General features: G+C 64.3%; 57 protein-coding genes and 2 riboswitches (2 of these 59 running past the window's edge). Of the genes, 26 read left to right on the forward strand and 31 right to left on the reverse strand.

Annotated features, from left to right (window positions below; genetic code table 11):
* From OEG79_RS03185 to OEG79_RS03230, 10 genes are all read right to left on the reverse strand, one after another.
* Positions 1–42, reverse strand: partial view of a type II secretion system F family protein gene (locus OEG79_RS03185; RefSeq protein WP_264147396.1) — the 5' end (the start) only. Its footprint begins 837 nt before the window's first position; 42 of the gene's 879 nt are visible here — the first part of the coding sequence; its start codon is at positions 40–42; its stop codon lies beyond the left edge, outside the window.
* 1 nt (position 43) lies between these two features.
* Positions 44–901: a type II secretion system F family protein gene (locus OEG79_RS03190; protein ID WP_264147397.1), complete on the reverse strand. Its 858-nt coding sequence runs from the start codon at positions 899–901 to the stop codon at positions 44–46.
* Positions 894–2,552, reverse strand: a complete 1,659-nt coding sequence (locus tag OEG79_RS03195) for an ATPase, T2SS/T4P/T4SS family (protein WP_264147398.1) — start codon at positions 2,550–2,552, stop codon at positions 894–896. Before OEG79_RS03195 ends, OEG79_RS03190 begins: the two co-directional genes overlap by 8 nt.
* 7 nt (positions 2,553–2,559) lie before the next feature.
* On the reverse strand, positions 2,560–3,999 hold the full coding sequence (locus OEG79_RS03200) for a type II and III secretion system protein family protein (RefSeq protein WP_264147399.1): 1,440 nt from the start codon (positions 3,997–3,999) through the stop codon (positions 2,560–2,562).
* A 66-nt stretch (positions 4,000–4,065) separates the two neighbouring features.
* Positions 4,066–6,093: a Flp pilus assembly protein CpaB gene (gene cpaB, locus OEG79_RS03205; protein ID WP_264147400.1), complete on the reverse strand. Its 2,028-nt coding sequence runs from the start codon at positions 6,091–6,093 to the stop codon at positions 4,066–4,068.
* 56 nt (positions 6,094–6,149) lie between these two features.
* On the reverse strand, positions 6,150–7,124 hold the full coding sequence (locus OEG79_RS03210) for a hypothetical protein (protein WP_264147401.1): 975 nt from the start codon (positions 7,122–7,124) through the stop codon (positions 6,150–6,152).
* A gap of 2 nt (positions 7,125–7,126) precedes the next feature.
* Complete coding sequence (locus OEG79_RS03215) at positions 7,127–7,792, reverse strand: hypothetical protein (protein ID WP_264147402.1); 666 nt, start codon at positions 7,790–7,792, stop codon at positions 7,127–7,129.
* Entirely contained in the window at positions 7,785–8,765 is a 981-nt protein-coding gene (locus tag OEG79_RS03220) for a hypothetical protein (RefSeq protein WP_264147403.1), read from the reverse strand. Before OEG79_RS03220 ends, OEG79_RS03215 begins: the two co-directional genes overlap by 8 nt.
* 11 nt (positions 8,766–8,776) lie before the next feature.
* Positions 8,777–10,759: a hypothetical protein gene (locus OEG79_RS03225; RefSeq protein WP_264147404.1), complete on the reverse strand. Its 1,983-nt coding sequence runs from the start codon at positions 10,757–10,759 to the stop codon at positions 8,777–8,779.
* A gap of 52 nt (positions 10,760–10,811) precedes the next feature.
* On the reverse strand, positions 10,812–11,063 hold the full coding sequence (locus OEG79_RS03230) for a Flp family type IVb pilin (RefSeq protein WP_264147405.1): 252 nt from the start codon (positions 11,061–11,063) through the stop codon (positions 10,812–10,814).
* A gap of 382 nt (positions 11,064–11,445) precedes the next feature.
* Here OEG79_RS03230 and OEG79_RS03235 point away from each other — a divergent pair, with 382 nt between their 5' ends.
* The 5 genes from OEG79_RS03235 to OEG79_RS03255 all read left to right on the forward strand — a co-directional run bounded on the left by OEG79_RS03235 (position 11,446) and on the right by OEG79_RS03255 (position 16,326).
* Positions 11,446–11,976 carry a molybdopterin-dependent oxidoreductase gene (locus OEG79_RS03235; protein WP_264147406.1) on the forward strand — a complete coding sequence of 177 codons (531 nt, stop codon included), beginning with the start codon at positions 11,446–11,448 and terminating at the stop codon, positions 11,974–11,976.
* Positions 11,976–13,028 carry a response regulator gene (locus tag OEG79_RS03240; RefSeq protein ID WP_264147407.1) on the forward strand — a complete coding sequence of 351 codons (1,053 nt, stop codon included), beginning with the start codon at positions 11,976–11,978 and terminating at the stop codon, positions 13,026–13,028. The genes OEG79_RS03235 and OEG79_RS03240 overlap by 1 nt, the downstream gene beginning before the upstream one ends.
* Entirely contained in the window at positions 13,025–14,380 is a 1,356-nt protein-coding gene (locus OEG79_RS03245; RefSeq protein ID WP_264147408.1) for a sensor histidine kinase, read from the forward strand. The genes OEG79_RS03240 and OEG79_RS03245 overlap by 4 nt, the downstream gene beginning before the upstream one ends.
* A gap of 148 nt (positions 14,381–14,528) precedes the next feature.
* Positions 14,529–15,413, forward strand: a complete 885-nt coding sequence (locus OEG79_RS03250; RefSeq protein ID WP_230925638.1) for a sugar nucleotide-binding protein — start codon at positions 14,529–14,531, stop codon at positions 15,411–15,413.
* Complete coding sequence (locus OEG79_RS03255) at positions 15,406–16,326, forward strand: NAD-dependent epimerase/dehydratase family protein (RefSeq protein WP_264147409.1); 921 nt, start codon at positions 15,406–15,408, stop codon at positions 16,324–16,326. Before OEG79_RS03250 ends, OEG79_RS03255 begins: the two co-directional genes overlap by 8 nt.
* A 55-nt stretch (positions 16,327–16,381) precedes the next feature.
* Here the strand turns inward: OEG79_RS03255 and OEG79_RS03260 are convergent, their stop codons facing one another.
* Positions 16,382–17,044, reverse strand: a complete 663-nt coding sequence (locus tag OEG79_RS03260; RefSeq protein ID WP_264147410.1) for an OmpW/AlkL family protein — start codon at positions 17,042–17,044, stop codon at positions 16,382–16,384.
* A 192-nt stretch (positions 17,045–17,236) separates the two neighbouring features.
* On the opposite strand from OEG79_RS03260, the gene OEG79_RS03265 reads away from it, so the two are divergent.
* From OEG79_RS03265 to OEG79_RS03290, 6 genes are read left to right on the forward strand one after another with little or no spacing between them, the layout of a single operon-like run.
* Positions 17,237–18,010 carry a DUF3450 domain-containing protein gene (locus OEG79_RS03265; protein ID WP_264147411.1) on the forward strand — a complete coding sequence of 258 codons (774 nt, stop codon included), beginning with the start codon at positions 17,237–17,239 and terminating at the stop codon, positions 18,008–18,010.
* Entirely contained in the window at positions 18,007–19,356 is a 1,350-nt protein-coding gene (locus tag OEG79_RS03270) for a MotA/TolQ/ExbB proton channel family protein (protein WP_264147412.1), read from the forward strand. Before OEG79_RS03265 ends, OEG79_RS03270 begins: the two co-directional genes overlap by 4 nt.
* On the forward strand, positions 19,349–19,897 hold the full coding sequence (locus OEG79_RS03275) for a MotA/TolQ/ExbB proton channel family protein (protein WP_100549131.1): 549 nt from the start codon (positions 19,349–19,351) through the stop codon (positions 19,895–19,897). Before OEG79_RS03270 ends, OEG79_RS03275 begins: the two co-directional genes overlap by 8 nt.
* A gap of 11 nt (positions 19,898–19,908) precedes the next feature.
* A complete protein-coding gene (locus tag OEG79_RS03280) occupies positions 19,909–20,319 on the forward strand; it encodes an ExbD/TolR family protein (RefSeq protein WP_021489595.1) in 411 nt (136 codons plus the stop codon).
* Positions 20,319–21,002, forward strand: coding sequence for a TonB family protein (locus OEG79_RS03285; protein WP_264147413.1), 684 nt, complete (start codon positions 20,319–20,321; stop codon positions 21,000–21,002). Before OEG79_RS03280 ends, OEG79_RS03285 begins: the two co-directional genes overlap by 1 nt.
* A gap of 2 nt (positions 21,003–21,004) precedes the next feature.
* On the forward strand, positions 21,005–22,102 hold the full coding sequence (locus OEG79_RS03290; protein WP_264147414.1) for a tetratricopeptide repeat protein: 1,098 nt from the start codon (positions 21,005–21,007) through the stop codon (positions 22,100–22,102).
* 113 nt (positions 22,103–22,215) lie between these two features.
* Here the strand turns inward: OEG79_RS03290 and OEG79_RS03295 are convergent, their stop codons facing one another.
* From OEG79_RS03295 to OEG79_RS03310, 4 genes are all read right to left on the reverse strand, one after another.
* Positions 22,216–22,737: a DUF3299 domain-containing protein gene (locus tag OEG79_RS03295; RefSeq protein WP_264147415.1), complete on the reverse strand. Its 522-nt coding sequence runs from the start codon at positions 22,735–22,737 to the stop codon at positions 22,216–22,218.
* 57 nt (positions 22,738–22,794) lie between these two features.
* Positions 22,795–24,060, reverse strand: coding sequence for an ABC transporter permease (locus OEG79_RS03300; protein ID WP_264147416.1), 1,266 nt, complete (start codon positions 24,058–24,060; stop codon positions 22,795–22,797).
* A 1-nt stretch (position 24,061) separates the two neighbouring features.
* Positions 24,062–24,769, reverse strand: a complete 708-nt coding sequence (locus OEG79_RS03305) for an ABC transporter ATP-binding protein (RefSeq protein ID WP_264147417.1) — start codon at positions 24,767–24,769, stop codon at positions 24,062–24,064.
* 75 nt (positions 24,770–24,844) lie between these two features.
* Complete coding sequence (locus tag OEG79_RS03310) at positions 24,845–25,426, reverse strand: DUF2796 domain-containing protein (RefSeq protein WP_264147418.1); 582 nt, start codon at positions 25,424–25,426, stop codon at positions 24,845–24,847.
* 112 nt (positions 25,427–25,538) lie between these two features.
* Here OEG79_RS03310 and OEG79_RS03315 point away from each other — a divergent pair, with 112 nt between their 5' ends.
* Positions 25,539–25,883: a hypothetical protein gene (locus OEG79_RS03315; RefSeq protein ID WP_264147419.1), complete on the forward strand. Its 345-nt coding sequence runs from the start codon at positions 25,539–25,541 to the stop codon at positions 25,881–25,883.
* 57 nt (positions 25,884–25,940) lie between these two features.
* Here the strand turns inward: OEG79_RS03315 and trxA are convergent, their stop codons facing one another.
* From trxA to OEG79_RS03330, 3 genes are read right to left on the reverse strand one after another with little or no spacing between them, the layout of a single operon-like run.
* The gene (gene trxA, locus OEG79_RS03320; protein ID WP_264147420.1) at positions 25,941–26,813 is read right to left on the reverse strand and encodes a thioredoxin; all 873 of its coding nucleotides are present in this window, start codon (positions 26,811–26,813) and stop codon (positions 25,941–25,943) included.
* Between the two features lie 53 nt (positions 26,814–26,866).
* The gene (locus tag OEG79_RS03325) at positions 26,867–27,526 is read right to left on the reverse strand and encodes a class I SAM-dependent methyltransferase (protein ID WP_264147421.1); all 660 of its coding nucleotides are present in this window, start codon (positions 27,524–27,526) and stop codon (positions 26,867–26,869) included.
* Positions 27,523–27,963 carry a YbaY family lipoprotein gene (locus tag OEG79_RS03330; RefSeq protein ID WP_264147422.1) on the reverse strand — a complete coding sequence of 147 codons (441 nt, stop codon included), beginning with the start codon at positions 27,961–27,963 and terminating at the stop codon, positions 27,523–27,525. Before OEG79_RS03330 ends, OEG79_RS03325 begins: the two co-directional genes overlap by 4 nt.
* Positions 27,964–28,063: 100 nt before the next feature.
* Between OEG79_RS03330 and nrdR the strand changes: the two genes are divergently transcribed.
* The 13 genes from nrdR (at position 28,064) to OEG79_RS03395 (ending at position 37,853) form a co-directional block, all read left to right on the forward strand.
* Positions 28,064–28,531, forward strand: a complete 468-nt coding sequence (gene nrdR, locus OEG79_RS03335) for a transcriptional regulator NrdR (RefSeq protein WP_003243991.1) — start codon at positions 28,064–28,066, stop codon at positions 28,529–28,531.
* Complete coding sequence (gene ribD, locus OEG79_RS03340) at positions 28,528–29,643, forward strand: bifunctional diaminohydroxyphosphoribosylaminopyrimidine deaminase/5-amino-6-(5-phosphoribosylamino)uracil reductase RibD (protein ID WP_264147423.1); 1,116 nt, start codon at positions 28,528–28,530, stop codon at positions 29,641–29,643. The genes nrdR and ribD overlap by 4 nt, the downstream gene beginning before the upstream one ends.
* A gap of 85 nt (positions 29,644–29,728) precedes the next feature.
* Positions 29,729–29,883: riboswitch (FMN riboswitch) on the forward strand.
* Positions 29,884–30,006: 123 nt separating this feature from the next.
* On the forward strand, positions 30,007–30,669 hold the full coding sequence (locus OEG79_RS03345) for a riboflavin synthase (protein ID WP_264147424.1): 663 nt from the start codon (positions 30,007–30,009) through the stop codon (positions 30,667–30,669).
* A gap of 12 nt (positions 30,670–30,681) precedes the next feature.
* Positions 30,682–31,761: a bifunctional 3,4-dihydroxy-2-butanone-4-phosphate synthase/GTP cyclohydrolase II gene (gene ribBA, locus OEG79_RS03350; RefSeq protein WP_264147425.1), complete on the forward strand. Its 1,080-nt coding sequence runs from the start codon at positions 30,682–30,684 to the stop codon at positions 31,759–31,761.
* A gap of 215 nt (positions 31,762–31,976) precedes the next feature.
* Positions 31,977–32,453 (forward strand): 6,7-dimethyl-8-ribityllumazine synthase, encoded by a 477-nt coding sequence (gene ribE / locus OEG79_RS03355; protein WP_012019761.1) that lies wholly within the window; start codon positions 31,977–31,979, stop codon positions 32,451–32,453.
* On the forward strand, positions 32,450–32,929 hold the full coding sequence (gene nusB, locus OEG79_RS03360; protein WP_264147426.1) for a transcription antitermination factor NusB: 480 nt from the start codon (positions 32,450–32,452) through the stop codon (positions 32,927–32,929). The genes ribE and nusB overlap by 4 nt, the downstream gene beginning before the upstream one ends.
* Positions 32,930–33,019: 90 nt before the next feature.
* Positions 33,020–33,973 (forward strand): thiamine-phosphate kinase, encoded by a 954-nt coding sequence (gene thiL / locus OEG79_RS03365; protein WP_264147427.1) that lies wholly within the window; start codon positions 33,020–33,022, stop codon positions 33,971–33,973.
* 15 nt (positions 33,974–33,988) lie between these two features.
* The gene (locus tag OEG79_RS03370; protein ID WP_264147428.1) at positions 33,989–34,516 is read left to right on the forward strand and encodes a phosphatidylglycerophosphatase A; all 528 of its coding nucleotides are present in this window, start codon (positions 33,989–33,991) and stop codon (positions 34,514–34,516) included.
* Between the two features lie 9 nt (positions 34,517–34,525).
* The gene (locus tag OEG79_RS03375; RefSeq protein ID WP_264147429.1) at positions 34,526–35,254 is read left to right on the forward strand and encodes a substrate-binding periplasmic protein; all 729 of its coding nucleotides are present in this window, start codon (positions 34,526–34,528) and stop codon (positions 35,252–35,254) included.
* Positions 35,255–35,272: 18 nt separating this feature from the next.
* Positions 35,273–35,917 carry a TIGR02281 family clan AA aspartic protease gene (locus tag OEG79_RS03380; protein WP_264147430.1) on the forward strand — a complete coding sequence of 215 codons (645 nt, stop codon included), beginning with the start codon at positions 35,273–35,275 and terminating at the stop codon, positions 35,915–35,917.
* A gap of 111 nt (positions 35,918–36,028) precedes the next feature.
* Positions 36,029–36,649, forward strand: a complete 621-nt coding sequence (gene ribA, locus OEG79_RS03385) for a GTP cyclohydrolase II (RefSeq protein ID WP_264147431.1) — start codon at positions 36,029–36,031, stop codon at positions 36,647–36,649.
* Positions 36,646–37,059, forward strand: coding sequence for an MFS transporter (locus tag OEG79_RS03390; protein WP_264147432.1), 414 nt, complete (start codon positions 36,646–36,648; stop codon positions 37,057–37,059). Before ribA ends, OEG79_RS03390 begins: the two co-directional genes overlap by 4 nt.
* A complete protein-coding gene (locus OEG79_RS03395) occupies positions 37,059–37,853 on the forward strand; it encodes a cobalamin-binding protein (RefSeq protein ID WP_264147433.1) in 795 nt (264 codons plus the stop codon). The genes OEG79_RS03390 and OEG79_RS03395 overlap by 1 nt, the downstream gene beginning before the upstream one ends.
* Before the next feature lie 46 nt (positions 37,854–37,899).
* Here OEG79_RS03395 and OEG79_RS03400 read toward each other — a convergent pair whose 3' ends face one another.
* From OEG79_RS03400 to OEG79_RS03450, 11 genes are all read right to left on the reverse strand, one after another.
* Positions 37,900–39,765, reverse strand: a complete 1,866-nt coding sequence (locus OEG79_RS03400; protein WP_264147434.1) for a TonB-dependent receptor domain-containing protein — start codon at positions 39,763–39,765, stop codon at positions 37,900–37,902.
* A gap of 87 nt (positions 39,766–39,852) precedes the next feature.
* Positions 39,853–40,061, reverse strand: a riboswitch (cobalamin riboswitch).
* Between the two features lie 34 nt (positions 40,062–40,095).
* Positions 40,096–40,611 (reverse strand): histidine phosphatase family protein, encoded by a 516-nt coding sequence (locus OEG79_RS03405; protein WP_264147435.1) that lies wholly within the window; start codon positions 40,609–40,611, stop codon positions 40,096–40,098.
* Positions 40,596–41,372 carry an adenosylcobinamide-GDP ribazoletransferase gene (locus OEG79_RS03410; RefSeq protein ID WP_264147436.1) on the reverse strand — a complete coding sequence of 259 codons (777 nt, stop codon included), beginning with the start codon at positions 41,370–41,372 and terminating at the stop codon, positions 40,596–40,598. The genes OEG79_RS03405 and OEG79_RS03410 overlap by 16 nt, the downstream gene beginning before the upstream one ends.
* Positions 41,372–42,427 (reverse strand): nicotinate-nucleotide--dimethylbenzimidazole phosphoribosyltransferase, encoded by a 1,056-nt coding sequence (cobT, locus tag OEG79_RS03415; RefSeq protein ID WP_264147437.1) that lies wholly within the window; start codon positions 42,425–42,427, stop codon positions 41,372–41,374. Before cobT ends, OEG79_RS03410 begins: the two co-directional genes overlap by 1 nt.
* A 111-nt stretch (positions 42,428–42,538) precedes the next feature.
* Positions 42,539–44,701 (reverse strand): methyl-accepting chemotaxis protein, encoded by a 2,163-nt coding sequence (locus OEG79_RS03420; protein ID WP_264147438.1) that lies wholly within the window; start codon positions 44,699–44,701, stop codon positions 42,539–42,541.
* Positions 44,702–44,785: 84 nt separating this feature from the next.
* On the reverse strand, positions 44,786–46,681 hold the full coding sequence (gene dxs / locus OEG79_RS03425) for a 1-deoxy-D-xylulose-5-phosphate synthase (protein ID WP_264147439.1): 1,896 nt from the start codon (positions 46,679–46,681) through the stop codon (positions 44,786–44,788).
* Positions 46,682–46,763: 82 nt separating this feature from the next.
* On the reverse strand, positions 46,764–47,714 hold the full coding sequence (locus OEG79_RS03430; protein WP_264147440.1) for an alpha/beta fold hydrolase: 951 nt from the start codon (positions 47,712–47,714) through the stop codon (positions 46,764–46,766).
* 10 nt (positions 47,715–47,724) lie between these two features.
* Positions 47,725–50,997 carry a carboxyl transferase domain-containing protein gene (locus OEG79_RS03435; protein ID WP_264147441.1) on the reverse strand — a complete coding sequence of 1,091 codons (3,273 nt, stop codon included), beginning with the start codon at positions 50,995–50,997 and terminating at the stop codon, positions 47,725–47,727.
* A gap of 155 nt (positions 50,998–51,152) precedes the next feature.
* Positions 51,153–52,040, reverse strand: a complete 888-nt coding sequence (locus OEG79_RS03440) for a polyprenyl synthetase family protein (RefSeq protein WP_264147442.1) — start codon at positions 52,038–52,040, stop codon at positions 51,153–51,155.
* The gene (locus tag OEG79_RS03445; protein WP_264147443.1) at positions 52,037–52,279 is read right to left on the reverse strand and encodes an exodeoxyribonuclease VII small subunit; all 243 of its coding nucleotides are present in this window, start codon (positions 52,277–52,279) and stop codon (positions 52,037–52,039) included. The genes OEG79_RS03440 and OEG79_RS03445 overlap by 4 nt, the downstream gene beginning before the upstream one ends.
* Before the next feature lie 77 nt (positions 52,280–52,356).
* The gene (locus OEG79_RS03450; RefSeq protein ID WP_264147444.1) at positions 52,357–53,133 is read right to left on the reverse strand and encodes a sulfite exporter TauE/SafE family protein; all 777 of its coding nucleotides are present in this window, start codon (positions 53,131–53,133) and stop codon (positions 52,357–52,359) included.
* 169 nt (positions 53,134–53,302) lie between these two features.
* On the opposite strand from OEG79_RS03450, the gene OEG79_RS03455 reads away from it, so the two are divergent.
* Positions 53,303–54,175 carry a DMT family transporter gene (locus tag OEG79_RS03455; RefSeq protein ID WP_264147445.1) on the forward strand — a complete coding sequence of 291 codons (873 nt, stop codon included), beginning with the start codon at positions 53,303–53,305 and terminating at the stop codon, positions 54,173–54,175.
* Positions 54,176–54,355: 180 nt separating this feature from the next.
* Here OEG79_RS03455 and ppa read toward each other — a convergent pair whose 3' ends face one another.
* Together ppa and OEG79_RS03465 are read right to left on the reverse strand one after the other, a co-directional pair.
* Positions 54,356–54,883, reverse strand: coding sequence for an inorganic diphosphatase (gene ppa, locus OEG79_RS03460; RefSeq protein ID WP_013717208.1), 528 nt, complete (start codon positions 54,881–54,883; stop codon positions 54,356–54,358).
* A gap of 79 nt (positions 54,884–54,962) precedes the next feature.
* Positions 54,963–55,215 carry the 3' end of a zinc-dependent peptidase gene (locus OEG79_RS03465; protein WP_264147446.1) on the reverse strand. 575 nt of this gene lie beyond the right edge of the window, so the window shows 253 of its 828 coding nt (coding positions 576–828); its start codon lies off the right edge, out of view; the stop codon is at positions 54,963–54,965.

Consider the following 55,215-nt stretch of genomic DNA (forward strand, 5'->3'; position numbering starts at 1 on the left):
GCCCAGGCTGGTGCTGCTGAGCAGGGCCAGTAGTTCGCTCATGTCAGGCGTCGATCCGGGTGATTTTTCTGATGAAGACGAAGCCCATGATCTGCATGATGATCATCACGCTGAGCACGATCAGGCCGTTGCGCGTGGTGTACAGCTGGCTCATGGCTTCCGGTTCGATGAAGCTGAGAATCACCGCGAGGAAGATCGGCAGCATCGCCATGAAGGTGCCCTGGGCCTTGCCCTGCGCGGTGAGGCTGTCGATCTTGCCTTCCATGACCTTCTTGCGGCGCAACATCGCGGCCAGGGTGTTGATGGTTTCCACCAGATTGCCGCCGACCTCGCGACTGATGCGTATGGCCGAGCTGGCCATGACGAACGAGGGCAGGGGCAGGCGTTGTTCCAGCTTGATCAGTGCGTCTTCCAGGGTTACACCCAGGCGGATGTTCTTGATCAGCAGGCCGAATTCCTGGCTGAGCGGGGCGGGCGACTGCTGCACCACGTTCTCCAGCGCCATGTTCAGGCTGGCGCCGGACTGCAGGCTGCTGGACAGCAGCATGAAGGCGTCGGGCAACTGTTCCTCGAACTGGCGCAGGCGCTTCTTGCGCAACTGGCCGAGTACCAGCTTCGGCACGAACAGCATCATGATCGCCCCGGCGATCGTGATCAGAGTGATGTCGAACAGTACGTGAAGGAACAGCGGTACCAGCACCAGCAACATGGCATTGAGCACGAACAGCTGCTTGCCACTGGCGAAGATGAACATGTCGGCCATGTCCAGTTCTGCGCTGCGGCTGAACTGTGACCGGTAGAAGGACAGCTGGTCAGCCACCCGCTCCGACAGCAGCAGAGCCAGGGAGAAGCCGCCGAGGGCGAGCAGGGCGGCGCTCAGGTAGAGCAGCAACTCAGACATCGTGGGCTCCCGGGCGGAAGATGCCCATGTTCACGCCGATGCCGCGCTTGTTCAGCTCCTCGTAGAACTCCGGCACCTGGCCGGTGGCGTGATAATGGCCCTTGACCCGGCCCTTGTCGTCGAAGCCCTGCTGCTGGAAGGCGAAGATCTCGTTGAGCTGGATGGTGCTCTGCTCCATGCCGGTGATCTCGGTGATGCTGGTGATACGCCGCGAACCGTCGCCGAAGCGCGTCTGCTGGACGATGATCTGCACTGCCGAGGCGATCTGCTCGCGGATGGCCTGTACCGGAAGGTCCATGCCGGCCATCAGTACCATCACCTCCAGACGCCGCAGCATGTCGCGCGGGCTGTTGGCGTGGCCGGTGGTCAGCGAGCCGTCATGGCCGGTGTTCATCGCCTGCAGCATGTCCAGAGCCTCGCCGCCGCGGCACTCGCCGACCACGATGCGGTCGGGGCGCATCCGCAGGCAGTTGCGCACCAGATCGCGGATGGTCACCTGGCCCTTGCCTTCCATGTTTGCCGGACGCGCTTCCAGCGCTACCACGTGCGGTTGCACCAGCTTCAGTTCGGCGGCGTCCTCCACTGTCACCACGCGTTCTTCCATGGGGATGAAGTTCGACAGAATGTTGAGCAGGGTGGTCTTGCCTGAACCTGTACCGCCGGACACAACGATATTCATGCGCTGTTCCACCGCAGTTCGGAGGAACTCCACCATTGGCTCGTTGATCGAGCCGAAGCGGATCAGGTCATCGGTGGTGAGCTTCTTCTCTGAGAACTTACGGATGGTCAGGCACGGCCCGCGCAGCGCCAGCGGCGGAATGATGGCGTTGACCCGCGAGCCGTCCTTGAGGCGTGCGTCGACCATCGGCGAGCTTTCGTCGATGCGTCGGCCCAGCGGCGAGATGATCCGCTCGATGGTCGACAGTACAGCCGCGTTGGAGCTGAAGTTGATCGGGGTTTTTTCCAGACGTCCGGCCCGCTCGACGTAGATGTCATCATGGGCGTTGACCATGATCTCGCTGACGCTTTTATCCGCCAGGAGGTCCTCCAGTGGGCCGAGGCCGGTAGCCTCGTCCAGCACGATCTTGTGCAAAACTTCGCGCTTGACCGTCGGTGGCAGGCGCCCGGCAACCTGGCCGAGCAGTTCGTCGACCAGGTCGGACAGGGTGGCGCGTACTTCCTCCGGGCCCATGCTGTCGAGGTTCATGCGGCGCAGATCGAGGGCGCGGAACAGCTCGAGCTGGACGAACTGAGCCCACTCCATATAGGCCTCGCGGCCGTCGTCGGCCACTTCCGCCACGATCGCCGGAGCCTCGCCCTCGGCGGCAAGCTCGGGCATCAGCGTCTCGTTCTGTGCGCTGATGGCCCTTACCCGCACCAGGTAGCCGCCGATGGCGATCACGTCGTCCGGGGTCAGCGGTCCATGGCGGCTGACCGGACGATCATTGACGCGAACCTCGTAACCGCGGCTGACATCCTCGACGAACAGTCCGGCCAGTGACTGCTCGATACGCGCATGGATCGGCGCGACCTTCCAGCCGCGCAAGCGGATCAGCCCTGTGCGTGCCTTGCCCAGTTCGCAGATGGCACTGGTGCAGGTCAGCTTGTCGACCGGTTGGCCGTCCTTGTAGGTGACTTCGATCTCGAACATGGGCGCCTCAGTCGATCAGTTCGATGGCGCCGTAGGCGGCCTGGTACTGATCGACCATCCGCTGCTGGCGCTGGAGTTCTTGCTCGGTCGGATTGCCGGCGCCGGGGGTAAGCAGGCGCGGGGTGATGAAGATCACCAGTTCGGTGCGGTTGCCCTTGCCGCTCTTGTTGCTGAACAGCGTGCCGAGTACCGGCAGGTCCTTGAGGAAAACGATGCCTTCGCGGGTGATCTGGCTGTCCTCGGTGACCAGACCGGACAGCACCAGGGTTTCGCCGACCTTGAGCTGCACTTCGTTCTCGGTACGGCGGGTCTTGAATGCCGGGTATTCACCGACCTGGTTGGCCTTGTCCAGTTGACTGATCTCGGCCAGCACATGAGTGGCGATCTGGTCGCTACCGTACAGTTGCGGGGCGATGTTGAGCAGGATGCCGAAATCCTTGTACTCCACCGATGGGCCGTTGATGCTGCTGGTCACCACCGGCACCTGGCCGCCGACGGTCAGCTCGGCCTTGCCGCCGCTGCGCGCCGACAGGCGTGGGGAGGCCAGGGTCAGCGCCGAGCCGTTCTTCTCCAGCAGGTTGATGCGTGAGCTGATCTCGCTGGCGATGCCCCAGTTGCCCTGCCAGCCATTCACCGTCTGGCCTGCACTGCTGCCGCCGTCGGCGGCGAATTCGACGTAAGGGCCGGCGATGCTGGTGCTCCAGTTGATACCCAGTTCTTCAACGTCATCCTTGGCAAATTCGGTGATGCGTACGTCGAAGTAGATCATCGGTGCAAGGAATTCCGACATCGGCTGAGCCAGGACCAGAATGTCCGGGTAGCGCTCCTTGAGCAGTTCGATACGACTCATGTCGACGGCATGCAGGTCGCCGTCGATGACGATCTGCCGGCCAACCGCCTTGATCTTGATTCCGGGAATCTGTCCGAGCATGGCCTGGACTTCCTCCAGGACCTCGGCCGAATCGGCCTTGGTCGCCGCGCCGCTCTGCTCTTCGGCCAGTACCAGCACGTTGTCGTAGAACTTGGCCGCCTCCTTGACCCGGCTCAGGTATTCGCCGCTGAGGCGACCCTCGAGCACCACCTGACGGCCGACAGTACGGATCTTCAGACCCGGGATATCACTGAGCAGCGCTTTCAACTCGCCAAACTGACGGTAGCCGTTGGCCTTGGCCACCACCACACTCATCTGTTTGCGGGTGTTGTCGTCGAACCAGACCTGCACCGTGGTTTCGCCGGGCTGCTGGGCGGTTACCACGATTTCCTCGTTCTTCAGCATGGTGGCGCTGATGATTTCCACATTGCCTACCGCGACGCGCTCGACCCCCGGCGCTTCCAGAACGCGAACGTCGCCGTCGTAGAGCACGACTGCATTGGGCAGCTCGGCGGCATGACCGGCACTGCACAGGCACAAGGCGCAGAAGACGCCGAATACGCTTTGTTTTTTCATGATTGCCCCAGCAAAAACTTCTTATATGGTGGTCACGTGCCGCGGCGCGGCACGTTGAGGTTCGGGTTATTCCAGGCGCAGCGTCTGAACCGGAATTACGCCATTGCTGCCGGTGCCTCCGGGGATGAACTGGATCATTCGATTGGCTTCGCGCTTCGGCGCGCTGCTGTCGCGCGGAGTCTCCAGGCCGACGGTGACGCCGCGGTAGAGAACGTTGCCATTGGCGTCGATCACCTTGCCGTCCACCAGGCGGCCGATCAGCTTGCCGTCAGGGCCATACACGCGGTCGCCACGCAGGGTGCCGATAACGTTGCCCTGGGCATCACGGACGATCTGCACGACGTCCTGCTGCACATCGAGGCTGGCGCCTTCGATGGCCTTACCGCTGCTATCGACGGCCTTGCCGTCCTTGATCGAACCGACGGAGCGGCCCTGCGCATCGATGATCTGGTCTCCGACAACCGTGCCGATCACATTGCCGTTGGCGTCACGCACCACCTGGGCCGCATCGGCCAGCGGTTTGCCATCGGCGCCGAGCAGGGCCAGTTCGACCTCGCCAAGCACCTTGCCGCTGGCATCGAGCACCTGGCCGTCCTTGACGGTGCCGAGCACCTTGCCGTCGGCATCGACCAGCTTGCCGTCCTTGATTGTGCCGAGGATCTTGCCGTCGGCACCGCGGACCACTTCGCCCATCTCCCCGACCAGATTGCCGTTGGCATCGAACAGGGCGGTGCTCAGGGTGCCGAGCACCTTACCGTCCAGACCGATGGCCTGGCCGTCCCTGACATGGCCGATGAGTGCGCCCTCGGCATTCTTGATCTGGTCGCCATCGACGAAGCCGATGATCTTGCCGTTGCCATCACGGACCACCGGGCGTTCGTGAGTTTGCGCCGCTGCAGCGGCTTGCACCTGCGAGCTGCGCATGTCGATGACCTGACCGCTGGCATCCAGGGCCACGTTCTCCTCGACGCGGCCCAGGCTCTGGCCGTCCAGGCCGACGGCCTTGCCGTCTTCATATTTGCCGATGACCTGACCGTTGCGATCGACCACCTGGCCGTTGACCACCTTGCCGATCACGTTACCGGCCTCGTCGCGGACCACGGTGGCCTGTTCGCGCATGCGCAGCAGCGGATCGTCGGCCGCCAGACCGCGGACGATGCGGCCCATGACCTTGCCGTCGAGGCCAATGGCCTTGCCATCGACGATATGGCCGATGATGCGCCCGTCGAGCCCGACCACGTTGTCGCCAATGATGCGGCCGAGCAGGTTGCCGTCTGCATCGAGCACCACATCGACGGTTTCCGCCGGCAGCGGGTCGAGCAGGCTGGCGACGGTGATCTGGTCGAGCGAGGCGTTGCTCGTATCCTTGGGATTACGCAGTACGGCAACCAGTTCGCCAGCCTTCTCCGCGACTTCAACCCGCGCCGCCTGGGCGGGCGAGAGCATCAGCGAAAGGGTGGAGAACCCCATGTTGAAGCCGTCGGCGGAATTGCGGTCGTAGTGTTTCTCGTACTTCTTGCCCTTGGCATCCTCGCGCCCAGCGGCCAGTACCTCGACGTTCTCCAGAACGGTCATGACGACCTGGTCGGAGTAGTTCGGTTGCTGTTGCAGGCCGACATCACCCGCGGAGAAGCTGCCCAGCAGGTCGATGCGATCACCCGGGCGGAGCATGCCGTCGAAGGAGTTGATCTTGTTGACCTGCACGGTCTTGATGCGCTTGCCCAGCTCGACGTTCTCGGAAAGGCGCGAGACGCGAGTGCTTTCCACCGCGTCCCAGGTAATCGGCCGGCCGCGCTGCAATGGGGTGATCACCATGCGGTTCTCTACCCGCGGCCAGTCCTCAGCCAGCACCGCGTTGGAGGGCAGGTATTCACGTGGCACGTCCATGGCTGCGACATTTTCCCGTGACAGGGTCTGGGACTTGCCGATGTCTTCCTTGGGGACAACTACCGCAACCATGACCTGCGTGGCAGGTTTGTAGGCAGCCTTGTACTGGGACTCCTTGGCCTTCAGGTACGCCCAGCCCAGAACTGCGGCCAGCAGCCCGCAGGCGACCGCGATTATCAGTAGTTTTTTACCTGAAACCGATGACATGTTGCTCCCCGTTTCCTAAAGATGCCCGCTACTGCAGGGCGATCGCGATGTGCTTGTTATTTGTCTGATACGACCCAGTGCCCGCCCGGATAGAGCGTGGCCTGCTTGGCTGCGTTGCAGGCCGCCGCAGTGGTTCTCACGTTGCGCAGCGAAGCCGGATCCGCCAGGGCCTGCTTGCCCGAGGAGCCCAGCGTGGCCACCGGCGTGCTGAAGCCGCCTACGGCGATGATGTCGATGTCGGCCATCTGCGCGTTGCTCATCACCACGCACGGCGAGATGCCTTCCCAGCCCGTTGGCGGGGTGGTGTAGGCCACGCTGAGCAGTTGTTCGGCGCTGGCGCTGATGCCGCCGGCACCGAGGGTGGTTTGTGCGTAGACGCTGGCAAGGCCGAAGATCTTGCCGCGCGTCTCGAAACCGGCGGCCTGCTTGCCGTCGCCAACGTAGAGCGTGTTGGTGGGCTCGCGTTTGTCGACGGTAACGCCGGCGGGCAGGGTCAGCGGTCGATAGCTGCCAGGATGGTAGTAGCCGCCATTCATGTAGTAGGCGAAGCCCAGCAGATTGCCACCGGCGTCATACAGCGCCTGAAGGGTCAGCGCGTTGCCTCGGCTATCGATGGGGGTGACGCTTACCGGGTTGCCGTTGTTGTCCACGCATAGTCCGGTCATGTCACAGGTGGCGATGGTGTCGCCGTTCTTGTCGACATAGCGGTCGCCGTCCTGGATGCCGATCAGGTTGCCCAGTTCGTCGAAGATCCCGGTGGGCAGGCTGGCGGCGGGCAACTCGATGTCAGGCTCGCCGGGCTCGGTTGAGCCGTCGTCGTAGTCTTCGCCGGGAGCCACTTCGTTGAAGCGCACGCGGTGGCTGTCGTACAGCTGAACACGGTTCATCTCGCGCGACTGGGTGGCGTAGTTGTCCTGCATGGCCTCGAAGATGCTCTCGACGTCGGCCATGGTGGCTACCATCACCGCACCGGTGACGCCGAGCACTACCAGGTACTCGGTCATCGACTGACCGTTCTGCCATTTGCGCATGATCAATGATCCATCCGGGTCAGCAGAACCTGGGTATTGGTTTCGTGGCGCAGCAGCCCGATGGTCATCAGCTCGCGGCCCTTGGCGTAATTGAGCACGACGCTGCCGGCGAGAGTGCTGCGGTGTTCCAGTTGCCAGCCCTGGTGCAGCATTTCGCTTTCATACCAGGCACGAGTACGGTGGATGTCGTCGGCTATCAGCAGCAGGGTCAGGCGACCCTTGCGCAGAGGGTCATCACTGCGCATGTCGCTGACCACATGGGCATCGGCGGGCATCGGCACGCCTTCGCCCAGCGCTCGATCACTGGCGTTCGGCGCGGGCGGGTTGGTCAGCAGCAGCTTGCCGTAGCTGTAGCGCTCGTTCTGCGCCTGTACCTGGACCATCATCATGCAGCGGTCGTTGAGGTGCAGTATCTGCTCCCAGGGGCCGAAGGTGGTGTAGTCGACGGCGTCCTTCCATTGCTTGCCGTAAAAACTCTTCACCTGCTCCGGCGTGGTCGGGACGCGGAAGCTGCGCACATTCATGGCGTTGTTGTTCCACTGCATGCCATCGGCAACCATGCCGAGCAGCATGGAATCCATGCGCGGGAAATCATCGTAGTCGCAGGCGCCATGCGCCTGGCTGCTGAGCAGTGCGAGCATGGCGACGAGAGGAGTGAGCTTAATCATCGAGATAGCAGAAGCCGGTTCGGGGGTTGCACTTGACGTCGCTGTCGGGGATCGGGGCGGTGTTCACCGGGGCCAGATCAATGTGTTTGAACGACGGCTCCATGATGCTTACGGCGGTCTTGATACCGTCCCATAGCGGGTTGTCTTCCAGGCCGGTACCGAGGACGAAATCGTCGGATTTCTCTCGCATGTGCAGTTCGTCCTGCGCCACCCAGGCATCGGCCAGGATCGCTGCGCGGGCGTTGAGGGAGAGTGGGGCCTCACCAATCAACGGCTTGTTTCCCAGCGAACTACCGGCCAGGGATACCGGTATGCGCACGTCGCTGCTGTAGAGATTGCGGCGAGGGTGGGCGATCTGCAGCAAGTCTGCGTCGCCCTGGCCGAAACTGAGGATGTTCACCACATCCGCGATGGGTTTCATCAGGCTGTTGTAGCCGCCGACCAGGGTGTTGGCGATCGAGGCGGGCGCGCTGTTGCTCATGCTGGACCCTCCGGCGCTGGCGCCGGCCAGGGTCATGGGACGACTGTCGCCGCTGGTCCAGCGCCAGAAACGATTGGTATCGGCGTTGCCTGGGGCGGAGATGTCGTCGTCGCTGAACAGACGCGCCTTCTGCTCGTACGTCAGCAGACGTTTCTCGGCGCTATTGAAAATGTCTGCGTTGCTGCGGGTCGGCAGCCCCTCGACCGTGTCGAGTTGCGCATACAGGCTGCGGTCGGCTGGTGAAATCGACGATATCTGACTGCGGTCGTACTGCGAGGGACTATGGTCGCGGCTGTTCTGCCCGAGGTAATCCTCGGTCGAGCCATACCAGACGGTGCGCTCCCAGGCCGCGTAGCGCGCCATTTCCTGCGACTTGAAGGCCATGTCGGTGAGCTTGCCGATCACCGGTACGGCAACAAACATCAGCAGCAGGCAACCGGCAACCATGACCACGAACTCGGCCATCGCCTGTCCACCGATGCGATGGGGCATGCAGGATGTCTTCATTGCAGTGTATCCAGCATGCCGGCCTTGACCTTTTCCAGCACACTGCCGCTGATTTCGTTGATCACCGGTTTGGCGACCGGGGCGATCACCGGCGGCAACTTCTCCAGGGCACGGTCGATGCCTGGCAGGATCAGGTAGTCGGTCGCCACATCCATCAGCAGACCGACCACGGTCGCCGGGCCGAAGTCCGACAGGCCCAGCACGTCGGCGAGATCGATTTCGCCGGACGCGATCATCTGCACGACCTTGCTCGGTTCGCGCAGGCGGGCATCCCACCAGGGACTGTACTGGTTGGGGGATTCATCCCGACCGGGCGGCGGGGCGAAGTAGGTCTCGGCCGAGGAGATGGTCATCATGCGCTCGGAATCGCCGCCCCAGGCAAAGTCCATCGGGTTATCGCGTGTATCGGTATCCAGCGCGAAGCGACCCTGACGAAGGTTCAGGCTGCTCGGGTTGTCGCTGGTTTTTATGGCTGACAGCGGCTTGGAGACGGCAACGGTAAATTCCTTGCTACGTCCGCTTTCGGCGTGCGCTTCTCCCAGGGCGAAGAACGAAGGCGAGCCGCTATAGCCTGTGGTGACGTCTTCGGCACGGTTCAGACCATAGATGCTCAGCACGTTGCCCCAGGCCCAGGTGGCGGCGTGGATTGGGTCCATGGCGTCACCATAGGGGGTCTTCGATATCAGGCCGGCTTCGACAGGCGTTCCCCACTGCGGGCCGAACAGCTTTTCGTCACCGACGTTAGTCACCAACTGATGCGTCGCTCCGCCTAGCGGGATGCCCATGCCAAAGCCGAACTCCAGTGGCGGAACATCGACGCAGCCGAGCACGGGCAGGCAGATGCGTATCTGCAAACCGACGTCGATCTGGAAGCCGATCGAGCTGTGATCCACCGAGGCCCATCCGTAAACCGGTGTCTTGCTGCCGACGGCCGACGTGCTGAGCGGGTTGTAGACGTAGGCGGTGCCACCTTCGTTACCCACGCCGACGAAGGCCGCCAGGTTCAGCTTGATCTCGAGAAAACCCAGGGAGAAATTCAGCGAGAGGTCCAGTGACGGACCGAAGTTGAAGTCGCGCTGATTCAGCCAGGTGTTGCGCTGTGTGTTGACCAGCGCTGCGTATTCTCGAGCGGCGTTGCGTGAGTCAATATCGTTGGGCGTGCCAGTTTTGCTGTGCATCTCCGGTGCAACGTTGACCAGCATTGAGCTAGGCATCAGGTCACCGGTCTTGGAGCCGAGGAAATCGGCCAGAAACCCTTGGTCGTCAGGCTCTTCCAGGCCTTCGGAGTTATTGGGCGACGTCGGCAGCGTTCCGCCCGGGGGCGGCTCGCTGGCTACCAGTTGGGTGAGCAGATCCTGCACCGGCAACATGTCGGCGAAGTAGGTCAGGATGAAGTTCTGAATCAGCAGCGCGGTGCTTAGCGGCGCCACTTCGAGTGTGTCGCCGCCGGGTTTGTCCATCACGTGCCGGCCGACCACGTCTGCGGCTATTTTTGTCTGCGCCTCGAAGGTGGCAATGGCGAAGGCTTTCTGGAAAAAACCCATGATGGTGTTGAAGCTTGATACCACCTGTGGATAAACATTGACCACCGGTAGCGAAACGAAGCGCGCGCCAATTCCAAGGATTTGCCACGGCAGTGTGGCGATGCTGACCACGTCACCAATGGTTGGGCGCGGAATGATGATGGCAATCGGTAACTGATAGATCGGGAAGCTGTTGATCCACCGCGGCATGTTGGCGTAGCGCTTGCCCCAGGAAGCCAGCGCCACGACCTGACCGACCGACAGCTCATTGGCGACGATAGCGCGGTTGGTGTAGGCGATCAGGTTCTGGTGGCGAGCAAACAGCTTGGCTTGGGAATAGGCCGCAGCATCGGCGGCGTTTTCGACCTGCACGCGGTCACGGGTTAGGATGCCCTGGTTGAAAAGCAGGATCATCCCAAGCCCGATCAGCCCCATGAACAGCAGGCCAAATACCATGGCCTGACCATTCTGCCGTCTGTTTCTCACCGCGCGTGCTCAGCTCTGCCGATTACTGACGCTCGTCTTGCTTGAAACTGCCGAGATTATGAGCGGTGCCGCCTGCCTGTTGAGCCTCGGTGCCGGTGGCCTTGGCCGCCTGCGTGGCCTCTCCGCCGCCCAGTTCGGCGGCCATGTCACCGACCTGCTCACGTACGGTGCTACCGAACAGGTTGTAGACGACGATTGCAGAGATGGCTATCAGTGCAACGATGATGATGTATTCGGTCATTCCCTGACCTAGTTGGCGGGTGCGTGACTTCATGGGCATAGTAGCGCTCCTGAGATTGGGGCCTGAATCAAGCAGGTTCCCGCCGCGTGATTACGGGCAGGCACTGCGAGTGATATTGAGCGGAACTTTAAGTGGCCCCGATTGTCCTGCGCCCCGTTCGTTCAGATAGGTTTTCGGTCGATATCTTGAAAATGTACTTTGCATTCATTCACGATATGCGCCGTTTGCCCTTGAACAGGGCCCGTAGAGGCTCTGGATCGCGCTTTTTGAGCTGTTGATCAATGGGTCAGGAATTGTCGGTGGAAGGAGTCACGCCTTTTTGAAACGGCGCTTGGCGATGTTGGTCGGGTGCTGCTGCCAGTTACTAACTAGAAGAAACGAGTCGTTCGCGACTTGAACAACGAGGTGGCGGTCAATGTTATTGAAAACGGTTCGTTGCAACGCTCCTGCCCAGGGGCGCAAGCAAGCCGTGCGTGCCGTGGTAGCGCTGGGGCTGATGGTGTTGGCTGCCGTGACGCATGCGGAAGGCCTGTTCTCTCCGATGTTGACGCTGCGTATGGGCGATCGGGTGGTGACGCTTGAGCGGGAGCAACTCGATGCGATGGTCCAGTCCGAGTTGCAAACCAGTACCACGTTGCAACCGCAGATCGGCCGGTGGCAGGGAGTGCTGGGGCGTGATCTGCTGGCTCATCTGGGAATCCCCGAGGGCGTGGTCAGGCCCATGACCATGCGTTCTTGGGACGATTACCGCATCGACATGACCACCGAGGACTTTTATCTCTGGGATGTGTTGATTGCCACCCGTCTCAATGGCGAGCTTCTTGGAGTGGAAGACCTCGGGCCATTGCGTGTGATCTATCCGCGCGACCAGCATAAAGCGCTTCAGGATTCACGCTTCGACCACCGCTGGGTATGGCTGCTGCGCAGCATCGAGGTGACTCCCTGATGGGCGCCTCGGGCAAGGTTCGCGTGCTGTGTATCGAAGACGAGCGAATGCTATTGGATGACCTGCGCGACGAGTTGTGTGCCGCAGGTTACGAAGTGAGCACGGCGGAATCCGCGCACCAGGCGTTCAAGCTGCTGGGCGAATTCACTCCGGATCTGATTCTGTGCGACGTGATGCTGGGGGGGGATGACGCAGCGGATGGCTATGCGGTTCTGCGGCACGTTCGAGATCAGCGTCCGGATCTGCTGGCTACACCGTTCATCTTCCTCACGGCATTGAGTGAACGTGATGACCTGCTGCAGGCGAAGCTGCATGGCGTCGACGATTATCTGGTCAAGCCGGTTGACTACGATCTGTTATTGGCGACGATGTCCGCTCGTTTGCAGCAGGTCGGTCGATTGAAGGGCGCCCGAAGCAGTTCTCGCGACGAGCAGGTGGAACGCATGCGCAGCGTACTGTCGCAACTGCCGGGGGCGGTATTGCTTTGCGATGGCGATGGGCGGCTGCTTTATGCCAATCAGCGCTCCCAGCACCTGCTCCAGGAACAGGCGCTATGGCGGGTGGACGGCGCCGGAACGGTGATCTGGCCACATGCTGTGCCCGAATCGGTACGCCAGTTGCATCTGAACCTTCGGCAGATGTCTGCGCTGCCAGGAGAGTCTCGTCGGGTACAGACTCTGGACATGCGCAACTCCGGCGACAACGCATTGGTCAGCCTGATCAAGGTCGATTGTGGTGATGCCTCGATGGTGGCTGCCTGTCAGTTGTTTGCCCTGTTCATCTGCAACGCACAGAGCCGCCCGGCGCCTGATGAGGAGGCGCTGCGCATGCTGTTCGGTCTGACGCGCACAGAAGCCAAGGTTGCGCGGCTCCTGGCGCTTGGCAAGCGTAGTGAAGAAGTGGCAGAAGTCTTGTTTGTGTCGGCTACCACCGTCGCCTTTCACCTGCGTAATCTCTTTCAGAAAACCGGAGTTTCTCGACAGAGTGACCTGGTGGCACTGATCCTTGCTGCTGGCTGGACTTTGCCGAATCTCGGTGGGGAGCAGTTGTGAGGGCAGCAAGGTGGCTGCGAGCGCTGGCGCTTTTGCTGGTGGTATTTTTCGGCGGGCTGCTGAGCTACAGCCTGATTGCGCTGCTGGATCTGCAAGAGGAACTTGCCGAGGACCTGGGGGAGAACATGGTCTGGGCTGCAGGTCAGGCCACCTATCAGGCCAGTCTGCTGCTGCAGGCGAGTCAGTTGCCCAGTGAGGGGCATCGGGGCAATGCTGCATTGCAGCGACATCTTTTGCGGGCGCGGCTGGAGGTTCTGCTGTCCCCTAGCCAGGCCAATTTCATGCAGCGCGCCGGTGTGCTCGAGCAGCTGCAGCAGGCCAGAAATCAGCTCGGGGAGGCCGACGTCGATCACGCGGCGATGCAGGCGCTGCTTCACGATATCGGTCGCAAGATCATGCAGGTCGAGCGCGAGCAGGCCGGTGAGCGTCGCGACGCCTACAAGCGACTGATGCATCAACTGATTTTGTCGATTCTCTGCGTCATGGCCGCTGGCGGGGTGCTGTGCTGGCAGTTACTGCGCAGCATGTGGGCGAGCCAGCGAGCTCACGACCAGATTGCCGAGCAGCATCGCCACGCCCGTAAGCTGCTCAGTGACCTGGAGCACGAGCGCTCGGTGCGATTGCGCTATCGCGATTTCGTCTCGTTGATGTCACATCAGTTGCGTACTCCCTTGTCGGTCATCGACTCCAGTGCTCAGCGACTGATGCGCCAGAATGGAAGCGAGTCGGGCCCAGTGGCCGAGCGGTCGCAGCGCATCCGCTCTTCGGTAGGGCAACTCAACCGCCTGGTTGGGCGCCTGCTCGACGGACTGCGGCTGGACGAGACGGGTACCTTGGTACAGAGCTCCCTGGTACTGTCGCGCTGCCTCTGGCGGGATATCGTCAGTGAGGCTATTGAACGCTTCGCTGACACGCTGGCGGGGCGGCAGGTGCAGCAGGAATGGGCCCTGGAGTGTGAAGGGCAACTGCTTTGCGACCGCCTGTGGAGCGTGGAGATTCTCGTCAACCTGCTGTCGAACGCGCATAAGTACAGTCCGCCAGACCAGCCGATCCTGATCAGGGTATGGAGACGAGACAACTGGTTGTATTGCGCCGTACGTGATTTTGGCACTGGCGTGCCGGAGGCGGAGCATGCGCAGATCTTCGAGCGCTTCTATCGCCGCGCCGGTACCCAGCATCTGAGCGGTGTTGGGCTGGGACTGCCGATTGCCCGCACGCTGGCACAGTGGCAGGGGGGTAGTCTGAGCGTGCGCAACGCCGAGGATGGCGGCGCCGTATTTACCCTGGCACTTCCCATCGGCAGCGGCGATGACGATATCGCCCAGACTACGGCCCTAGTGCTTCCCGCCTGATCGCGCGACCGCACTGGCCCTCGCCCGGCTGCGGGGTACGACGTGGCGCGTTATAGTGACGTACGTGATCGAAAACCGCAGAATGGCGCCTTCGCTCTGTTGTTCGGGGTGTATCTCTTATGCTTTTGGGTAGGTTGCTAAACCAATCATGCGAATGCGGTTGTTACTTTTGGGGGGCGGCAACGCCTTGGGAAAGGCCCTGGTGCATCAGGGTGCCGAGGAGGGCATCGGCTTTCTCGCGCCTCGTCCACTACAAGATGGCTGGGATGCGAAGAGCCTGACCGAGTTGCTTGACGACACCCGCCCGGATGCCGTGATCAACCTCGCCTATTACTTCGACTGGTTTCAGGCCGAGTCGGTAGCAGAGCCGCGTCTGCACACTCAGGAGCGTGCCGTGGAGCGTCTGGCCGAGTTGTGCCAGCATCACTCCATCGTACTGCTGCAGCCATCCAGCTATCGTGTTTTTGATGGTTCACGGGTCACTGCTTACAGCGAAAAGGAAGAGTCGATCCCTCTCGGGCCGCGTGGCCAGGCGCTATGGAGACTGGAGCAGAGTGTGCGCGCGATCTGCCCGCGGCATGTGCTGCTGCGCTTCGGCTGGTTGCTAGATGACAGCCGCGAAGGGTTGCTGGGACGCTTTCTGCAGCGGGCCGAGCGCGACGATGCGCTGTATCTCGCCGATGACCGGCGCGGCAATCCCACCCCGGTGGACGATGCTGCGCGGGTGATTCTGGCCGTTCTCAAGCAGCTCGACTGCGAGTCGCCCTTGTGGGGCACCTATCACTACGGTGGTCATGAGGCCAGTACATCGCTGAGCCTGGGGCAGGCGGTACTGAGCGAGGCGCGCCACTATCGCAGCAATCTGGTCGAGGATATCGCGCCCCAGGCGCATGCCGCCCGCCCGGATGCTGCCGACGAGCCGCAGCACGCCGTACTGGCCTGCAAGAAAATTCTTCACACCTTTGGCATCAAACCGCGCGCCTGGCGCTCCGGTCTGCCGAGCCTGCTGGATCGTTATTACCGTCATGGCTGAAATTCTCGTAACCGGCGGTGCCGGCTTTATCGGTTCGCATCTGGTCGACGCCCTGCTGGCTGCCGGTCACGGTGTGCGCGTGCTGGACAATCTGTCGATGGGCAAGCGCAGCAATCTGCCGCCGGACAACCCGCGCTTGAGCTTCATCGAAGGGGATGTCGCCGATGCCGAGGTGGTCTCCCGTGCAGTCGCGGGCTGTTCGGCCGTGGCTCATCTGGCTGCTGTGGCGTCGGTGCAGGCGTCGGTGGATGACCCTGTAGCGACTCATCAGAGCAACTTCATCGGCACCCTGAATGTCTGCGAGGCCATGCGCAGGCATGGCGTGCGGCGTGTGATCTACGCTTCCAGCGCGGCGATCTACGGCAACAATGGGGAAGGCGTGGCGATCGACGAAGCCACTGCCAAGGCACCGTTGACGCCCTATGCGGCCGACAAGCTGGCCAGTGAGCATTACCTGGATTTCTACCGCCGCCAACACGGGCTGGAGCCGGCGGTGTTCCGTTTCTTCAATGTCTTCGGGCCGCGCCAGGATCCATCGTCGCCATACTCGGGGGTGATCAGCATCTTCACCCGGCGGGCGCAGCAGGGGCTGCCGATCAGCGTCTTTGGCGATGGCGAGCAGACCCGTGACTTCTTCTATGTTGGCGACCTGATCGAGCTACTGCAGCAGGGCCTGCTTGGCGACTTCGTCGAAGTGCCGGTGAATGTCGGCTGGAACCAGGCGGTCAGTCTCAATCAGCTGCTGGCGGAGATCGGTACGCTGTGTGCCGGCCTGCCAGAGGTGACGTACCTGCCGGCGCGTTCTGGCGATATACGCCATTCGCGGGCCGATAACGCGCGTTTGCAGGCTCATTACCGCATGCCGCAGCAGACGCCGCTGCGCGAAGGATTGCGGCAACTGCTCGGGCTGTGAATCGGGCCCATGAAAAAGCCGGCTTTCGCCGGCTTTTTCGTTTCTGCGAGGGCTGTCAGAACTTGTAGCCCAGGCCGACCATGTAGACGAAGGGATCGACGTCCACATCGACGCTGACCTTGGTGGTGCCAGCGTAGGTGGTGCCCTTGGTTTCGATGTCGATGTAGCGGATCTGGGCGTTGAGCATCAGGTTGTCGGTCAGCATGTAGTCAGCGCCGATCTGCGCCGCCAGGCCCCAGGAATCCTTCAGGTCCAGGCCGCGGAAGTTGTTAGCTTCCGCTTCGCTGCTGAGCTTGTCGTCGAAGAACCACGTGTAGTTGATGCCGGCACCGACATAGGGCTGGAAGGCCGATTTGCTGTCGAGCGGGTAGTAAACCAGGCTCAGGGTCGGCGGCAGGTGCTTGACCGAGCCCAGCTTCAGGCCACCGAGACCTTTGGTGCCGATGTCGTGGCTGAACGGAGTGGCCGCCAGCAGTTCGATGCCGAGCTTGTCGGTGAGCATGTAGGCGAAGTTCAGACCCAGCTGGGTGTCACTGTCGAGGGTTGCGCCGGTGCCTGCGGCCTTGGCGCCGCCAATCTTGACGTTCGAGCTCTTTTCATGCGGATCGACGGTAACGGCACCGGCGCGAACGATGATGTCGCCAGCCTGGTGGGCCTGGGCAATGGGGGCGGCGATTGCCAGTGCCAGCAGTGAGGCAGTGAACAGTGACTTGTACATAGCGAGCTCCAGTTCGAGTCGGTTGTGTATTTGGCTGAGATCAATACTAAGCCAAGCAACAATTCACTTTTTGACCTGGCTCAATAGATCGACGGGCTCTGCTGCAGTGTTTTGTCCGTTGCTTCGAATGCATCTCTAGATGATAATGTTTCTCTTTTTGAGGCAAGCCCGTCTGTTGAGGACCCTTTGCGCATGAATCGCTTTCCCCCCCGTTCCCTGGCCGTGGCCCTGATGTTGGCCAGCGGCTCGCTGGCTGCTGCGCCGCTGGACGCCGCGCTGGATGAAAGCCAGCGCCTGGCCGCCGAGGCAAAAGCCTCGCAGGGCCGCGTCGAGCAGTTGGATGACGCCAGCCGCGAGATGCTCACCGAGTACCGTAATGCTCTGCAGCAGGCTGAGGCTTTGAAAGGTTATAACAGTCAGCTTCGTGACCTGGTCGAAGCCCAGCGTCAGGAGCTGGCCAGCTATCAGAAGCAGCTCGACGGCATCGAGCGTACCCAGGAAGCGGTCAGCCCGCAGATGGTCAAGATGGTTGAGGTGCTGGGCGAATTCATCGCCGCCGATCTGCCATTCCTGCCCGAGGAACGTGAGGATCGCCTGACTCAGCTGCAGGATCTGCTGCCGCGCGCCGATGTCAGCCTGGCCGACAAATACCGCCGCATCCTCGAGGCCTATCAGATCGAGAGCGATTATGGCCGCACGCTCGAAGCCTGGCGCGGCGAACTGAACCAGGCCGATGGCGCTTCGCGCAGCGTGGAGTTCCTGCGCCTGGGTCGCAGCATGCTCTATTACCAGACCCTCGACGCCCACGAGAGCGGCTGGTGGAACCCGCAGACCAAGGCCTGGGAAGTGCTCGACGGCAGCGCGCGCCGTCCGCTGACCCAGGCTATCGCCATCGCCCGTCAGCAACAGGCGCCCGCCGTGCTGTCTCTGCCGATCAAGACCCTGGCCCAGGAGGCCGCACAATGAGTCGTCGTGTTGTAGCCGTACTGGCGCTCAGCCTGTTGCCGGCACTGGCCGCCGTAGCCGAAACCCTCAACCCCGATCAACTGTTGCAGCGCATCCGCAGTGAGCGCGCGGCCGAAGTCAGCGCCATGCAGGAGCGTGAGCAGGCGTTTCTCGCCAAACGTAGCGAGCAGGCACAGTTGCTGGCCGCGGCACGTTCCGCGCTGAATGCCCAGAAAGCCGAAAGTGAACGCCTCAAGGCTGAATTCGACCGGCAGGAAGCCGAGCTGGCGGAGCAGGAAAAACTGCTGGCGCAGCGTGTCGGTCATCTTGGCGAGCTGTTTGGCGTGGTACGGCAGAGCGCCGGTGATGTCGCCGGGCAATGGCAGGACAGCCTGCTCAACGCCCAGTACCCGGAGCGCCTGAAGCGCCTCAAGGCCCTCGCTGCAAGCCGCTCGCTGCCGTCCGCAGAGGACCTCGACGGCTACTGGATGTTGCTGCTCGAAGACCTGGCCGCCAGCGGTCGTGTCGAGCGCCTGCAGCTGCCGGTGGTGAATGCCGACGGTTCGCGTCAGGAGCAGCAGGTGCTGCGCGTCGGTGCCTTCGCCGTATACGGCGAGGACGCCTTCCTGCGTTACGACGCCGATGCCGGGCAACTGGTGGCTCCGCCGCGTCAACCGTCCGGTCTGGGGCAGGTCCGGGGCTACCTGAGCAGCACCGATGCGCTTGCCACGCTGCCCATCGACCCGAGTCGTGGCGGTCTGCTAGCGCAGCTGCAGCAGCAGCCGACCCTGTGGGATCGTCTGCAGCAGGGTGGCCTGGTCGGCTGGGTGATCGTCGTGCTGGGAACCTTTGGCCTGCTACTGGCGCTGTGGCGGATGATTTATCTGAGCCGCGTCGGCCGCCTGGTCAAGGCGCAGATGCATAACCTCAGCATGCCGCGGGATGACAACCCGCTGGGGCGTGTGATCGGTGTACTGGGTGCCAAGCCGCAACTGGCGGATCTGGAAACCCTGGAACTGAAGCTCGACGAGGCGATCCTGCAGGAAACACCGCCGCTGGAGAAAGGCCAGGGCCTTCTCAAGCTGCTCGCCGCCGTGGCCCCGCTGCTTGGTCTGCTGGGTACCGTGACCGGCATGATCGTGACCTTCCAAGCCATCACCCAGAGCGGCGGTGGTGACTCGAGGATGATGGCCGACGGGATTTCCCAGGCGCTGGTGACCACCGTGCAGGGGCTGGTGACCGCCATCCCGCTGCTGTTCTTGCACAGCTTGCTGGCCAGCCGCAGCAAGGGCCTGATCCAGATTCTCGAGCAGCAGAGTGCCGGCCTGATCGCCCTGCACCTGTCGGGAGCGTCGCGCCGTGACTGATCTGTTCGCCTTCTGGCTGCGTGCGGTCGACAGCGCCTATGCGCTGCTCGACTTCATGAGCGCCGGCGGCGTGGTGATGTGGGCCCTGGCGGTGCTCTGCGTGGTGTTCTGGACCCTGGTGTTCGAGCGCTTCTGGTACATGCGCAGGATTTTCCCGCGCTGGGTACAGGAGCGCCGCGAGGCCTGGCAGCAGGTGCTCGCCGATGACAACGGCAACTGGCAACGTGCGGTGCGTCTGGCCTGGCTGGCGCAGGCGCGTCAGCAACTGGCGGCGCCGCTGCGCCTGGGCAAGACCCTGGTGGCGCTGTATCCGCTGCTGGGCCTGCTCGGCACGGTGCTCGGCATGATCGCCGTGTTCGACGTGCTCGCCCTCAACGGCACCGGTAACCCACGCGGCATGGCCGCAGGTGTGTGGCAGGCGACCCTGCCGACCATGGCCGGCATGGTCCTGGCCATTCCCGGATTGTTCAGCCTGGCGCGCCTTGAACGCGAAGCCAGCCAGGCCATCGAGCGGCTGGCCGACCAGCTGCGTCACGACTGAGATCGCCCAACATGAGAATGCGTCGTCACCACCAGCAGGACGAAGACACCGGCATCGACCTCACGCCGATGCTCGATGTGGTCTTCATCATGCTGATCTTCTTCATTGTCACCAGCTCCTTCATCCGCGAGTCCGGCGTCGAGGTGCAGCGTCCGCAGGCGGAAACCGCCAGCCCGCAGGACAAGGGCAACATACTCATTGCCGTCACCGCCGACGGGCAGATCTGGATGGACAAGCAACCGGTGGATATCCGCAGCGTGCGTGCCCATGTCGAGCGCATGCGTGTCGACCAGCCGGAAGGTGCGGTGGTGGTGCAGGCCGACCAGGATGCGCGTACCGGCCTGGTGGTCCAGGTGATGGATCAGGCGCGTCTGGCCGGTGTGCAGGATGTCGCCCTGGCTGCCGGTAGCGGAGTCAACTGATGCGCCTGCCGCTGTCTTTTCTCGGTGCCTGCCTGATGGCTTTGGGGTTGTTCGCCCTGATGCTGTACATGGTCGCGCCGCCGAGTGCCAAGGTCAGTCAGGACCCGGTCAGCGTGGCCAATTTCGTGCGCATGGACGGCAATTCCAGCGAGACCGCCAGCCGCACCCGTCAGCAGGCACCGCAGCCGCCGCAGCCGCAAACGCCGCAGCCACCGACGCCGCCGACGCCGCAAACGGCCACGCCGAATGCCAACCTGCCGGCACTGGACATCCAGTTGCCGAGCCTGGCCAGCGGGGTTGCCGTCAACAGTGCCCCGGCGCCGAGCCTGTCTGGCCTTGCACCGGGCGCTCCGGCACCGGCGCCGCCGAGCGAGGCTGCAGAGTCCGGCGGGCGGATGGGCGGAATGGAGAGCGAAGTCATGCCGCTCAACGACGTGCGCCCGGAGTACCCCCGTTATGCGCTGCAGCGGGGCATCGAAGGTTTCGTCAAACTGGCTTTCACCATCAATCGCTCCGGCAGCGTGGAGAACATCCGCGTGCTGGAAGCCAACCCGCGTAACGTCTTCGAACGCGAAGCGCGCCGCGCTGCTGCACGCTGGCGCTTTGCGCCGCGTACCGAAGGTGGCCTGGCGGTGGACCGTGAAGCGGTGAAGACCCTCTACTTCCGCCTGGAAAGGAGCTGACCATGTACCGTTGGTTGTTGCTCTTGATGCTCAGTGCCGCGGCCGTGCCCAGCATGGCCCAGCAGACCATCGACCCGGCCGTGTTCAAGGCGTTGAATGCGGCGCAGAGTGCGCAGCAGAAGGGCGACTATAGCGCGGCGCGACGCGCGCTGGATGAGGTCCAGGCCAAGAGCGGCAGCCTCGAAGAGGCGCTGGTCTGGCGCAGCAAGGCCTATGTGGCCTGGTCGGCCGGCAACAACGCTCAGGCCATCGAGTGGCTGGAGAAGGCCGTGCGCAGCGGCAAGCTGGACGATGAAATGCTTGCTGGCGAGCGCCTCAATCTGGCCAAGCTCAACCTGGGCGAGCGCCGCTACGCCAAGGTCGTCGAGTTGCTCGCGCCCACTCAGGGCAATGCCTCCGAGGAGGTGCTGCAAATGCTGGTGCAGGCCTATCAGGGCATGAACCAGCCGGCCAAGGCGTTGCCGCTGGCCGAGCGATACGTGCAGGCCAATCCCAATGCCGCCGACATCTGGCTGCAGTTTCTGGTGGGCGCCAATGCCGATCTGAAGCGCTATGCACAGGCCGAACGCTGGCAGCGCCAGCTGCTGGCGCGCCAGCCGGACGATGCCAAGGGCTGGCGGCAGCTGGCTGCTCTGCAGCAACTGGCAGGCAGCAATGACAAGGCACTGGCGACCCTGCGTGCGGCGCATAGCAAGGGGCTGCGTTTCAGCGAGTCGGAGCTGGACAACCTGGTGCTGCTGGCAGGCGCCGCCGATCAGCCCTGGCAGGGCGCCAAGCTGCTCGCCGGCATGCTCGACAGTGGCCTGCTGGCCAATACCGACACCCGCCAGGAGCGCCTGGGGCTGTTCTGGTGGCAGGCGCGTGATCGCGCCGCTGCGGTGCGTGTGCTGCGCCCGCTGGCCGAGCGCAGCGGCAATGGCAAGCACTGGCTGTACGTCGCTCAGCTGGAACTGGAGCAGTCGCGCTGGCAGGCAGGCCTGGATGCGCTGGCGCGTGCCGAACGAGGTGGTGCCGAGCGGTCCAAGGTACGTTCGTGGCGGCAATGGGCGGAAAGCGAGCTGCGTTTCGAGCGCGAGAATCGGGTCGCCAGCCGTAGTTGACGATGGCGGATATGAAAAAGCCAGACTCGATGTCTGGCTTTTTCTTTGGAGGGTATTGGCACGAGCGGGTTTACTCGCGAATCGTTTCGCGGCTGAAGCCGCTCCTGCGAAGATCAGCTGTCGGGCAGTTCGTAGGCGTAGATCTTGCCCGCTTCCATCTGGTAGCCGACCTCGGCCAGCTCGCTGCTGACGTGCTCGACCTTGAGCGGGCCTTCCACCCAGAACGGCTGATACAGCGCATCGAGCAGCACGCCGAGGTCGCTGGTGACGTGGACGATCTGGTTCGATGGCGGCGGCGGCACGTGGATACAGGCGCCGAAGTAGGGCACCAGCAGGAATTCCACCACGCGGCCTTCGTCGGTCACATCCAGCGGCACGATATAGCCGGGCAGCTTCACCTGTTGACCATCGAGCGCCTTGACCACCGGGGCGGCCGGCGACTGCTGCGTGGCCGCCGGGCCGGCTTCGGACAAGGCGTCGGCCAGTTGCGAGAGATCGTGGATGGGCGCCGCATCGACCTTCTGTGGCGGCGCATCCGGCGGGATCAGATCGGACCAGGTGATTTCGCGCACCTCGGCGGCAGACAGCGGCAGGCACAGCGTCAGCAGCAGGGTGGCGAGCAGGTGGCGTGACATGGGATACCTCGTTGAAGAAGCGCCCGCGCAGTCTACGCGAGGCGCTCCATTCTTGCCTTACAGGCGAATCGACAGACCGTCGGCCAAGGACTGTCGATAGGCGCGCCAGGCCGGCACGCTGCCCATTGCCACGGCCGCGAGGAGAATGCTGCCCAGCAGTTTCCACTCGTAGCCGGATGGGGCATTGAGCGCCAGATACAGGCCGTAATTGGCCTGTACGAAGCCCTGGCTGGCGGCGATGCCTAGGTACAGCAGCGCGACGCCGAAAGCCACGCCGGCCAGTGCCAGGGTGAAGGCCTCCAGCACCAGCAGGCTGGCGATATGCCAGGGGCGGGCACCCACCGAGCGCAGGATCGCCATCTCCCGGCGGCGCTCGTTGAGGCTGGTGAGAATCGCCGTAAGCATGCCGATCAGGCCGGTCAGCACGACGAACAGCGAAACCACGAACAACGCCTGCTCGGCGGTGCCCATCAGGCTCCACAGTTCCTGCAGCGCGACGCCCGGCAGGATCGCCAGCAGCGGCTCGCCGCGGAATTCATTGATCTCGCGCTGCAGACTGAAGGTCGCGATCTTGCTGTTGAGGCCCAACATGAAGGCGGTGATCTGCTTCGGTTGCAGGTCCAAGGCGCGTGCCTGATCCGCGCTGACCTGCGCCGCGCCGCGTGCCGGCATGCCGTTGTGCCAGTCGATATGCAGCGCCTCCATCCCGGCCAGGGAAATGTGCAGGGTGCGATCCACCGGCGTGCCGGTGCGTTCGAGGATGCCGACCACGGTGAAGGGCTTGTCGTCGTGCTTGACCAGGCTGATGGTGGCAACGCCATGAGCCAGGACGATCTTCTCGCCGAGGCCGTAGCCCAGTGCCTGGGCCACTTCCGCACCGAGCACCACTTCGAAGGGATCGTCGGCGAAGGCGCGCCCCTGAGCCAACTGCAGCGTTTGGCTGCGGGCGTAGCGGTAATGCTCGAAATAGGCGGTGCTGGTGCCCATTACCCGGTAGCCGCGGTGCGAGTCGCCGAGGGAAATGGGGATGGCCCATTTCACCTGACGATGCTCGGCGAAGCGCTCGAAGCTGTCCCAGCGGATGTTGTTGGTGGCATTGCCGATGCGGAAAACCGAGTACAGCAGCAGATTCACGCTACCCGAGCGTGCGCCGACGATCAGGTCGGTGCCGCTGATGGTGTTGGCGAAGCTGGCGCGTGCCTCGGTTCGCACGCGCTCTACGGCCAGCAGCAGACAGACCGACAGGGCGACAGCGAATACCGTGAGCAGTGCAGTGAAACGGCGGTTGGCCAGGCTGGCCAGGGCGATGCGGATCAGGTGCATGTCAGGCCTCGACAGGCTTGGCGGCGCGGTTGAGTTCGGCCAGTGACAGGTTGCGGTCGAACAGAGGGGCCAGGCTCTGGTCGTGGCTGACGAACAGAAGGCTGGCGCCGGCGGCGCGGCATTCGGCGAAGAGCAGTTTCAGGAAGGCCTCGCGGGCATCGAAGTCCAGGGCCGAGGTCGGCTCGTCGGCGATCACCAGTTCCGGCTGGCCGATCAGTGCGCGAGCGGCGGCGACCCGTTGTTGCTGGCCGATCGACAGTTCATCGGCGCGGCGCCCGAGCAGTTCGGCGCGCAGGCCGAGATGACCAAGCAGCGCCGCTGCCGCGGCATCGATGCTGCCGTGACGCTGACATGCACGTTCGGCACGCAGGCGTGAGAAACGGCAGGGCAGTTCGACGTTCTCGCGCACGGAAAGAAAGGGCAGCAGGTTGAACTGCTGGAAGATGTAGCCGGTGTGATCGACACGGAAGCGGTCGCGGGCACCGGCAGATAGTTGGCCCAGATCCTGGCCGAGCAGGCGGATATGGCCGTTTTGCGCACGTTGCACGCCGCCGAGCAGGCCGAGCAGGGTGGTCTTGCCGCTGCCGCTGGGGCCTTTGAGGAACAGGGTTTCACCGCGCGCCAGGGTAAAGGCGGGGATATCCAGCAACTGCGTCTGGCCGGGCCAGGCGAAGCCGAGATTGGCGAGTTCGATCAGAGGTTCGGTCATCGTCTGCGGCGTCTCGGAAGAGTGCATTGATTGCCGCAGCGAGGTGCTCTGGCTGCGGCAATCGGGCGTGGCGGGTCAGAAGCTCAGGCGTGGTTGCGTCGGCGTCAGTTCCAAACCCTGCTGGCCGTTCGGGCCGATCAGTTGTACCTGAATCTTCTCGGTGACGGGGAAGCGTTTGAACAGTTCGGCGAGATCCAACTGTTTCAATTCGTTGGCTTTGGCGCATTGGAAGCGATAGTGCGCGTGGATGTCGCTGTGCGCGCCTTCGTGAGCATGATGGTCGTGGTCGTGGTCGTGGTCGTGGTCGTGGTCGTGGTCGTGGTCGGCGTCGCCGAATAACGGGCTTTCCAGCTCCACTTCGGTGGCCTTGCAGTCACCTTTTTCGAGCGCGAACAACATGATGGGCTGTTCCAGTTCCTGGCGGGCGGCGGCGACCCTGGCCTTGTCGGCGTCGCTCCTGGCCGCGTGCTCGAAACCGACCAGGTTCACCGCCGGGCTTTCGAACTGCAGCTCCAGCAGGTTGCCCTCCAGCGCTGCATTGAGGCTGGCGACGCCATGCTCATGGGCGCTCAGGCTGTCGTGATGGTGATCATGGTCATGAGCCTGGGCGGCGACCAGAGGCAGCAGGACGAAGGGCAGGGCGAGCAGGTGGCGCATGGTTCTCTCCAGCTTGGGATGGCTTAGTTGTTACGTTATAACAACTTTTATGGCAGGCTGGCCAGCCTGCTGCAGCCATGGGAGCATGCAGTCTCCTGACTGGAGGCTGAAGATGGTGCGAATTCGTGGGCGAATCGGTGACTGGCCGGTGGACCTGACGCTGGAGCTGGATGCCGGAGACTGGGCGCAACTGGCTCAGCATATGGCGGTGACGCCGGAGGCGAGCACAGCGGCGCCGGCACATGCGACAGATGCCGGCGATGCTCTGTGGCAGACCGCATTGCAGCTGGTGCGTGATGCGGGACAGGTGGAAGGGCCGCGACTGATGGCGCAACTGGCCGCACTGGCCGGTGGAGAAGCCGCAGGCAAGCGCTTGCTGGTGCGTTTGCGCCACTGCGCGCAGATCCGCATGGAGACCGGCGCGGATGCGCCGATCTATCACTGGGTAGCGGAGTAGCTTGGTCCTCTCTGGCTCTCGCGGCTGGCCCCTACGAAGAACGCGCCAACCGGGAGGTCAGTAGATCGCCTGATACAACTTGCGGCGGTAGCTGGTGACCAGCGGATGATCGCCGCCAAGCAGGTCGAAGACCTGTAGCAGCGTCTTGTGCGGCAGACCGTCAGCGTAGCTGCGGTTGCGCACGAACAACTTGAGCAGACCTTCCAGCGCGGCCTCGTACTGCTGGCGCGCCAGTTGTTGCACGGCCAGCTGGTAGACCGCCTCATCATCCTCGGCATTCTGCGCCAGGCGACTTTTCAGCGTGGCCGCATCCGGCAGGTCGGCGGCCTGACGCAGGAAGGTCAGCTGTGCCTTGGCGCCGGCCAGTGCCTGCTTGTGTTCATCGCTCTTGACCGCATCGAGGACCACTTCGGCCTCGCCCAGCTCGCCGCGTTCGGCGAGGCAGCGTGCGTAGAGAATCAGCGCGGCGGCGTTCTCGTTGTCATCGGCCAGCACCTGCTTGAGCAGTGCCTCGGTCTCGGCAAAACGTCCTTCGGCGAACAGTGCCTGGGCGCTTTCCATCGGGTCGGCAGCGGCCGGGGCCGGTTCGGCAACATGGGGCTTGAGCATCTCGCGGATCGCCGCTTCCGGCTGGGCGCCGGCGAAGCCGTCCACCGGCTGACCGTCCTTGAACAGCACGACGGTGGGCAGGCTGCGAATGCCGAAGCGCATGACGATGTCCTGCTCTATATCGCAGTTGACCTTGGCCAGCAGCAGTTCGCCGGCATATTCCTCGGTGATCTTCGCCAGCATCGGCATCAGCGCCTTGCACGGCGCGCACCATTCGGCCCAGAAGTCCACCAGCACCGGTTTGTGGAAGGAGTTCTCGATCACCAGTTGCTCGAAGCTGGCGGCGCCGGATATGTCGAAGATGTAAGGGGAGTCGCTCATGGTTGGTCTCAAAAGCAGGGCAATAGTCTATTAATGCGGGCAGCGGGGCGCGGTTACAAGGGGCGCGCCGCGTGATACAGACTGACCTCGCGAAATTCCGCGGGCTCGGCCAGGTCCGGCCAGGTGCAGCCATCGAGCATCGCCAGACGCTGGTAGAGCGGATGCTGGAAATCCTTGACCCGCGAGTCGGCCACCAGCGCCTGGCGGCCACGGCCGAGGAAGTGGTCCAGCAACGGCAGATTGGCGCGGTCGTAGAGCACGTCGGCCACTAGGATCAGGTCGTAGCGGTCCGCTTCGGCGAAGAAATCGTCCGAGTAGTTCAGCGTCACGCCATTGAGCTCGGCATTGGCACGGCTCGCGGCCAGAGCCACGGGGTCGAGATCGCAGGCCACCACTTCGGCAGCGCCGGCCTTGGCGGCAGCAATGGCGGCCACACCCGAACCTGCGCCGAAATCCAGTACGCGCTTGCCGCGCACCCACTCGGGCCGCTCGGCCAGCCAGCGCGCCAGCACCAGGCCGCTGGCCCAGCAGAAGCACCAGTACGGCGGCTCTTCGAGGATGCGCCGGGTTTCCTCGGGATTGAATGCACGATCCATGTTGCTGGCGTCGATCAGCCACAGGGCTATATCGGTACCCGGCAGGGTTTCGGCCACCAGGCGGGCATCGCCAAGCAGTTCGCTTAGCGCCTGTTGCAGCGCCTCGGGCGGCCTCATGGCACCGGTACCAGATGCAGGGCGCCAAGGTCCTGATCGCTCGGTTCGGCAATGCTGCGTGCCGGCAGGCGTTGCACCAGGCGCCCGGACTGGCTGACCCGGCCACGCAGCTCAAGGCGAAGATTCTGGGGCGCCTGCTGGCTGCTCAGGGGCAGATGAAACGGCAGCGTCTGGCCGTTGCCTTGCAGATGAACCTGACCAAGCAGTGCGCGCGGCCGGCCACGCAGGTCCACGCCCAATAGCGCCAGATCGACATCGGCGCCGGCGGGCACGCCGATCAGCTCGCCGTGCAGGCCTGGCCCCCGGATGCTCGCGGTGCTGGCTGCACTCTCCGCCGCGGCTGGTGCGGGAGGTGGCGGGGTTGTCGTGGGGTCGCTGGCGCAGGCAGCGAGCAGGCCGCTCAGGGCCAGTGGCAGGAAAAACTGGTATCGGTTCATGGCAGGTTCTGCTCAGGGAAGTGCGTTGGCATAGCTTAATTTGTCTTGCTGTCTCTATGCGCTACCATGACGCCTTTGCCGCCAATATCCCGCGCCTGCCATGCATTGTCCCTTCTGCGCCGCCAACGACACCAAGGTCATCGATTCCCGTCTGGTCGCCGAGGGCGACCAGGTTCGCCGCCGCCGCGAATGCGTGGCCTGCGGTGAACGTTTCACCACCTTCGAAACCGCCGAGCTGGTAATGCCGCGCCTGATCAAGCAGGACGGCAGCCGTCAGCCCTTCGACGAAGAAAAACTGCGTGCCGGCATGCAGCGTGCGCTGGAAAAGCGCCCGGTCAGCGTCGAGCGTCTGGAGGAGGCCATCGCCCGCATCAAGCAGCAACTGCGGGCTACCGGCGAGCGCGAAGTGAAGTCGCTGGTGCTGGGCGAGCTGGTGATGACCGAGCTGAGCAAGCTCGATGAGGTGGCCTATATCCGTTTCGCCTCGGTCTATCGCCGCTTCCAGGATCTCAACGAATTCCGCGAAGAGATCGAGCGTCTGGCCCGCGAGCCGTCGAAAAGCCGATGAGCGAGCTTGATCACCAGTTCATGGCCCAGGCGCTGCGCCTGGCGCGCAAAGGGCTTTACTCCACCCATCCCAATCCCCGCGTCGGCTGCGTCATCGTCCGCGACGGGCGCATCGTCGGTGAAGGCTGGCACGCCCGTGCCGGCGAGCCGCATGCCGAGGTACACGCCCTGCGCCAGGCTGGCGACAAGGCGCGCGGCGCCACCGCCTACGTCACCCTGGAACCCTGTAGTCACCATGGTCGTACCCCGCCGTGCGCCGATGCGCTGGTCGCCGCAGGCGTCGCCCGGGTGGTCGCGGCGATGCAGGACCCCAATCCGCAGGTCGCCGGCAGCGGCCTGCGTCGCCTCGCCGAGGTCGGTATCGAGGTTGCCAGCGGCGTGCTGGAGGAAGAGGCGCGAGCCCTCAACGCTGGTTTCATCAAGCGCATGGAGAAGGGCCTGCCCTTCGTGCGGGTGAAGCTGGCGATGAGCCTGGATGGGCGCACCGCCATGGCCAGTGGCGAAAGCCAGTGGATCACCGGGCCGGCAGCGCGCTCCGCGGTGCAGCGCCTGCGGGCACAGGCCAGCGTGGTGCTCAGTGGTGCCGATACTGTGCTGGCCGATGATGCACGGCTGACCGTGCGTGCCGATGAACTGGGCCTGGGCGCGGAGCTGACCGCGCTGGCGCAGGCGCGGCCGCCGCTGCGTGTGCTGGTGGATGGCCGTCTGCGGGTGCCGTTGAACAAATCCTTCTTCGAGGTTGGCCCGGCACTGGTGGCCACCTGCGCCGCTGCCGCCGCCCGTGATCGCTATCAGGAGGACGGTCACGAACTGCTCGCCGTGCCGGGCAGCAATGGTCATGTCGATCTGCGCAAGCTGTTGCAGGAGTTGGCCTCGCGTGGCACCAACGAGGTGCTGGTCGAGGCCGGGCCGCGTCTGGCGGGGGCTTTCGCGCGTGCCGGACTGGTTGACGAGTACCGCATCTTCGTCGCCCCCAAGCTGCTCGGCTCCAGTGCCCGGCCTCTGCTCGAACTGCCACTCAATCGCATGGTCGAGGCGCCGGAGTTGCAGATCGTCGATATCCGCGCCGTCGGCGACGACTGGCAGATCACCGCGCGCCCCAAGGTCAGCTAGGAGCGAGCGATGCGGGCAGCCCGCGATGGGCATGCAGCGTCGCGATAAATGTGGTAAAACGCCACGCGGTCATTGCATATGGCCGCAACGTTCTCAGGGCGGGGTGAAATTCCCCACCGGCGGTAATGGCAGCTTCTGCCTAGCCCGCGAGCGCTCGCCACGGCTCCTGCCGCGCGAGGTCAAGCAGACCCGGTGCGATTCCGGGGCCGACGGTATAGTCCGGATAAAGAGAGAGCGGGATTCCCTCCTCGGGCGCCTCATGCGTGCCCGTGAAATCCCCATCGATCGGCATTGCCCTGTTTTTGACCAAAACAGGAGTTCATCCATGCTGTGCATTATCTTCAAGCAAGATTCGGAGGGCGCATGTTCACCGGCATAATCGAAGCCATCGGCAGTATTCGCGCCATGACGCCGAAGGGCGGCGACGTACGTGTCTACGTGTCCACCGGCAAACTCGACCTGGGTGACGTCAAGCTCGGTGACAGCATCGCCGTCAACGGCGTGTGCCTGACCGCCGTGGAGCTTCCCGGCGACGGCTTCTGGGCCGACGTCAGCCGCGAGACGCTGGCACGCACCGCCTTCGTCGACCTCAAACCGGGCAGCGCGGTGAATCTGGAAAAGGCCCTGACGCCCACCAGCCGCCTCGGTGGGCACCTGGTCAGCGGCCATGTCGATGGCGTCGGCGAGATCGTCTCGCGCGCCGATAACGCCCGCGCCGTACAGTTCAAGGTGCGCGCGCCGCGTGAGCTGGCCAAGTACATCGCGCACAAGGGCTCGATCACCGTCGACGGCACCAGCCTGACCGTCAACGCGGTCGATGGCGCCGAGTTCGAACTGACCATCGTGCCGCACACCCTGGCCGAGACCATCATGGTCGATTACCAGCCCGGACGTAAGGTCAACCTCGAAGTCGATCTGCTGGCGCGTTACCTGGAGCGTCTGCTGCTCGGCGACAAGGCCGCCGAACCCAAGGCCTCGGGCCTGACCGAAAGCTTTCTTGCCGAACACGGCTACCTGAAGAATTGAGGAGACGCCCCGATGGCGCTCAATACCCCCGAAGAACTGATCGAAGACATCCGCGCCGGCAAGATGGTCATCCTCATGGATGACGAGGACCGCGAGAACGAAGGCGATATCATCGTCGCCTCCGAATGCGTCACCGCCGAGCACATCAACTTCATGGCCCGCTTCGCCCGCGGCCTGATCTGCATGCCGATGACCCGCGAGCGCTGCGAGCTGCTCAAGCTGCCACTGATGGCGCCGCGCAACGGCTCCGGTTTCGGCACCAAGTTCACCGTTTCCATCGAGGCCGCCGAGGGTGTGACTACCGGTATCTCGGCTGCCGACCGTGCACGCACCGTGCAGGCCGCTGTCGCCAAGAATGCCGTGGCCGAGGATATCGTCAGCCCCGGCCACATCTTCCCGCTGATGGCCCAGCCCGGCGGCGTGCTGGCCCGTGCGGGGCATACCGAGGCAGCCTGCGACCTGGCGCGCATGGGCGGCTTCGAGCCGAGTGGGGTGATCTGCGAGATCATGAACGACGACGGCACCATGGCCCGTCGTCCGGAGCTGGAGAAGTTCGCCGAGGAGCACGGCCTGAAGATCGGCACCATCGCCGACCTGATCCATTACCGCCTGATCCACGAGCGCACTGTCGAGCGCATCAGCGAGCAGCCGCTGGATACCGAGCTGGGTCAGTTCAATCTGGTGACCTACCGTGACGGCGTCGAGAATACCGCGCACATGGCGCTGACGCTGGGCACCATCTGCGCCGAAGAGCCGACTCTGGTGCGCGTGCACAACATGGACCCGCTGCGCGATCTGTTCATGGTCAACCAGCCGGGGCGCTGGAGCATGCGTGCGGCCATGGCCGAAGTGGCCAAGGCCGGCAGTGGCGTGGTGCTGCTGCTCGGCAACCCGCTGACCGGCCCCGAGCTGCTGGCCCTGGCCAGCCGTCAGCAACCGGCCAATCCCGCGACCTACAGCACGGTGGGCGCCGGTTCGCAGATCCTGCGCGACCTGGGCGTGCGCAAGATGCGTCTGATGAGCTCGCCGATGAAGTTCAACGCGATATCCGGCTTCGACCTCGAGGTTGTAGAATACCTGCCGGCTGACTGAAAACAGCCCAAAAGGGCCAAAGCTGATGATCCTCTCCTGCTTGCGGGAGAGGGTGCCCGAAGGGCGGGTGAGGGCGTTGCGGCCAACGCCGACCCTCTCCCCCGGCCCCTCTCCCATAAATGGGAGAGGGGAGTAAAGCCCGCTCCCCAGGGAGCACGAATCTTATTTTTCGGAGCGCAGAGCGCTCCGGCTCTTTAACCCATGTGAGACCCGTCATGACCCTGAAGACCATCGAAGGTACCTTCATCGCCCCGAAGGGCAAATACGCCCTGGTGGTAGGCCGTTTCAACAGCTTCGTCGTCGAGAGCCTGGTCAGCGGCGCCATCGACGCCCTGGTTCGCCACGGTGTTAGCGAGAGCGACATCACCATCATCCGTGCGCCGGGTGCCTTCGAGATTCCGCTGGTGACCCAGAAGGTCGCTCAGCGTGGCGAATATGCCGCGATCATCGCCCTCGGCGCGGTCATCCGCGGCGGTACTCCGCACTTCGAATACGTCGCCGGCGAGTGCACCAAGGGCCTGGCCCAGGTCTCCATGGAATACGGTGTGCCGGTCGCCTTCGGCGTACTGACCGTCGACTCCATCGAACAAGCCATCGAACGTTCCGGCACCAAGGCGGGTAACAAGGGTGCCGAAGCTGCGCTGTCTGCCCTGGAAATGGTCAGTCTGCTGGCGCAGTTGGAGGCCAAGTGAGCAACTCCGGTAACGGCCAGCCGGCCAAGAAGGGCCCCAGCGGCAAGATTCTCGCCCGCCGCGAGGCCCGTACCCTGGCCATGCAGGCCCTGTACTCCTGGCATATCGCCGGCCAGCCGCTGAACGAGATCGAAGCGCAGTTCCGCGTCGACAACGACTTCAGCAAGGTCGACGGGGCCTACTTCCACGAGATCCTGCACGGCGTGCCGCGGCAGAAGACCGAGCTGGATGCGGCCTTCACGCCGCTGCTCGATCGTCCGCTGGAAGAGATCGATCCGGTCGAACTGGCGATCCTGCGTCTGTCCACCTACGAGCTGAAGAACCGCGTCGACGTCCCCTACAAGGTGGTGATCAACGAAGGTATCGAGTTGGCCAAGGTGTTCGGCGCTACCGACGGGCACAAGTTCGTCAACGGCATCCTCGACAAGCTCGCGCCCACGCTGCGTGCCGCCGAAGTCAACGCCAACAGGCGTTGAGGTCTCTGGGGATGCTCGATTCACGATCTTGCACGCCAGGGCCCGGCTTCTGTCATGCAGGACCGACGTTCGGCAGATCGTCGCTGACCCATGGGTGAGTTCGAGCTGATCCGCCATTACTTCGCTGCCGCCCCCTGTGCTCAGGGCGGCGACGGCGTGGTTCGCGGCATTGGCGACGACTGTGCGCTGCTGGCGTTGCCTGCCGGCGAGCAGTTGGCGGTGTCCACCGATACGCTGGTCGCCGGGGTGCACTTCCCCGAGGCCAGCGATGCCTTTCTCCTTGGCCAGCGTGCGCTGGCTGTCTCTGCCAGCGATCTGGCTGCCATGGGCGCCACGCCGCAGGCCTTTACCCTCGCACTGACATTGCCGAGTGCCAGTGAAACCTGGCTGGCGGAGTTCGCTCGCGGCCTGCAATCGATGGCGCAGAGCTGTTCCCTTGCACTGGTCGGCGGCGATACCACGCGCGGCCCCTTGAGCCTGACGCTGACCGTATTCGGCCGCGTGCCGGTCGGCAAGGCGCTGCTGCGCAGTGGTGCGCAGGTGGGTGATCTGCTCTGTGTCGGTGGCGAACTGGGCGATGCAGCAGGCGCCTTGCCGTTGGTATTGGGGCAGCGCGAGACAACACCTGAAATCAGTGCAGCGCTGCTGGCGCGTTACTGGTCGCCGCAGCCACAGCTGGCCCTGGGCCAGGCCCTGCGTGGCCGGGCCTCGGCCGCGCTGGATATTTCCGACGGCCTGCTTGCCGACTGCGGGCATATCGCCAGGGCTTCGCAGGTCGCCTTGCAGATCGAGCTGGCGCGGATTCCCCTGTCGGCCGCGTTGCGTGCCTTCGCCGGCGAGGAGCAGGCGCGCCTCTGCGCTCTGGGTGGTGGTGACGACTACCGACTGGCCTTCACCCTGCAGCCGGATTTGCTCGCACAGTTGCAAGCCGATTGGCCTGAAGTACGGGTAATCGGCCGCGTGCTGCCCGGCTCTGGGGTACAGTTGCTGGACGCCGCCGGCCAGCCTATCGAGCCGCCGCGTGGCGGCTACCAACATTTCTGACAGGACGGAGCACGCGTGACCGATCACCCCAACCAGGTTCCCGTCGAATACGTACCACCCTCGGTGTGGCGCAACCCCTGGCATTTCATCGCCTTCGGTTTCGGCTCCGGCACCCTGCCCAAGGCACCCGGTACCTGGGGTTCGCTGGTGGCGCTGCCGTTCGTGCCGCTGTGGCAGATGCTGCCGGACTGGGGCTACTGGCTGATGCTCGGCGTGACCATGCTGTTCGGCTTCTGGCTGTGCGGCAAGGTCGCCGACGATCTGCGCGTGCATGACCATGAAGGCATCGTCTGGGACGAGATGGTCGGCATGTGGATCACCCTGTGGCTGGTGCCCGAGGGCTGGGTCTGGTTGCTGCTGGGCTTTCTCATGTTCCGTTTGTTCGACATCGTCAAACCCTGGCCGATTCGCTGGATCGACCGCCACGTACACGGCGGTGTCGGCATCATGCTCGACGATGTTCTCGCCGGGGTCTTCGCCTGGCTGGCCATGCAGGGGCTGATATGGGGATGGAGCAACTATGGAGCCGGACTGGGCTTCTGAGGGGCTGGCGTGCGGATGAAGTGGGTCTGGCTGGGTGTGCTGTTGATGTTCTCTGTGTTGCCTGGCGTCCAGGCGCAGAGCGGTCAGCCGGATGAGATACGCCTGGCCAGCGAGGTGTGGGAGGACTACACGGAAACCGACGGCACGGGGCTGGCGTGGGACATCATGCGCAGAGTATTCGAGCCTGCCGGCGTCCGTCTGGATATCCACAGCGTGCCCTATACCCGCTCCGTAGGGCTGGTGCAGCGTGGCGAGGCCGACGCCTGGGTCGGTTCCTATCGCGACGAGCTGAAGGACGGGGTGTTCTACCCGCAGTATCCCTATGATCGTGATCAGATCGTAGCGCTCAGCCTCAAGGACAAACCGCTGCCCACCCTGGACAACCTCGGCGAGCATCGACTGGTCTGGGTACGAGGTTACAGATATGAGGAATATCTGCCGAATGTGCGCGACTACCGGGAAGTGCAGCGGCGGGCCGGTATTCTTGGCATGCTCGATCTGGGGCATGCCGATTTCTACATCGACGCCCGCCCCGAGGTCGATCAGGTACTGAGCGAGGCGGCCAAGTCTCGGCGATACCGCGTGACGGATCTGACGCAGTTGCCGCTTTATCTCGGCTTTGCCGATACGCCGCGCGGCCGTGCCCTGGCCGACATTTATGACCGGCGCATGGCTGCGCTTGTCGCCAACGGCGAATTGCGGTCGATCTTCGCGCATTGGCCCTATCCCTTCGACTGAGCCGGGAGACTCTTATTCATGCAGCTTCGTCACTGTCTCGCCATGCTGGCGCTGGTGTGTGCGAGTCCTTCCTGGGCGGCTTCTCAGGTGCAGGTTGTCGGCCTGTTTCCCGGCGCGGCGGTGATCAACGTCGATGGTCAGCGCAAGCTGGTTCGCGTCGGTGACACCGGCCCGGATGGCGTGCAGGTGGTCAGTGTCGACAAGCAGGGCGCCGTGTTGCGCATCGATGGTGTCGAGCGCGCCTATCCCATGAGTCGCGAGTACAGCGGTGGTTTCGCCGAACCGGTGAAAAAGCGCCTGAGCATCGCCAAGGGCATTGGCGGTCACTACTGGGTGGCGGGCTCGGTCAATGGCCAGACGGTGCAGTTTCTGGTCGACACCGGGGCCACGTCGGTGGCGCTCAACGACGCCCACGCCAGGCGCCTGGGCATCGACTACCGGGTCAGCGGCCGGCCGCTGCAGGTCAACACTGCCAGCGGCGTGACCCGTGGCTGGCGGGTAATGCTCGACCGGGTCAAGGTCGGCGATCTGGAAGTGCTGGGCGTCGAGGCCGTGGTGCTGGAGGGCGGTGCTCCGCACGAGGCGCTGCTGGGCATGAGCTTCCTCAGTCGGGTGGGGTGGCGCGAGGAGCAGGGGATGCTGGTGCTGGAGTCCAAGCTCTAAGACAGCCATAGACCGTTTCGATACAGATCATCGGCAATTCTGACTGACCGGTGGGCAGGGGCTGCTGATACAATGCTGGCCCTGTTTAGTACTCATTGCTAGGAGTATCCGGTGTCCGTCGTGTTCGTCGCCGCCTCCCAACTGCCCACGCCCTTCGGTGTGTTCACCATGCATGGCTTCCTCGACGAGGCGACCGGCAAGGAACATGTGGCCCTGACCCTCGGTAACGTCGCCGATGGTGCTCCGGTGCTGGGGCGTCTGCACTCCGAATGTCTGACCGGCGATGCCCTGTTCAGCTTGCGCTGCGACTGCGGTGCGCAGCTGCAGGCGGCGCTGCAGGCCATTGCCAACGAGGGCCGCGGCGTATTGCTCTACCTGCGTCAGGAAGGCCGTGGCATCGGCCTGCTGAACAAGATCCGCGCCTATGAGCTGCAGGATGGTGGTGCCGATACCGTCGAGGCCAATGAGCGTCTGGGGTTCCGCGCCGACCAGCGCGAATACTCGATCTGCCTGCCGATGCTCGAGCATCTGGGCATCAACAGCCTCAAGCTGATGACCAACAACCCGCGCAAGGTCAAGGCGCTGGGCGATATGGGCATCGCCGTGGACCATCGGGTTCCACTGCAGATCGCGCATAACCCCTACAACAAGCGCTATCTCGCCACCAAGGCCGGCAAGCTCGGCCATATGCTGGGTAATCAGCATCAGGGCGAGACCGAGGAAAGCCTGTGACCCGAGGCCAGGTGAAACGCCGTCTGGCGTTGGCCTGGTGGCGTCAGCTGGCGGTGGCTCTGGCTCCGGTGTTGGTGTTCAACCTGCTGTTCGGCGGGGGTGGGCACACCGTATTGAGCATGCCGTTGTTCATTGCCGGGCTGGCGTCGATGTTCGTCAGCCTGCCGCTGTTCTCCGCTTACAAACGGGCGCTGATCGCCACCCAGCACGCACTCGACAGTGACCAGGAACCGGCCGCCTGGCTGGAACTGGACCGGGTTCGCCTGCGTGCCCTGCTGGGCGCCGCCGCACCGGCCTGGGTTGGCGCGCTGGCGGTGTTTGCCGGGCTCGAGGCAATCCCCCTGGTGCTGCTGGCGCTGTCCAGCGTCGTGCTGCACTGCCTCTATCGCATTCCCCGCCAGCTGGGCTGATGCGCGCGCTGCTACTGGTACTGTCCCTGCTGGCGATGCCGCTGATGGCCGCGGAACGGGTGGTCAGCCTGGCGCCTTCGCTGAGTGAAATCCTCCTCGATCTGGACGCTGGCGATCTGCTGGTCGGTGTGTTCGAGGGCGATGCCGTGCCGCAAGAACTGAGTCGTCTGCCACGGGTCGGTCGGCATGGCCAGATCGAATTCGAGCGTCTGCTACAGCTTGATCCGGATCTGGTGCTGGCCGTGCCCGGCAGTGTGCCGCCGGCCCAGCTGGCGCAATTGCGCCGCCTCGGTATAGCCGTGCTGCTGGTCGGACCAAGTCGGCTCGAACAGATGCCCGATTCATTCATGTTGATTGCCGAGCAGGTCGGCCGTCGCGAACAGGGACAGCGTCTGGCCGATGACTTCGCGAGGACAGTGGCCGCGTTGCGCAGCCGCTACCATCGGGACCGCCCGTTGGAGGTGTTCTATCAGATCTGGCATCAGCCGCTGTACACCATCGGTGCAGGGCAGCTGCTCGGCGATGCCCTGGCCGTCTGCGGCGCGCGTAATCTGTTTGCCGACCTGCCGCAGCCGGCGCCGCAGGTGAGTATCGAGGCGGTGCTGGCGCGCGATCCGCAAGTGATTCTGGGCGGCAGTGATGCAGAGCTCGATGGCTGGCAGAGCTGGCCGCAACTGCGTGCAGTACAGCTGGATCAGGTATGGCCCGTGCCGGATAGCGGACTGGAACGGCCGAGTTTCAGGATGCTGGGGGCGCTGCAGCGCTTGTGTGAAAGCCTGGCTCGAGCCCGGTAAGCGCTGTCCAAGCAGCGCGGCGGGTGCCGGGCTGCTTGGCGGCAGATCAGAACTGCGGCGTCCAGGTGACCGAGAACAGGGCGGTGCGGCCTTCCTCGCGATAATCATGGACGTCCGGGGACGGCCACACCGTGTACTGGGCGCGGGTGTAGTCCTTGTCCAGCAGGTTATCGACTTTTAGAGCCAGCTCCACTTCTTCGCTGGCCTGCCAGCTGCCGCGCACCGCTAGAAGGCCGTAGCCGGCGAGTTCCCGCTCGTTGTCGGTATCGTCATAGGAGCTGCTGATCGCCTGCCAGCCGGCTCCAACCGAGAACGCGCCGAACTGGCGGTCAAGGTCCAGGCTCAGGGTACGACGGGCGCGACGGTTGAGGGTATGGCCGGTTTCGACGTCGCGTGGATCGGTCAGTGACACCCCCAGATTGGACTCCCAGTCGCCCAGTCGCTGCTGCAGCGAGGCCTCGAAGCCATTGATGCGGGCGCGGTCGAGGTTCTGCATCGTCCAAGTGCTATCGGCGACGATGGCGTTGTCGATCTTGGTTCGATACAGAGAAACCTCGAGGCGCGTCTCTTCGGCCAGTTGGCTGCGCCATTGCAATTCGACGCTCTTGGACTCCTCCGGCTGCAGATCCGGGTTGGCGCCCCAGCCGGCCGGGGCGTAGATGTCCTGGAAGGCCGGTGCGCGGAAGCCGGTCGCGTAGGACAGGATCAGGTCGTTGTCGAGATTGATGTGCCAGGTCAGCGCCCCATTGAAAGTGTCATGGTTGCCGAACTGCTGGTTGCGGTCCTGGCGTGCGCCCAGCTCCGTGGAGAACAGCTCGCCGTTGTAGCGATGCTGCAGCAGCAGACCGCGGTTCCAGCGGTTGTCCTGGCTGTAGGCATTGTTGCTGTGCAGCCTGTCTTCCAGCCAGTCGGCGCCGACCAGCACGGAGTGGCGCTCGTCCAACTCCAGCGTGTTGAGCCAGGAAACCGAGTCGCGGTAGGTGTGATTGTGGCGGCTATTGCGGGTGTCGTCGTAGGCTGTCCGGTAGCGGTTTTCGCTGTGGCCGAGTTCCACCCGACTGTTCCAGCTGTCGGTCAGTTGTGCATCGACATGGAAGGCCTGGCTGCTGACCTGGAAGTCCTGGTAGGGGTAGCCCCCGCCGCTGTCGTTATCGAACTCTACCTCGCCGCGTTGTTCCAGCAGGCTGAGACCCAGACTTAGCTGTTGGCTGAGACGGTGGCTGAGGTTCAGGCTCAGGGCATTGTTGCGGTAGGCATCGTGATCCTGGTCAGAGCCTGCATTGGCATGTGTCGAGCGGTTGATGCCCTGGGTGTCCGAGCTGCTGGCGTTGAGGCTGAAACGGGTGTCGTCATCGGCCAGCGCCAGGCCTGCGCTACGCTCCCAGTTCTGCCGGCTGCCATAACCGAGGCGTACATGGCCGCTGCGCTGTCCGGCTTCCGCACGGCGGGTGAATATCTGAATCACGCCACCGACTGCGTCGGCGCCATACAGCGTCGAACGCGGCCCGCGGAGGATTTCCACGCGTTCGATCTGGTCGATGCTCAGCCACTCCAGAAACGGGGTGCCGGAGGAGGCGTCGGCGATGCGCTGGCCGTCGACCAGCACCACGTTCTGCGCGGTCTTGGTGCCGCGAATGAACAGGCTGGTGAGGCTGCCGCGACCGCCGCTTTGCACCACTTGCACGCCGGGGGCGCGCTGCAGGAGATCCAGCACGCTGCTGGGCTGCAGACGCTCGATGTCAGCCCGGGTGAATACGCTGCTGGCCACCGTGGTGGCGCTGCGCGATTCGACCTCGCGGTTGGCGGTGATCAGAGTGTCCTGGAGTTTCAGCGCGTCATCGCGCGACGGCGTATCGGCCAGGGCGAAGCCAGGCGCCAGGGCGACAGCCAGGGCAAGGCGGGACAGTTTCATCAGGGATCCTCAAAAGAGTCATGTACTTTTGAGGAGGGCAGGAGCAAGCGCACGCGAGGGCACGCTTGACGGTGATGCCCTCCGCAACACCAGTCGGTTCCAGTCGGCCGGTCTCCGGACTCATGACCTCAGCCGCGCCACCTTCCCAGGTCGAACCCAGTGGTAATACGGGGGCTGTGCCTTCTGCAGAAGGCGGTCATTTACCGTTGCGGGGGCAGTGCCGGAATGGCCCGGGTGGGCGTCACCGGCTTCCCGTTTAACGCAAGAACTTGCGCACCGATAGGAAAACCCGCGCACCTTAGCCGCAGACGGGCGCTGGCGCAACGCCTGCTAGAGGACGATCAGCTTGGCGTGAGGTACCGGACAGGCGAAGGCCTGCTCCAGTGTCAGGCCGGAAAACTGGTGCCAGAGCACGCGGATCGGGCCTGCGTGGGTAATTAGCAGATGATCGCCTGCTGGAAAACCGGCAATGCATTCATCCACACGTGAAATTAATTCAGCTAGCGATTCGCCGTGAGGCGGCGCTACGGTCTGCCAGTGATCACCCCAGTGCCGCGCCTCGGGTCCGTCCAGCTCCGCCCAGCTTTTGCCTTCCCAGGCGCCGAAGTTCAGCTCCATCAGCCGCGCGTCGAGATTGACGCGCATGTCCAGTGCCTGTGCCAGCTGCACGCAACGCGCACTGGGGCTGCACAGCACCGGCGGCAGCTGGGCGCCGAAGGTCTGCACCAACTGGCGCTTCAGGGCGGCGGCTTCGTCGGCAAAGCTGGCGGCCAGGGGCACGTCACTCTGCCCGTAGCACAGGCCGCTGGCCGCCACGCGGCTGTGGCGTACTAGATAAAGCGGCACAGGGCCAAGACCGCGAGGAGGAACGTCAGCTCCGAAAGCTGCTGCAGCGCGCCCAGGCAGTCGCCGGTGAAGCCGCCGATCCACTTGCGCAGCCAGCGGGCGAACCACAGGCGCAGCAGCACCAGCGGCAGCAGTGCCAGCCAGAACAGCGGCGGCAGCTCGATGAACAGGAACGGCAACAGGGCCAGGGCGATGGCGAGGGCAAAGCCGCCGAGGCTGATCTCGATGGCCAACGGTTTGGCCTTGCCCTCGGGGCGGGCGTAGGGCTCGTTGAGCATCATGCTGGCGGCATTGATGCGACTGACCGTATGCGCCAATACCAGCACCGGTAGCAGGAACTGCGCCGGCAGCGACCACAGCAGCAGGAACTTGCCGGCCAGCGCGCTGACCAGCGCCGCCGCGCCATAGGTGCCCAGGCGCGAGTCGTGCATGATGGTGAGGATGCGCTCGCGCTCCCAGCCACCGCCCATGCCGTCCATGCAGTCGGCCAGGCCGTCCTCGTGGAAGCAGCCGGTCAGCAGTAGGCCAAACACCATGGAAATACAGATCGCCACCGGCATCGGCCAGAGCAGCCCGGCGCCCCACAGCACCAGAGCGCAGAGACCGCCGATCAGGCTGCCGATCAGCGGGAAGTAGATTGCCGCATGGTTCAGCTCGGTCTCGGAGTAGGGCACGGCGGCCGGAATCGGAATGCGTGTGAAGAACTGCAGCGACAGCAAAAAACGATCGCTTTCACGGCGTAACCACGAGCGCTGATCCATCAGCTGACCTTGTCGCCGGTCACGCCGGCCTCATCGAACGAACTCATCTCGGTGAGGAACGCGCAGGCCGACTCCAGCAGCGGATAGGCCAGCACTGCACCGCTGCCTTCGCCCAGGCGCAGATTCAATTGCAGCAGCGGCGTAGCGCCCAAGTGCGCCAACAGCAAGGGGTGGCCGCCCTCGTCGGAGCGGTGGCCAAATACCGCGTAATCACGCACCGCCGGGGCGATGTGGATGGCGGCCAGCAGTGCGGCAGTGGCGATAAAACCGTCGATGATGATCAGCGCGCCTTGTTCCGCGGCGCCCAGCATGGCGCCGGTCATCATCACCACCTCCAGGCCGCCGACTTCGCGCAGTGCCTGCTGTACGCTATACGGTCCCGGCCCGACCCGCTGCATCACCGCCTTGAGGATCGCCAGCTTGCGTTGCAGCCCGCCGTCATCCAGGCCGGTGCCGCGGCCGGTGCAGGCCGCCAGGTCGATGCCGGCCAGCATATGCGCCAGCAGGCTGGCGCAGGAGGTGTTGCCGATGCCCATCTCGCCGAAGGCCAGCACATTGCTGCCCTTGGCCACTTCCTCATGGGCCAGGCGCCGGCCCGTGGCCAGGCATGCGTTGACCTGCGCATCGCTTAGCGCTGCCTCATGCAGGGCATTGCGCGAGCCGAAGGCGACTTTCTCGTGGCGCAGCGGCAGGTCGGCGGCAAAGGTGGAATTGACCCCGGCATCGACCACCTGCAGGGCAAAGCCATGCTGGCGGGCAAAGACATTGGTGGCCGCACCGCCAGCGAGAAAGTTATGCACCATCTGTACGGTGACTTCGGCCGGGTACGCGCTGACTCCGGCCTGGGCCAGGCCATGGTCGGCGGCGAAGATGCTCAGGCTGGGACGCGACAGTTTGGGCGTCAGGCTTTGCTGGATCAGGCCGATCTGCAGGGCCAGGATTTCCAGCGATCCCAGAGCGCCGAGCGGCTTGGTTTTGTGGTCGATCTTGTGGCGCAGCGTCGCAGCCAGCTGTTGCGGCACCGGCGCGACGGAGAATTCAGGGCAATCGGACATGTTCACACTTTGGGTAGGATGGCCGGGCGGCCGGAAGGCGCCGCCAGCCGGCGGCGTGCAGCGCGGCTGGCACCATAGAGATCTGCGTCGCGAAGCACAAGCGCCTGTGGTTCAGCTCCGCGCCGGCTGGCTAAGGCGGCTGGCGGTCTTGTGCAGATCGAGGACGCGCTGGGCCAGGGCCTGGGCGATATCGAGGGTTTCGTCGGCGCTGCGCCGGGTCACCACGGCCGCGTCGCTGATCGCCTGGGCCTGCCGGGTTACCGCGTTGACCTGGGCCAGTTGGCTCTGCATGGTCTGGCTCAACTGACCCTGGCGCTGCTGCATGGCCTGCACCTGATCCTCGATACGCGCCAGTGCCTCGGTGGCTTCGCCGGCGCGGTCGACGCTGGCATGCGCCGCCTGCTGGCAACTGAGCATGCTCTCCAGCGCGTTCCGGGTCTGCTGGCGCACGCCGCTCAGAGTCTGGGTGATTTCCTCGGTGGCGCCGGCGGTACGCTGGGCCAGGCTGCGGACTTCCTCGGCGACCACCGCAAAACCACGGCCGCTTTCACCGGCGCGGGCGGCCTCGATGGCGGCGTTAAGCGCGAGCAAATTGGTCTGATCGGCGATGGCATGGATTGCCTCGCTGATGTGCTGAATGGCCTCCGCCTGACGACTGAGCGCCTCGAGGCTGGCACTGGCCTGCTCGATGCGCGCAGCCAGCTGGCTGACATCGCTGGCGTTATGTCTGACCGCGGTGTTGCCCTGTTGGCTGAGGGCCAGGGCCTGGCGTGAGGCCTGTTCGCTATCGAGGATATGCTCGGTGGCCAGGCTGATGCTTTGGTTCGACTCGAGCATCGACTGCGCGGTGTGCTGCGCCGCAGCAAGGCCGCTGCCGGCGCTGCGGCTGGCCTCGTGGGAGATGTGCATCAGCCGTTCGGAGGTGCTGTGCAGAGCCTGACCGGCACTGAGGATGCCCTGCATGGTGACGTCCATCTTGTCGACGAAGCTGTTGACCCAGCCGGCCAGCGCGCCGGATTCGTCATGGCGAAACTGTTCCATGGCCAGGCGACTGCTCAGCGGTGCGCCGCACTCGGCGGTGTCGAGGAAAAAGTCGGACAGGGCCTGCAGTTTGCGTGAACGCGGGCGCAGACTGAACGCCCAGTACGCCAGTAGTCCGGCGCCGGCGGCAACCGCGCTGAGCGGGTTGGCCAGCTCCGCGGCCTGTTGCTGCAGCGTCCAGTGCAGAGCGCCGAGCGCCGCCAGACCGAGGCCGGCGTGGCTGAGCAGGGTGTAGCTGAGGCTGCGTTGGCGATACACCTCTTCCAGGTCACCCTCGCACATCAGCCCCCACTTGTCCGGCGAACCTGGCAATTGCAGGGTCAGACCAGCACCTACCACCGGCACGTAGCGGTAGTCCGGGTAGCCGGGGTAAAGCACGAACAGGTTGCGCCCGCTGGCGATGGTTTCGCGTATGCCCGGGTGCAGTTGCTGGTTCGCCGGATTGGTGAAACGAATTTCAAATTCTGTGTGCTGGCGCACACTTATGGTGCCATAAGGGGTCTTGATGCCCTGTTTCAGGTTGTCGCCACCGCTGAAGGTGCTGTCCTCGAAGCGCGAGCGTGACAGGGCGGTGCCGGAGGCGATACTCGGGTCGAACTGGCTGTCGACCATGAACAGGTAGTTGTCGCCCGAGTCGCGGTAGACGTGGCCGGCCTCGCGCTGGATCAGGTCGCTCATCACGTCGTTGGGGATGCGTGCGCACAGGCAGCCGAGCACCTTGCCCTCGTGCAGCACCGGTTGATGGAACATCAGCGTCACGGCGTCGTGGAACTTCGAGGTGGTTGGCCCCAGTTGCTGGGTAAGCGGGTCGACATAGGGGCCCAGCAGGAACTGGCCGGCCAGGCCGCGCCGCAGCGCCTCTGGCGGATGGCGCTGGCCACCGCGTGGTGCGTGGCTGGAGGCAAGGATGCTGCCGTCGGGATCGACCACGAAAAGCTCGGAAACTTCCGGCTGATACTGACGAATCTGGTTCAGTTGAGCTGAACTGGGCGGCCAGTTCAGGCTGCAGCTTGCGGCGATCAGCTGCAGTGACTGCCAATGCTGCAGGGTCCAGTTGATCAGCAGATCGACGCGGGTTTGTGCCAGCCCGCTGAAGGTTTTTTCGATGCGCTCGAGCTGGCTGCGATTGCAGCGAAACGACCAGCGCATCCTCAGCTTGCCGGTACGGCCAAACCAGGGCAGCCAGTGTCGCTCATGCGGCTGCAGATGCATGTCGTTGCTCAGTAATGCCATGTTGATGCCCCATCACATCGCGCCGCCAGGTGCTGCGCGAAAAAGGCCCGGTGTGAAGCAAATACCGGGCCGGGGAGCGAAGCATCAGCTGGACAGTAGTGTCAGACGGGTGCGGATGGCGGCTTCGATACCGGCTTCGTCGAGGCCGCATTCGGCGAGCATCTGGCTCGGTTTGGCGTGCTCGACGTAGTAGTCGGGCAGCCCCAGGTGCAGCAGCGGCTTGACGATGTTCTCGGCGGCGAGAAATTCGCTGACCGCGCTGCCGGCACCGCCCATCACGGTGTTTTCCTCGATGGTCACCAGCAGCTCATGGCTGCCGGCCAGTTCGCGCAGCAGGGCTTCGTCCAGTGGTTTTACGAAGCGCATGTCAACCACGGTAGCGTCCAGCGTCTCGCCGACGCGCAGGGCTTCGGCCAGTTGTACGCCGAAGACCAGCAACGCAATCTTCTGGCCCTGGCGGCGGACCATGGCCTTGCCGATCTCCAGCGGTTGCAGGCCCGGTTCGAGCGGCGCATTGGGGCCGGTGCCGCGCGGATAGCGCACGGCGGCCGGGCCGTCGAACAGGTGGCCGGTGGTGAGCATGCGGCGCATCTCGTTCTCGTCACTCGGGGTCATCACCAGCATGCCGGGGATGCAGCGCAGGTATGACAGGTCGAAGCTGCCAGCGTGAGTCGGGCCGTCTTCGCCGACCAGGCCGGCGCGGTCGATGGCGAACAGCACGTCGAGGTGCTGCACGGCGACATCGTGGATCAGCTGGTCATAGGCGCGCTGGAGGAAGGTGGAGTAGATCGCCACCACCGGCTTGGCACCTTCGCAGGCCATGCCGGCCGCCAGGGTCACGGCGTGCTGCTCGGCAATCGCCACGTCGAAGTAACGATCGGGGAAGCGTTCGCTGAAGGCTACGAGATCAGAGCCTTCCTTCATCGCCGGGGTGATGCCGACCAGGCGTGGGTCCTGCTCGGCCATGTCACACAGCCACTGGCCGAACACGTTGGAGTATTTCGGGCCACTCGGCTTCTTCGGCGCGGCGACCGGGGTCACCGGCTCCAGCTTGGTGATGGCGTGATAGCCGATCGGGTCGGCCTCGGCCGGGGCGAAGCCCTTGCCCTTCTTGGTCACCACATGGAGGAACTGCGGGCCCTCCAGGTCGCGCATATTGCGTAATGTAGCAAGCAGCGTTGGCAGGTCGTGGCCGTCGATGGGGCCGACGTAGTTCCAGCCCAGTTCCTCGAACAGGGTGCCGGGCACCAGCATGCCCTTGGCGTGCTCCTCGACCTTGCGCGCTATTTCCCAGGCGCCCGGCAGGCGCGAGAGGATCTTCTTGCTGCCCTCGCGCATGCTGGCGTAGGTGCGGCTGGAGATGATCTTGGCCAGGTAGTTGGACAGGCCGCCGACATTCTTGGAAATCGACATGTCGTTGTCGTTGAGGATCACCAGCATGTTGGCGCCGACGTCGGTGGCATGGTTGAGCGCCTCGAAGGCCATGCCGGCGGTCAGGGCGCCGTCGCCGATCACGGCCACGCTCTTGCGTTTCTCGCCTTTCAGACGGGCGGCGATGGCCATGCCCAGGGCTGCGCTGATGCTGGTGCTGGAGTGGCCGACGCCGAAGGTGTCGTACTCGCTCTCGCTGCGCCGCGGAAAGGCGGCCAGGCCGTCCTTCTGGCGCAGGGTGCCCATGCGCTCGCGACGGCCGGTGAGGATCTTGTGTGGGTAGGCCTGGTGGCCGACGTCCCACACCAGGCGGTCGTCGGGGGTGTCGAAGACGTAGTGCAGGGCAATGGTCAGCTCGATCACGCCTAGGCCGGCACCGAAGTGCCCGCCGCTCTGGCCCACGCTGTAGAGCAGGTACTGGCGCAGTTCGTCGGCGAGTGTTTCCAGGTCCGCTTCGGCCAGGCGGCGCAGTTCGTCGGGCGTGCTGGCGCTGTCAAGCAGCGGCGTCAACGGGCGCTCGCGGGGGATCTCGTGGAAAGTGGTCGGCATCAGGCGAATCGTTATAGGCGTAAAAGATGCGGCAGTTTACCTGATGCCGGGAAAACAGCCCAATCTGCTGACCACATCGGCGTCACCGGTAGTTTCTTGCGAGGAAATCCAGCAGCAGGGCGCTTACCCGTTCGCCGCATTCGCCCTGCAGCCAGTGGCCTGCACCGGACAGGTCGTGGCGTTCCAGGCGTGGCACCTTCTCGCCCATGCGCTTGAGCGTCGGCGCCTCGAAGCGGCCCACCGGGTCATTCTCGCCGAGCAGGAACAGCGTCGGCTGCTCCACCTGCAGACCGGCCAGATGTTCGGTGCGCTGCCAGTTGCGCTCGAAGTTGCGGTACCAGTTCAGCGCGCCGCGGAAGCCGTGGCGCTCGAAGGTTCGCAGGTAGTGGGCGAACATCGTCTCGCTGCACCAGGGCGGCAGTGGCAGGTCATCCGGCATGCCGTCGAACAGCCGCGCATCGGCCGGTTTGTCCGTCGCCAGCAGGGCATCGCCCAGACCGCCGAGCAGCAGGCGCAGACTGCGGCCGATGTCTGCGTCCAGTTCGGCTTCGGCCACGCCTGGCTGCTGGAAGTAGAGGATGTAGTGGAAGCGCCCGGAATAGGCCTCACGCATCATCTCGATGGCCGGGCGTTTCGGCCGGCCGCCGAAGGGTACCGACAGTGCGCCGAGCGCCCTGACCCGCTCAGGCTCCAGCAGCGCCAGGTTCCAGGCCACCGGCGCGCCCCAGTCGTGGCCGACCACCGCGACCTCGTGCTGGCCAAGCATGTCCATCGCCGCCTGGATATCACCACACAGGCTGAGCAGGTCATAGTCTGCCGGATCAGTCGGTGCGCTGCTGGCGCCATAGCCGCGCATCTCCGGGGCGAACACGCGGTAGCCGGCGGCGGCCAACGCTTCGATCTGCGGGTGCCAGGCGTACCAGCATTCGGGAAAGCCATGCAGCAGCCACACCGGTTTGCCGTGCTCGGGGCCGGTGCTGTACAGGCTGAGTTCGATGCCATTGACGGCGAGCAGGCGGTGATCGATATGCATGGAGATGTCCTTACCAGGTGTCGACGAAAGGACGTTTCTTGCCGTCGCGCCTCGGCGGACGCGGCGCCGCGTTGAGGCCGCGCAACAGCCAGGCGCGGCTGTCGGCCGGGTCGATCACGGCGTCGATCTCAAGATAGCTGGCCATGTTCAGCGCCTTGCCGTTGTCATAGGCCTTGGTCACCAGCTTGTCGAACAGTGCCTGACGTGCGGCATCGTCCGGCTGTGCTGCCAGCTCCTTGGCAAAGCCCAGGCGTACCGCGCCTTCCAGTCCCATGGCACCGAATTCGCCACTGGGCCAGGCGGCGGTGAACAGCGGCGAATGGAAGCTGCCGGCCGCCATGGCCTGGGCGCCGAGGCCGTAGCCCTTGCGCAGCACCAGGGTGAAGAAGGGCACCGTGAGGCTGGCGGCGCTGACGAACAGACGCGAGACGTGGCGCACCGTGGCCTGCTGCTCGGCTTGCGGGCCGACCATGAAGCCGGGGGTGTCGCACAGCGAGACGATGGGCAGGTCATGGGCTTCGCACAGTTGCAGGAAGCGTGCGGCCTTGTCGCCGGCCACGGCATCGATGGCGCCGCCCAGGTGCGCGGGGTTGTTGGCGATCAGACCGAAGGGTTTGCCCTCAATGCGGATCAGCGCGGTGACCAGGCCGGGGGCGAACTGGCGGCGCAGTTCCAGCACGCTGCCGTGATCGGCCAGCAGTTCGATCACCTGGCGGATGTCGTACACGCGCAGGCGATTTTCCGGGATCACATGGCGCAGCTCGCGGGGATCGCTGCATTGCCAGTCGCTTACCGCGCCCTGGAAATAGCCCATGTACTGCTTGGCCACAGCGACCGCTGCGGCTTCGTCTTCCACCAGTACGTCGATCACCCCGTTGGGGCTCTGCACACTGGTCGGGCCGACCTGCTCGGGGGTGAAACTGCCGAGGCCGCCGCCTTCGATCATCGCCGGGCCGGCCATACCGATGCTGGCGTTACGAGTGGCGATGATCACGTCACAGCAACCGAGCAGCGCGGCGTTGCCGGCGAAGCAGCGGCCGGAGACCACACCCACCGTCGGCACCAGGCCGGAGAGTTTGGCCATGGCGACGAAGGTGTGGCAGTCCAGCCCGGCCACGCCGACGAAATCGGTATCGCCCGGTCGGCCGCCGCCGCCTTCGGCGAACAGCACGACCGGGAGGCGCCATTGTTCGGCCAGGGCCAGCATGCGATCGGTCTTCTTGTGGTTCATCACGCCCTGGGTGCCGGCGAATACCGTGTAGTCGTAGGCGATGGCCATGCAGCGTGCGGCCTCGGCGCCGAAGCTCGCGGCGTTCACCGTGCCGATACCGGCGACCAGGCCGTCGGCCGGACTCAGCTCCAGCAATTCCTCTGGCGAGCGGCGACGGCGCTGAGCGGCCAGAGCCATGGCGCCGTATTCGATAAAACTGCCGTCATCGAGCAGGTCCGCGAGGTTCTCCCGCACCGTGCGCTGGCCGGTCCTGCGCCTTTTCGCCACGGCGTCGGGACGGTGCGCATCGGTCAGGCGGGCATGGCGCTCGAGCACTTCGGCCAGATCGGCGCGGATATGCGCCAGGTCGACCGCCTGCTCGCCGTGGGCGTCGAGGCCGTCCACCTCGGCCGGCTGCAGAAATGCCAGCGCCTGGCCCTCACCGATGGCGTCACCAGGGGCCACGGCCAGCACACGGACGATACCGCTGTGCTCGGCCATGACCTCGAATTCCATCTTCATTGCCTCCAGTACGGCGATGCGCTGGCCTGCGGCCACGGCGTCACCCTCGGCGACCTCCAGGCTGACCAGCACACCAGCGCTGGGTGCGCTCAGGGCCAGAGTGCCGGGCGGAGCATCGACAATGGCCTTGGCGCTTTGCAGGGTGGCGTCAGCGGCGAAGTAACGGTGCGGGTGAGCCTGTTCACGCGCCGCCAGCAGGCTGTCCAGATGGCGCTCGACGTAGGTGGTGTCGACCTGATTGGCGATCACCGCCTCGCTTTGCAGCAGGTTCTGCAGCAGGTGCAGGTTGCTCGCCACACCGTCGAGGCGGAACTCGCACAGCCCCCGGTAGGCACGGCGCAGGGCGCCGGGGTAGTCGCTGGCGCTGGCGATCAGCTTGGCGATCAGCGAGTCGTACGCCGGACTGACGACGTAGCCGGCATAGCCGCAGCCATCCACACGCAGGCCGGGGCCGGAGGGCGGTTGGTAGGCGCCGAGCACGCCGCTGGCCGGGCGCGCGCTGCCATCGGCGAGCAGGGTTTCCAGGTTCAAGCGCACCTGCACGGCATAGCCCTTGGTCGCGGGCGGTGTGAGCAGGTTCAGCTCGGCCAGGCTTTTGCCGGCGGCCAGGTGCAGTTGCGTGTGCAGCAGGTCGACGCCGGTGACCTGCTCGGTGACGGTGTGCTCCACCTGCACGCGCGGGTTGGCCTCCATGAAGTAGAAGCGTCCCGGCTGGTCGAGGTCGAGTAGAAACTCGAAGGTGCCGATACCTTGGTAGCGCACCTCGGTGGCCAGGCGCAGGGCGCTGGCGATGATGGCGTCACGGGTGGCCGCATCCAGATCGGGGCTGGGCGCGATTTCCACCAGCTTCTGGTGGCGGCGTTGCAGGCTGCAGTCACGTTCCCACAGGTGGCTGACTGTGCCGCTGCCGTCACCGAGCACCTGCACTTCGATATGTCGGGCGCGGCACACGCGCTTTTCCACGTACAACGCGTCACTGCCGAAGGCGCCCTGGGCCTCGGAGGCGCAGCGGGCGAAAGCCTCGGCCAGTTGCGCCGGCTCGTCCACCGCACGCATGCCGCGCCCGCCGCCACCAGCCAGGGCCTTGATCATCACGCTGCCGTGTGCGGCGAGAAAGGCGGCGGCCTGCTCCAGCGTCACCGCCTGGTTGATGCCGGGCACCAGGGGGACGCCGCAGCGTTCGGCGAGATCGCGGGCGGCGGCCTTGTCGCCGAACAGTTGCAGTGTCTCGGGCGTGGGGCCGACGAAGGTCAGCCCAGCGGCCTGGCAACGGCGGGCGAACTCGGCGTTCTCGGCGAGAAAACCGTAGCCGGGGTGGACGGCCGTGCAGCCTTGTTCACGAGCAATGGCGATCAGCTGATCCATATCCAGATAGGCCGCGACTCCGCGACCGGCCAGCGCCACGGCCAGGTCGGCCTTGCGCGTATGCAGGCAGGCGTTGTCGTCTTCGGCGAATACCGCCACCGAGCGAATACCGAGATCTGCACAGGCCTGGGCGATACGAATTGCTATCTCGCCACGGTTGGCGATCAGCAGGGCGGGGAAGGGCATGGCGGCTCCTGACGTCTTGTCGTTATGGAGCCCATCTTAGGTGGCTGGCTGCCTGGGTAAAGCAAGCCTTATGTGGCGATCATGCCGATATAGATGCAAATGATGATGGCGTGCGCTGCGGCGACAGCCGCTCCCACAAGCGTTATCTGCGGTCGCTAGCTGCGTCGTTCGACTATATAGCGCGCCAGTTCACGCAGTGGTTCTGCGCTGTTGCCGAACGGACGCAGCACGTGCAGGGCCTGATCGCGCAGTTCCAGGGCGTAGTCCTTGGCCGCGTCGAGGCCGAGCAGGGCGGGGTAGGTGGGTTTGTCGTGGGCTTCGTCCTTGCCCTGGGTCTTGCCCAGGGTGGCGGTATCGCTCTCCACGTCGAGAATGTCGTCCTGCACCTGGAAGGCCAGGCCGATGGCGCGGGCGTATTGCAGCAGCGCCTTGCGCGCCAGTTCGTCGGGGTTGCCGCTGGCCAGGGCGCCGAGCACGACGCTGGCCTCGATCAGGGCGCCGGTCTTGTGCCGGTGCATGACTTCCAGCGCCTGCTGGTCGAGCTGCAGGCCCACCGAACCGAGGTCGATGGCCTGGCCGCCGACCATGCCCGCCGGGCCTGCAGCCTGGCTCAGCAGTTCGATCATCTGCAGGCGCGTCTCCGCCTCCTGCGGGTTGCGGCGACGGTCGGCGAGCACCTCGAACGCCAGGCTCTGCAGCGCGTCGCCGGCGAGTATGGCGCTGGCTTCGTCGAAGGCCTTGTGCGTGGTCGGCTGACCACGGCGCAGGTCGTCGTCGTCCATCGCCGGCAGGTCGTCATGCACCAGTGAATAGGCATGGATCAGCTCCACCGCACAGGCGGCTCCGTCGGCACGCTCGATATCGCCCTCCAGCGCTTCGCAGGCGGCGTAGACCAGCAGCGGACGCACGCGTTTGCCGCCATTCATGACGCTGTAGCGCATGGCCTGGTAGAGCCGTTCGAGTTCTGTGCGTGGGGGCTGGAACAGGGTGTCCAGGGCAGCGTCGACGCGGTTCTGGCAGCGCTTCTGGTACGCCGCGATCATGCCGTTTCGTCCGAGTCGAAGGGCGCTGTCTGCAGTTCGCCATCGCGCTCCAGCAGGATCTGCACCTTCTGCTCCGCCTGGGCCAGGGCGGCCTGGCATTCGCGGGTCAGACCGATGCCCTGCTCGAAGGCGGTCAGCGAGTCTTCCAGCGACAGCTCGCCGCTCTCCATGCGCTCGACCAGCGTCTGCAATTCGGCGAGGGAGTGTTCGAAGTCGGGAGCGGCTTTCTTGCGGGCCATGGCGGCGAGTCTCGGGCTGCTTGGAAACCGCGCGACACTAGCAGAGCCAGGCCTTTCGGGCAAATCAGCGGGTCATGTCAGGCTGCGAAATAGGTGCTCCAGAAGTAGTACAGGGTCATGCAGCTACCGACCAGAATCACGAAGCTGCGCAGAAGCGTCGGCGGCAGTTTTTCGCCCAGTGCGCCGCCGGCATAACCGCCAATCGTGGCGCCGGTAAGCAGGATGGCCAGTTCGTACCAGCTGACCCGGCCGGCGATGACGAAAGTCAGCGTGGCGATGCTGTAGATCACCGCCGATATCAGGTTCTTCAATGCGTTGGAACGGGCCAGAGGGTGGCCTTCGATGGAGAACGCAGCCAGCTGCAGAATGCCCATGCCGGCGCCGAAATACCCGCCGTAGATCGAAACGCCGATGTGCGCACCCAGCGACAGTGGCGTATGAGGCGGGTGTTCGGATTCCCTGCTCTTGCGCCGCTCCGCCAGCCAGCGTCCCAGCCAGGGACTGGCGGCAAACAGTGCAGTGGCTGCCAGCAGCAGCCAGGGAATCAGCACGCGGAACACATCGTCGCCACCTGCCAGCAGCAGCAGGCCGCCGAGCAGGCCGCCGGCCAGGCCGGCCAGCAGCAGCGGAATCAGGTAACGGCCCAGTGGCCGCAGCGAAGCGCGCGCGGCCCAGGCGCCGGCCAGGCTTGCTGGCCACAGTGCCACGGCATTGGTGGCGTTGGCGGTCACGGGTGGCAGGCCCGCCGCGAGCAGGGCCGGGAAGGAGAAGAAGGTGCCGCCGCCGGCCAGGGCATTCATGCCTCCGGCGGCAAAACCGGCGAGGGCCAACAGCAGCAGATCGAACAGAGTCATCGGTCAGGCTCGCACAAAAAAGGTGCAGCATAGGGCTGACCTTCTGGTCAGCCAAGTGCTACCAAGAGTTAGGTGACATCTTCGCTGGAAGTGGCGTTCGCAAGTGGCGAGGCAGCCCGATGAGGCATATAGTTAGTTGCCTTGCTAATTATGGCGCATCGAGGAACCGATGACCTCCCTTCCGCTGTCAGGCGCCAACCGTCCGCTCACTGGCATTGGGCTCATGCTGGTTGCGACCTTCATGTTCGCCAGCCACGATGCCATGTCCAAATACCTGTCGGGCTTCTACCCGATCATCCTCATCGTCTGGGCGCGCTATCTGATACACACCCTGCTGATGGCCGGAATCTTCCTGCCGCAATCCGGGTTGCGCGTGCTGCGTACCAAGAGCCCCGGTCTGCAGATACTGAGGGCACTATGCCTGCTGGGCGTCAGTCTGCTGTTCACCGCCGGCCTGATGTTCATCCCTCTGGCCGAGGCCACCTCGGTGATCTTTCTTGCGCCCTTGCTGGTCACTGCGCTGTCGGTGCCGCTGCTTGGCGAGCGCGTGAGCCCGGGGCAGTGGGCGGCAGTGATCGTCGGCTTCGTCGGGGTGCTGATCATCGTGCATCCGGGCGGCAGTCTGTTCACGCCTGCAGTACTGTTGCCGCTGAGTGCAGCGTTGTGTTTCAGCTTCTACCAGATCCTCACCCGGCGTCTGAGCGAAGTGGACAGCGCAACCACCAGCAACTTCGTCGCCGGCCTGGTCAATACGCTGGTAATGAGCGTGCTGGTGCCGTTCTTCTGGCAGCTACCCAGTTTCTCGCATGGTCTGATGATGCTGGCGCTGGGCGGCTGCGGCATGGCCGCGCACCTGCTGCTGACCCATGCCTTTCGCCACGCCGCCCCGGCATTGCTGGCGCCTTTCGGGTATGTGCAGATCGTGTTCGCCGGCATGCTTGGCCTGCTGATATTCGCGCACACACCGGACCTGATGACCTTGTCCGGCATTCTCATCATATGCCTCAGCGGTTTGGCAGCGGCCTGGCAGAGTCGTCGCTAGGCGTTTTTTCGTTTGCAGGTGCCCGGGCATGATCCGTTCCTGCAGAGCCTTCCGGGGTTGATCTGCAGGGCCATGTCCAGCGCCTGATGTACTTGGCGCTGGCTGCGTCGAATGTGCCACGGGTTTGCTGCAGGCAATAAAAAAGCCGGCTTGTGGCCGGCTTTTCGGAGGTGTCAGGGCTTACTTCTGATAAGCCGCGACTGCCTTGTTGATCAGGCCGCGGGCTTCTTCAGCGCCGCCCCAGCCTTCTACCTTGACCCACTTGCCCTTCTCGAGATCCTTGTAGTTCTCGAAGAAATGCTTGATCTGCTCGATCAGCAGCGCGGGCAGGTCGGTGTATTCCTGAACGTCCTTGTACAGAACGGTCAGCTTGTCGTGCGGAACGGCAACCAGCTTGGCGTCGCCGCCGGCTTCGTCGCTCATGTGCAGTACGCCCACCGGGCGAGCGCGGATCACCGAACCCGGTGCAACCGGATAAGGGGTCACGACCAGCACGTCGAGGGGGTCGCCGTCGTCAGCCAGGGTATGCGGGATGAAACCGTAGTTGGCCGGATAGAACATCGGGGTGGCCATGAAACGGTCGACCATCAGGCAGTCGGTGTCGTGGTCGATCTCGTATTTGATCGGCGCGTGGTTGGCCGGGATTTCGATGGCGACGTAGATGTCGTTCGGCAGGTCTTTGCCAGCCGGGATCTTGCTGTAGCTCATGGGGTGAACTCCCAGGGAGAGGCCAAAAAAGTGGGGCGCATTATAGGCGTATTCGCATGGCGTTACTACGCCGTTCGAATCAGCCATTGGTCGCGGTTTCGACCGCCCTGTAGTCGGGGTGTTCCGCCTGCAGACGCTGCAGGCGGGCGAGAGTGTCCTGGCGGTAGAACAGTGTCAGCTGCCGGTACACCTCGGGAAAGGCCGCGGCCAGCAGGTCCGGGGCGCTGAAGAAGTATTCGCTGGTCACGGCGAAGAATTCCGCCGGGTCTTCGGCGGCATACGGGTCGATGGCGGTTTCCGCCTCGGGGTTGGCGTCCAGTTCGGCGTTGAGC

The organism is Pseudomonas sp. Z8(2022), from assembly GCF_025837155.1.
Classification (GTDB): Bacteria; Pseudomonadota; Gammaproteobacteria; order Pseudomonadales; family Pseudomonadaceae; genus Aquipseudomonas.

Bases quoted from the DNA above. Each gene is read 5' to 3' on its own strand.
- OEG79_RS03330 (WP_264147422.1), bottom strand. From the start codon at position 27,963: ATGAACCGATACCAGTTTTTCCTGCCACTGGCCCTGAGCGGCCTGCTC.
- OEG79_RS03300 (WP_264147416.1), bottom strand. From the start codon at position 24,060: ATGCACCTGATCCGCATCGCCCTGGCCAGCCTGGCCAACCGCCGTTTC.
- OEG79_RS03450 (WP_264147444.1), bottom strand. From the start codon at position 53,133: ATGACTCTGTTCGATCTGCTGCTGTTGGCCCTCGCCGGTTTTGCCGCC.
- OEG79_RS03265 (WP_264147411.1), top strand. From the start codon at position 17,237: ATGAATCGCTTTCCCCCCCGTTCCCTGGCCGTGGCCCTGATGTTGGCC.
- OEG79_RS03315 (WP_264147419.1), top strand. From the start codon at position 25,539: ATGGTGCGAATTCGTGGGCGAATCGGTGACTGGCCGGTGGACCTGACG.
- OEG79_RS03305 (WP_264147417.1), bottom strand. From the start codon at position 24,769: ATGACCGAACCTCTGATCGAACTCGCCAATCTCGGCTTCGCCTGGCCC.
- OEG79_RS03240 (WP_264147407.1), top strand. From the start codon at position 11,976: ATGGGCGCCTCGGGCAAGGTTCGCGTGCTGTGTATCGAAGACGAGCGA.
- OEG79_RS03420 (WP_264147438.1), bottom strand. From the start codon at position 44,701: ATGGCATTACTGAGCAACGACATGCATCTGCAGCCGCATGAGCGACAC.
- dxs (WP_264147439.1), bottom strand. From the start codon at position 46,681: ATGCCGACCACTTTCCACGAGATCCCCCGCGAGCGCCCGTTGACGCCG.
- ribE (WP_012019761.1), top strand. From the start codon at position 31,977: ATGACCCTGAAGACCATCGAAGGTACCTTCATCGCCCCGAAGGGCAAA.
- OEG79_RS03225 (WP_264147404.1), bottom strand. From the start codon at position 10,759: ATGGTATTTGGCCTGCTGTTCATGGGGCTGATCGGGCTTGGGATGATC.
- OEG79_RS03440 (WP_264147442.1), bottom strand. From the start codon at position 52,040: ATGATCGCGGCGTACCAGAAGCGCTGCCAGAACCGCGTCGACGCTGCC.
- OEG79_RS03285 (WP_264147413.1), top strand. From the start codon at position 20,319: ATGCGCCTGCCGCTGTCTTTTCTCGGTGCCTGCCTGATGGCTTTGGGG.
- OEG79_RS03190 (WP_264147397.1), bottom strand. From the start codon at position 901: ATGTCTGAGTTGCTGCTCTACCTGAGCGCCGCCCTGCTCGCCCTCGGC.
- OEG79_RS03260 (WP_264147410.1), bottom strand. From the start codon at position 17,044: ATGTACAAGTCACTGTTCACTGCCTCACTGCTGGCACTGGCAATCGCC.
- OEG79_RS03310 (WP_264147418.1), bottom strand. From the start codon at position 25,426: ATGCGCCACCTGCTCGCCCTGCCCTTCGTCCTGCTGCCTCTGGTCGCC.
- OEG79_RS03455 (WP_264147445.1), top strand. From the start codon at position 53,303: ATGACCTCCCTTCCGCTGTCAGGCGCCAACCGTCCGCTCACTGGCATT.
- OEG79_RS03235 (WP_264147406.1), top strand. From the start codon at position 11,446: ATGTTATTGAAAACGGTTCGTTGCAACGCTCCTGCCCAGGGGCGCAAG.
- ribBA (WP_264147425.1), top strand. From the start codon at position 30,682: ATGGCGCTCAATACCCCCGAAGAACTGATCGAAGACATCCGCGCCGGC.
- OEG79_RS03210 (WP_264147401.1), bottom strand. From the start codon at position 7,124: ATGCGCAAATGGCAGAACGGTCAGTCGATGACCGAGTACCTGGTAGTG.
- OEG79_RS03430 (WP_264147440.1), bottom strand. From the start codon at position 47,714: ATGCATATCGATCACCGCCTGCTCGCCGTCAATGGCATCGAACTCAGC.
- ppa (WP_013717208.1), bottom strand. From the start codon at position 54,883: ATGAGCTACAGCAAGATCCCGGCTGGCAAAGACCTGCCGAACGACATC.
- OEG79_RS03220 (WP_264147403.1), bottom strand. From the start codon at position 8,765: ATGCCCCATCGCATCGGTGGACAGGCGATGGCCGAGTTCGTGGTCATG.
- OEG79_RS03290 (WP_264147414.1), top strand. From the start codon at position 21,005: ATGTACCGTTGGTTGTTGCTCTTGATGCTCAGTGCCGCGGCCGTGCCC.
- OEG79_RS03280 (WP_021489595.1), top strand. From the start codon at position 19,909: ATGAGAATGCGTCGTCACCACCAGCAGGACGAAGACACCGGCATCGAC.
- OEG79_RS03295 (WP_264147415.1), bottom strand. From the start codon at position 22,737: ATGTCACGCCACCTGCTCGCCACCCTGCTGCTGACGCTGTGCCTGCCG.
- OEG79_RS03435 (WP_264147441.1), bottom strand. From the start codon at position 50,997: ATGCCCTTCCCCGCCCTGCTGATCGCCAACCGTGGCGAGATAGCAATT.
- OEG79_RS03200 (WP_264147399.1), bottom strand. From the start codon at position 3,999: ATGAAAAAACAAAGCGTATTCGGCGTCTTCTGCGCCTTGTGCCTGTGC.
- OEG79_RS03215 (WP_264147402.1), bottom strand. From the start codon at position 7,792: ATGATTAAGCTCACTCCTCTCGTCGCCATGCTCGCACTGCTCAGCAGC.
- OEG79_RS03255 (WP_264147409.1), top strand. From the start codon at position 15,406: ATGGCTGAAATTCTCGTAACCGGCGGTGCCGGCTTTATCGGTTCGCAT.
- nrdR (WP_003243991.1), top strand. From the start codon at position 28,064: ATGCATTGTCCCTTCTGCGCCGCCAACGACACCAAGGTCATCGATTCC.
- OEG79_RS03325 (WP_264147421.1), bottom strand. From the start codon at position 27,526: ATGAGGCCGCCCGAGGCGCTGCAACAGGCGCTAAGCGAACTGCTTGGC.
- thiL (WP_264147427.1), top strand. From the start codon at position 33,020: ATGGGTGAGTTCGAGCTGATCCGCCATTACTTCGCTGCCGCCCCCTGT.
- cpaB (WP_264147400.1), bottom strand. From the start codon at position 6,093: ATGTCATCGGTTTCAGGTAAAAAACTACTGATAATCGCGGTCGCCTGC.
- OEG79_RS03270 (WP_264147412.1), top strand. From the start codon at position 18,007: ATGAGTCGTCGTGTTGTAGCCGTACTGGCGCTCAGCCTGTTGCCGGCA.
- OEG79_RS03410 (WP_264147436.1), bottom strand. From the start codon at position 41,372: ATGGATCAGCGCTCGTGGTTACGCCGTGAAAGCGATCGTTTTTTGCTG.
- OEG79_RS03380 (WP_264147430.1), top strand. From the start codon at position 35,273: ATGCAGCTTCGTCACTGTCTCGCCATGCTGGCGCTGGTGTGTGCGAGT.
- OEG79_RS03345 (WP_264147424.1), top strand. From the start codon at position 30,007: ATGTTCACCGGCATAATCGAAGCCATCGGCAGTATTCGCGCCATGACG.
- trxA (WP_264147420.1), bottom strand. From the start codon at position 26,813: ATGAGCGACTCCCCTTACATCTTCGACATATCCGGCGCCGCCAGCTTC.
- OEG79_RS03230 (WP_264147405.1), bottom strand. From the start codon at position 11,063: ATGAAGTCACGCACCCGCCAACTAGGTCAGGGAATGACCGAATACATC.
- OEG79_RS03445 (WP_264147443.1), bottom strand. From the start codon at position 52,279: ATGGCCCGCAAGAAAGCCGCTCCCGACTTCGAACACTCCCTCGCCGAA.
- cobT (WP_264147437.1), bottom strand. From the start codon at position 42,427: ATGTCCGATTGCCCTGAATTCTCCGTCGCGCCGGTGCCGCAACAGCTG.
- ribD (WP_264147423.1), top strand. From the start codon at position 28,528: ATGAGCGAGCTTGATCACCAGTTCATGGCCCAGGCGCTGCGCCTGGCG.
- OEG79_RS03250 (WP_230925638.1), top strand. From the start codon at position 14,529: ATGCGAATGCGGTTGTTACTTTTGGGGGGCGGCAACGCCTTGGGAAAG.
- OEG79_RS03400 (WP_264147434.1), bottom strand. From the start codon at position 39,765: ATGAAACTGTCCCGCCTTGCCCTGGCTGTCGCCCTGGCGCCTGGCTTC.
- OEG79_RS03195 (WP_264147398.1), bottom strand. From the start codon at position 2,552: ATGTTCGAGATCGAAGTCACCTACAAGGACGGCCAACCGGTCGACAAG.
- OEG79_RS03395 (WP_264147433.1), top strand. From the start codon at position 37,059: ATGCGCGCGCTGCTACTGGTACTGTCCCTGCTGGCGATGCCGCTGATG.